48 protein-coding genes, 4 tRNA genes and 1 pseudogene (2 of these 53 only partly in view) are annotated in these 57671 nt (G+C 60.6%); 18 read left to right on the plus strand and 35 right to left on the minus strand.

Features of this window, described 5'->3' with window-relative positions; translation table 11 throughout:
• Positions 1 to 2592, plus strand: partial view of a M1 family aminopeptidase gene (locus CNX70_RS00250; protein WP_096232522.1) — the 3' portion only. The gene continues 990 nt to the left of window position 1, outside the view; the window shows 2592 of its 3582 coding nt (coding positions 991–3582); the start codon falls outside the window, past its left edge; it ends in the stop codon at positions 2590 to 2592.
• A gap of 87 nt (positions 2593 to 2679) precedes the next feature.
• Here the strand turns inward: CNX70_RS00250 and CNX70_RS00255 are convergent, their stop codons facing one another.
• The gene (locus tag CNX70_RS00255; protein WP_157750863.1) at positions 2680 to 3105 is read right to left on the minus strand and encodes a hypothetical protein; all 426 of its coding nucleotides are present in this window, start codon (positions 3103 to 3105) and stop codon (positions 2680 to 2682) included.
• A 96-nt stretch (positions 3106 to 3201) separates the two neighbouring features.
• Positions 3202 to 3456: a hypothetical protein gene (locus CNX70_RS27925; protein WP_167389591.1), complete on the minus strand. Its 255-nt coding sequence runs from the start codon at positions 3454 to 3456 to the stop codon at positions 3202 to 3204.
• An 18-nt stretch (positions 3457 to 3474) separates the two neighbouring features.
• Here CNX70_RS27925 and CNX70_RS00260 point away from each other — a divergent pair, with 18 nt between their 5' ends.
• Positions 3475 to 3891, plus strand: a complete 417-nt coding sequence (locus CNX70_RS00260; RefSeq protein ID WP_096232526.1) for a hypothetical protein — start codon at positions 3475 to 3477, stop codon at positions 3889 to 3891.
• Positions 3892 to 4065: 174 nt separating this feature from the next.
• Here CNX70_RS00260 and CNX70_RS00265 read toward each other — a convergent pair whose 3' ends face one another.
• Genes CNX70_RS00265 through ssb form a run of 3 tightly spaced genes read right to left on the minus strand, consistent with a single transcriptional unit; the run spans position 4066 to position 5948 of the window.
• On the minus strand, positions 4066 to 4647 hold the full coding sequence (locus CNX70_RS00265; RefSeq protein WP_096232528.1) for a hypothetical protein: 582 nt from the start codon (positions 4645 to 4647) through the stop codon (positions 4066 to 4068).
• On the minus strand, positions 4644 to 5402 hold the full coding sequence (locus CNX70_RS27930; protein ID WP_157750865.1) for a hypothetical protein: 759 nt from the start codon (positions 5400 to 5402) through the stop codon (positions 4644 to 4646). The genes CNX70_RS00265 and CNX70_RS27930 overlap by 4 nt, the downstream gene beginning before the upstream one ends.
• Positions 5403 to 5426: 24 nt before the next feature.
• Complete coding sequence (gene ssb, locus CNX70_RS00270; protein WP_096232530.1) at positions 5427 to 5948, minus strand: single-stranded DNA-binding protein; 522 nt, start codon at positions 5946 to 5948, stop codon at positions 5427 to 5429.
• Positions 5949 to 6329: 381 nt separating this feature from the next.
• Between ssb and uvrA the strand changes: the two genes are divergently transcribed.
• A complete protein-coding gene (gene uvrA, locus CNX70_RS00275) occupies positions 6330 to 9179 on the plus strand; it encodes an excinuclease ABC subunit UvrA (RefSeq protein WP_096232532.1) in 2850 nt (949 codons plus the stop codon).
• Between the two features lie 81 nt (positions 9180 to 9260).
• Here the strand turns inward: uvrA and CNX70_RS00280 are convergent, their stop codons facing one another.
• Together CNX70_RS00280 and CNX70_RS00285 are read right to left on the minus strand one after the other, a co-directional pair.
• Positions 9261 to 9767 carry a hypothetical protein gene (locus CNX70_RS00280; protein WP_096232534.1) on the minus strand — a complete coding sequence of 169 codons (507 nt, stop codon included), beginning with the start codon at positions 9765 to 9767 and terminating at the stop codon, positions 9261 to 9263.
• 184 nt (positions 9768 to 9951) lie between these two features.
• Positions 9952 to 11823: a phosphoenolpyruvate carboxykinase (GTP) gene (locus tag CNX70_RS00285; RefSeq protein ID WP_096232536.1), complete on the minus strand. Its 1872-nt coding sequence runs from the start codon at positions 11821 to 11823 to the stop codon at positions 9952 to 9954.
• A 328-nt stretch (positions 11824 to 12151) separates the two neighbouring features.
• Here CNX70_RS00285 and CNX70_RS00290 point away from each other — a divergent pair, with 328 nt between their 5' ends.
• On the plus strand, positions 12152 to 13165 hold the full coding sequence (locus CNX70_RS00290; protein WP_096232538.1) for a D-2-hydroxyacid dehydrogenase family protein: 1014 nt from the start codon (positions 12152 to 12154) through the stop codon (positions 13163 to 13165).
• Here the strand turns inward: CNX70_RS00290 and CNX70_RS00295 are convergent.
• Positions 13153 to 13926 (minus strand): L-asparaginase, encoded by a 774-nt coding sequence (locus CNX70_RS00295; RefSeq protein WP_096232540.1) that lies wholly within the window; start codon positions 13924 to 13926, stop codon positions 13153 to 13155. The genes CNX70_RS00290 and CNX70_RS00295 overlap by 13 nt on opposite strands.
• A 155-nt stretch (positions 13927 to 14081) precedes the next feature.
• Here CNX70_RS00295 and CNX70_RS00300 point away from each other — a divergent pair, with 155 nt between their 5' ends.
• Together CNX70_RS00300 and CNX70_RS00305 are read left to right on the plus strand one after the other, a co-directional pair.
• The gene (locus tag CNX70_RS00300) at positions 14082 to 14567 is read left to right on the plus strand and encodes an asparaginase domain-containing protein (protein ID WP_034781194.1); all 486 of its coding nucleotides are present in this window, start codon (positions 14082 to 14084) and stop codon (positions 14565 to 14567) included.
• Between the two features lie 520 nt (positions 14568 to 15087).
• Positions 15088 to 17859 (plus strand): TonB-dependent receptor, encoded by a 2772-nt coding sequence (locus tag CNX70_RS00305; RefSeq protein WP_096232542.1) that lies wholly within the window; start codon positions 15088 to 15090, stop codon positions 17857 to 17859.
• A 135-nt stretch (positions 17860 to 17994) separates the two neighbouring features.
• Here CNX70_RS00305 and CNX70_RS00310 read toward each other — a convergent pair whose 3' ends face one another.
• Entirely contained in the window at positions 17995 to 18891 is an 897-nt protein-coding gene (locus tag CNX70_RS00310) for a recombination-associated protein RdgC (RefSeq protein ID WP_071075042.1), read from the minus strand.
• Positions 18892 to 19007: 116 nt separating this feature from the next.
• Entirely contained in the window at positions 19008 to 20192 is a 1185-nt protein-coding gene (gene dinB / locus CNX70_RS00315; protein WP_279629339.1) for a DNA polymerase IV, read from the minus strand.
• Between the two features lie 142 nt (positions 20193 to 20334).
• On the opposite strand from dinB, the gene CNX70_RS00320 reads away from it, so the two are divergent.
• The 8 genes from CNX70_RS00320 to CNX70_RS00355 all read left to right on the plus strand — a co-directional run bounded on the left by CNX70_RS00320 (position 20335) and on the right by CNX70_RS00355 (position 25286).
• Complete coding sequence (locus CNX70_RS00320) at positions 20335 to 22467, plus strand: S9 family peptidase (RefSeq protein WP_244198984.1); 2133 nt, start codon at positions 20335 to 20337, stop codon at positions 22465 to 22467.
• A gap of 98 nt (positions 22468 to 22565) precedes the next feature.
• A tRNA-Val gene (locus CNX70_RS00325) sits at positions 22566 to 22641 on the plus strand.
• 54 nt (positions 22642 to 22695) lie between these two features.
• Positions 22696 to 22772: transfer RNA gene (locus CNX70_RS00330), tRNA-Asp, on the plus strand.
• 216 nt (positions 22773 to 22988) lie between these two features.
• Positions 22989 to 23064: transfer RNA gene (locus CNX70_RS00335), tRNA-Val, on the plus strand.
• 57 nt (positions 23065 to 23121) lie between these two features.
• Positions 23122 to 23198: transfer RNA gene (locus CNX70_RS00340), tRNA-Asp, on the plus strand.
• Between the two features lie 106 nt (positions 23199 to 23304).
• Positions 23305 to 24408 carry a hypothetical protein gene (locus CNX70_RS00345; protein WP_096232548.1) on the plus strand — a complete coding sequence of 368 codons (1104 nt, stop codon included), beginning with the start codon at positions 23305 to 23307 and terminating at the stop codon, positions 24406 to 24408.
• Complete coding sequence (locus tag CNX70_RS00350; RefSeq protein ID WP_096232550.1) at positions 24399 to 25025, plus strand: ATP-binding cassette domain-containing protein; 627 nt, start codon at positions 24399 to 24401, stop codon at positions 25023 to 25025. The genes CNX70_RS00345 and CNX70_RS00350 overlap by 10 nt, the downstream gene beginning before the upstream one ends.
• Positions 25026 to 25067: 42 nt before the next feature.
• A complete protein-coding gene (locus CNX70_RS00355) occupies positions 25068 to 25286 on the plus strand; it encodes a CzcE family metal-binding protein (protein ID WP_157750867.1) in 219 nt (72 codons plus the stop codon).
• Positions 25287 to 25354: 68 nt separating this feature from the next.
• Here the strand turns inward: CNX70_RS00355 and ahpF are convergent, their stop codons facing one another.
• The 21 genes and pseudogenes from ahpF to CNX70_RS00455 all read right to left on the minus strand — a co-directional run bounded on the left by ahpF (position 25355) and on the right by CNX70_RS00455 (position 50872).
• Positions 25355 to 26950 carry an alkyl hydroperoxide reductase subunit F gene (gene ahpF / locus CNX70_RS00360; protein WP_096232554.1) on the minus strand — a complete coding sequence of 532 codons (1596 nt, stop codon included), beginning with the start codon at positions 26948 to 26950 and terminating at the stop codon, positions 25355 to 25357.
• 98 nt (positions 26951 to 27048) lie between these two features.
• Positions 27049 to 27612: an alkyl hydroperoxide reductase subunit C gene (gene ahpC / locus CNX70_RS00365; RefSeq protein WP_034780873.1), complete on the minus strand. Its 564-nt coding sequence runs from the start codon at positions 27610 to 27612 to the stop codon at positions 27049 to 27051.
• 188 nt (positions 27613 to 27800) lie between these two features.
• Positions 27801 to 28199, minus strand: a complete 399-nt coding sequence (locus tag CNX70_RS00370) for a DUF3597 domain-containing protein (RefSeq protein WP_096232556.1) — start codon at positions 28197 to 28199, stop codon at positions 27801 to 27803.
• 176 nt (positions 28200 to 28375) lie between these two features.
• The gene (locus tag CNX70_RS00375) at positions 28376 to 31231 is read right to left on the minus strand and encodes an EAL domain-containing protein (protein ID WP_244198985.1); all 2856 of its coding nucleotides are present in this window, start codon (positions 31229 to 31231) and stop codon (positions 28376 to 28378) included.
• Positions 31232 to 31365: 134 nt separating this feature from the next.
• Positions 31366 to 31758 (minus strand): D-ribose pyranase, encoded by a 393-nt coding sequence (gene rbsD, locus CNX70_RS00380; protein ID WP_096232558.1) that lies wholly within the window; start codon positions 31756 to 31758, stop codon positions 31366 to 31368.
• Between the two features lie 4 nt (positions 31759 to 31762).
• Positions 31763 to 32674, minus strand: a complete 912-nt coding sequence (gene rbsK, locus CNX70_RS00385; RefSeq protein WP_096232560.1) for a ribokinase — start codon at positions 32672 to 32674, stop codon at positions 31763 to 31765.
• Positions 32671 to 33729 carry a LacI family DNA-binding transcriptional regulator gene (locus tag CNX70_RS00390; RefSeq protein ID WP_096232562.1) on the minus strand — a complete coding sequence of 353 codons (1059 nt, stop codon included), beginning with the start codon at positions 33727 to 33729 and terminating at the stop codon, positions 32671 to 32673. Before CNX70_RS00390 ends, rbsK begins: the two co-directional genes overlap by 4 nt.
• A 21-nt stretch (positions 33730 to 33750) precedes the next feature.
• Entirely contained in the window at positions 33751 to 34722 is a 972-nt protein-coding gene (locus CNX70_RS00395; protein ID WP_071075031.1) for an ABC transporter permease, read from the minus strand.
• Positions 34723 to 34740: 18 nt separating this feature from the next.
• Complete coding sequence (locus CNX70_RS00400; protein ID WP_096232564.1) at positions 34741 to 36291, minus strand: sugar ABC transporter ATP-binding protein; 1551 nt, start codon at positions 36289 to 36291, stop codon at positions 34741 to 34743.
• Between the two features lie 91 nt (positions 36292 to 36382).
• Complete coding sequence (locus tag CNX70_RS00405; RefSeq protein ID WP_096232566.1) at positions 36383 to 37342, minus strand: sugar ABC transporter substrate-binding protein; 960 nt, start codon at positions 37340 to 37342, stop codon at positions 36383 to 36385.
• 208 nt (positions 37343 to 37550) lie between these two features.
• The gene (locus CNX70_RS00410) at positions 37551 to 38432 is read right to left on the minus strand and encodes an EamA family transporter (RefSeq protein ID WP_096232568.1); all 882 of its coding nucleotides are present in this window, start codon (positions 38430 to 38432) and stop codon (positions 37551 to 37553) included.
• 164 nt (positions 38433 to 38596) lie between these two features.
• Complete coding sequence (locus CNX70_RS00415) at positions 38597 to 39676, minus strand: zinc ribbon domain-containing protein (RefSeq protein ID WP_096232570.1); 1080 nt, start codon at positions 39674 to 39676, stop codon at positions 38597 to 38599.
• 8 nt (positions 39677 to 39684) lie between these two features.
• Positions 39685 to 40809, minus strand: a complete 1125-nt coding sequence (locus CNX70_RS00420; protein WP_096232572.1) for a zinc ribbon domain-containing protein — start codon at positions 40807 to 40809, stop codon at positions 39685 to 39687.
• A 65-nt stretch (positions 40810 to 40874) separates the two neighbouring features.
• Positions 40875 to 41597, minus strand: coding sequence for a hypothetical protein (locus CNX70_RS00425; protein ID WP_096232574.1), 723 nt, complete (start codon positions 41595 to 41597; stop codon positions 40875 to 40877).
• Positions 41598 to 41644: 47 nt separating this feature from the next.
• Complete coding sequence (locus CNX70_RS00430; protein WP_244199212.1) at positions 41645 to 42397, minus strand: hypothetical protein; 753 nt, start codon at positions 42395 to 42397, stop codon at positions 41645 to 41647.
• A 144-nt stretch (positions 42398 to 42541) separates the two neighbouring features.
• Positions 42542 to 42637, minus strand: a pseudogene (locus CNX70_RS29250) (zinc-ribbon domain-containing protein); the annotation flags it as partial.
• A 283-nt stretch (positions 42638 to 42920) separates the two neighbouring features.
• Positions 42921 to 45182 carry a YgiQ family radical SAM protein gene (locus tag CNX70_RS00435; protein WP_218968380.1) on the minus strand — a complete coding sequence of 754 codons (2262 nt, stop codon included), beginning with the start codon at positions 45180 to 45182 and terminating at the stop codon, positions 42921 to 42923.
• A gap of 237 nt (positions 45183 to 45419) precedes the next feature.
• Positions 45420 to 45698, minus strand: a complete 279-nt coding sequence (locus CNX70_RS00440) for a DUF4404 family protein (RefSeq protein ID WP_071075022.1) — start codon at positions 45696 to 45698, stop codon at positions 45420 to 45422.
• Between the two features lie 12 nt (positions 45699 to 45710).
• On the minus strand, positions 45711 to 45923 hold the full coding sequence (locus tag CNX70_RS00445) for a VF530 family protein (RefSeq protein WP_070219603.1): 213 nt from the start codon (positions 45921 to 45923) through the stop codon (positions 45711 to 45713).
• Between the two features lie 118 nt (positions 45924 to 46041).
• Positions 46042 to 48192 carry a M3 family metallopeptidase gene (locus CNX70_RS00450; RefSeq protein ID WP_096232581.1) on the minus strand — a complete coding sequence of 717 codons (2151 nt, stop codon included), beginning with the start codon at positions 48190 to 48192 and terminating at the stop codon, positions 46042 to 46044.
• Between the two features lie 523 nt (positions 48193 to 48715).
• Positions 48716 to 50872 carry a M3 family metallopeptidase gene (locus CNX70_RS00455; protein WP_244198987.1) on the minus strand — a complete coding sequence of 719 codons (2157 nt, stop codon included), beginning with the start codon at positions 50870 to 50872 and terminating at the stop codon, positions 48716 to 48718.
• Positions 50873 to 51126: 254 nt separating this feature from the next.
• Here CNX70_RS00455 and CNX70_RS00460 point away from each other — a divergent pair, with 254 nt between their 5' ends.
• Positions 51127 to 51498: a DUF6404 family protein gene (locus tag CNX70_RS00460; RefSeq protein WP_096232585.1), complete on the plus strand. Its 372-nt coding sequence runs from the start codon at positions 51127 to 51129 to the stop codon at positions 51496 to 51498.
• Positions 51499 to 51515: 17 nt separating this feature from the next.
• On the opposite strand, the gene CNX70_RS00465 is transcribed toward CNX70_RS00460, so the two are convergent.
• A complete protein-coding gene (locus CNX70_RS00465) occupies positions 51516 to 51734 on the minus strand; it encodes a SlyX family protein (RefSeq protein WP_046683207.1) in 219 nt (72 codons plus the stop codon).
• A gap of 161 nt (positions 51735 to 51895) precedes the next feature.
• On the opposite strand from CNX70_RS00465, the gene CNX70_RS00470 reads away from it, so the two are divergent.
• A complete protein-coding gene (locus CNX70_RS00470; protein ID WP_244198988.1) occupies positions 51896 to 52273 on the plus strand; it encodes a type II toxin-antitoxin system RelE/ParE family toxin in 378 nt (125 codons plus the stop codon).
• On the plus strand, positions 52270 to 52626 hold the full coding sequence (locus CNX70_RS00475) for an addiction module antidote protein (RefSeq protein ID WP_096232587.1): 357 nt from the start codon (positions 52270 to 52272) through the stop codon (positions 52624 to 52626). The genes CNX70_RS00470 and CNX70_RS00475 overlap by 4 nt, the downstream gene beginning before the upstream one ends.
• A 7-nt stretch (positions 52627 to 52633) precedes the next feature.
• Here CNX70_RS00475 and CNX70_RS00480 read toward each other — a convergent pair whose 3' ends face one another.
• A complete protein-coding gene (locus tag CNX70_RS00480) occupies positions 52634 to 54694 on the minus strand; it encodes a UvrD-helicase domain-containing protein (RefSeq protein ID WP_096232589.1) in 2061 nt (686 codons plus the stop codon).
• 209 nt (positions 54695 to 54903) lie between these two features.
• Between CNX70_RS00480 and CNX70_RS00485 the strand changes: the two genes are divergently transcribed.
• Positions 54904 to 55389, plus strand: a complete 486-nt coding sequence (locus tag CNX70_RS00485) for an SRPBCC family protein (protein ID WP_096232591.1) — start codon at positions 54904 to 54906, stop codon at positions 55387 to 55389.
• 1 nt (position 55390) lies between these two features.
• Here the strand turns inward: CNX70_RS00485 and CNX70_RS00490 are convergent, their stop codons facing one another.
• Positions 55391 to 56512, minus strand: a complete 1122-nt coding sequence (locus tag CNX70_RS00490; protein ID WP_244198989.1) for an HD-GYP domain-containing protein — start codon at positions 56510 to 56512, stop codon at positions 55391 to 55393.
• A 163-nt stretch (positions 56513 to 56675) separates the two neighbouring features.
• Positions 56676 to 57671: the 3' portion of a dihydrolipoyl dehydrogenase gene (locus tag CNX70_RS00495; RefSeq protein WP_096232593.1), read on the minus strand. It continues 453 nt past the right edge of the window; the window shows 996 of its 1449 coding nt (coding positions 454–1449); the start codon falls outside the window, past its right edge; the stop codon is at positions 56676 to 56678.

A 57671-nucleotide genomic window follows, 5' to 3' on the forward strand; every position in this document is an offset into this window, starting at 1 on the left:
GGCATCATCAACCTGATCGCCGGCTCCAGCGTGGGCAAGAACATGTACGGCACGGCCGTGTATCCGATGACCCATTTGATGCTGCAAAGTATCAACAACAGCTTCAGCTTCCTGTTGATCATCATCGTCACCTTTTATGCGGGTGAGCTGATCTTCAAGGAGCGCCAGGTCAAGATCGCCGACGTCAGCGATGCCATGCCCGTACCCGGCTGGGTGCCCCTGCTGGCCAAGTGCACGGCCCTGATCGGCGTCATCGCCGGCTACCTGCTGGTGGGCGTCATCACCGCCATCGGTTTCCAGCTCGTCAAGGGCGGCGCACCCGTGGAACTGGGCCTGTACCTGAAAGGCACCCTGCTCGGTTCCCTCTTCTTCGTGCTGATGGGCTTGTGTGCCCTCACCCTGCAAGTGCTGTCGAATAACAAGTTCATCGGTTACCTGCTGGTGATTCTGCTGATGGTGGCGCAAGCCGTGCTGGGTATGCTGCACCTGGAACACAACCTGTACGCCTTCGGCGGCACGCCGGCCATCAAGTATTCGGACATGAATGGCTATGGCCACTTCCTGACGGGCTGGGCCTGGTTCTCCCTGTACTGGAGCCTGTTTACCGTGGCGCTCATCATGCTGGCCCGTGCGTTCTGGGTGCGCGGCCTGTCCGTCGACTGGCGCGCCCGCGTGCGCCTGGCCCGCCAGCGCCTGCAAGGCCGCGCCGGCGCCGCCCTGGCCGTAGTCGTGCTGTGCTGGGCAGGCACGGGCGGCTGGATCTTCTACAACACGAACGTGCTGAACAAGTACGAGACGTCGGACATCGGCATGGACAAGCAGGCCCGCTACGAGAAATTGTACAAGCAATACAAGGGCTTGCCGCAGTTGAAGATCACCGACGTCCAGGCCGATGTGGATATCTATCCTGAGCAACGCAAGGTGTTGATCAAGGGCCACTACGTGCTGCAAAACAAGACGCAGCAGCCGCTCGACACCCTGCGCATCCAGCTCAACCCGGACCTGGAAACGCACTGGTTGAACTTGCCTGAGCACAAGGTCGCGCTCGACGACAAGGATCTCGGCTTCAGCATCCTCAAGCTGGCGCAACCGCTGGCACCGGGCGCCACCCTGCCGCTGGACTTCACGGTGGCCGTAACGCATCAGGGTTTCACCAACGACGGCGCGCCGGACCAGGTCAACCTGAACGGCAGCTTCTTCAACAACCAGGCCTTCTTCCCCCACTTCGGCTATGCGAAGGAAATGGAGTTGACGGACCGCAACGAACGGCGCAAACGGGGCCTGGGCGAACCGCAGCGCATGGCCAAGCTGGAAGACAAGTCGGCCTACGGCAACACCGTTTTTGGCAATGAAGCGGACTGGATCAATTTCGACACCACCGTCTCCACCAGCGGCGAGCAGATCGCGCTGGCGCCTGGTTACCTGCAGGCAAGCTGGGAAAAGGATGGCCGCCGCTATTACCGCTACAAGATGGACCAGCCGATGATGCCGTTCTTTGCCTACCTGTCGGCCCGCTGGGAAGTCAAAAAAGGCGACTGGCATGGCGTACCGATCGAAATTTATTTCGACAAGAAGCACGGCTACAATACGCAGCGCATGATTACCTCCGTGCAAAAGTCGCTCGATTACTACACCACCCAGTTCACGCCCTACCAGCACAAGCAGGTGCGCATCCTGGAGTTTCCCGGCTACCAGAGCTTCGCGCAGTCGTTTGCCAATACGATTCCGTATTCGGAGGGCATCGGATTCATCGCCGACCTGCGCGACAAGGATGACATCGACTACGTGTTCTACGTCACGGCGCATGAAATGGCGCACCAGTGGTGGGGCCACCAGGTGATCGGCGCCAACGTACAGGGCGCCACCATGCTGATGGAATCGCTGTCGCAGTACTCGGCGCTGATGGTGATGGAAAAGGAATATGGCCGCGAAAAAATGCGCCGCTTCCTGCGCTATGAACTGGACCGCTACCTGAGCGGGCGCGGCGGCGAAGCCATCGAGGAACAGCCGCTGGCGCGCGTGGAGGGACAGCAATACATCCACTACAACAAAGGCAGCCTGGTGTTCTACCGCCTGCGCGACGAGCTCGGCGAGGAAGCCCTGAACCGTGCCCTGAAACGCTATCTGCAGGACAAAGGCTATCAGCAGGCGCCGTTCACCACCACCCTGGAACTGCTGGCCTACATCCGCGCCGAAGCGCCGCAGGACAAGCAGGCGCTGATCACGGACCTGTTCGAGAAGATCGTCTTCTACGACAACCGCGTGACGCAAGCGTCGGCCGTGCAGCGCAAGGATGGCCAGTGGGATGTCACCATGCAGTTGCACCTGGCCAAGCTGGAGTCCGACGGCAAGGGCAAGGAAAGCGCGCGTGCCTATGACGAGCCGGTGGAAATCGCCATCTTCGCGCGCGCCCCTGGCGCCAAAGAAAAGGATGAAACAGTCCTGTTCACGGACAAGCGCAGGGTGTCGGGCAGCGACCCGGTGATCACCATCACCGTGAAGGACAAACCGTTCGAAGTGGGTGTTGATCCTTACAACAAGATGATCGACAGGGTTGCGCGCGATAACCGCAAGGAAATCACGGTCAATTAAGGCTTCAAGGTGCTTGATGCAACGCAAACAGGCCACGCTATCGGTGATAGCACGGCCTGTTTTTTTTGCGGCGGATGGAAAATTTTTTCAGGCCAGCAAATAAATCTGCCGCAGCGCACATCCCACCTGCACCAGACAGAACAGCATGGCGACGAACAATAGCCCAAGATGGCATTTTAAAAAGACATCCAATTTTTCCCGGCTGGCCGCGGGCAGTACGGCGGCCGTTTTAAAACGCAGGCCTTTCCCGGCCAATAGCAACAGCACTATGCTCACTGGAAAAGATTGCAAAAAAATATGTCTAGGATACAAAGTCCATGCCAGTCCGAGCAGGATGGAAATCAAGGCAAGTACATCGCACAAGAGAAATACATATCTTCTTTTTTGAAAATCCGCCAGCGGTGCAAGCAGCCAGCCCCTTTTCTTTCCGAATATGCGTTCCAAAACCAACCATTGTGCCCCTGAGGAATCGACAGCTATATGCATTGCAAGGTTTTTCTTCAATTGAGCCAAAAGACGTTTTCTGCATACCAATGGCCGAAATATGCTCAGGTCAGATGCGTATTCATCCCATGCCTGAATTACATGCCATGAAGCTCCTGATAAAATTTACCCATAGAAACATTGCAAACAATATACCATCACATAAACAATCGCCAAAATGATTTTATTAGTGAAATAAACAATCACAAAGCGATTCTTCTCCTTATGCAAAAACATCATAACAATATTTGCATTTTGTTTTACCAGAACTGAGGCATAGAGAGACGCGCCATCTGCACCATGAGGTGGCACTGCGGTACAGGCAAAGCGCGAAGCCTGGCGTAAGATGGTCGGCATCACCATCGCCTGGCTTTTATCCACGTTGAAAGGGAATATCCTATGCCGCGTCGTCCACTGCCCCTCCGCGCCAGCCTGCTGCTGGCGGCCCTCGTTTTCACCACGCCCGCCTGGAGCGCCGATCCGGTCCACAAGGAAAACGTCGAATTGACGGCAGGCAAGAACGCGCACAGCGTGAAAGGCAAGATCAAGGGCTACGCCACGGCCGAATACACGCTCACTGGCAAGGCCGGCCAGACCCTCAACGTCAAGCTCAAAACCAATCAGCCATCAAATTACTTCAACATCCGCCAGCCAGGCCAGGACGAAGCCCTGTTCATCGGCTCGACCAGCGGTAACAGTTACCAGGCGAAACTGCCGGCCGATGGCGAGTACACCGTGCAGGTATATTTGATGCGCAATGCGGCACGCAGGAATGCGGTGGCCAGCTACAGCCTGGAGATGCGGCTGCGCGATTAAACATGCCCCTCCACGCCAGTGGCATTTGATTTCTTGCATGTCGATTAATCGAAAAATACAGGAATGAACAGCCCTACCTTACTGACGATGGTACTCAAGGAGATGATAACAATGGGTGTTTAATAGATGCCCCCGATACCTCAAAACAGCAATACATAAACGATCATATTTAAGTCATCGACGCTTTTCGGCAAGAATGCGATATCCATCCCATTTATCGACAAAACTGGGATCGATTCGCGCGCAAAGGCGAGTTTTTTTCCTATCCTTCGTCAGCTCACATATGGTGTAATCGATTTTTGCGCCTCGTTTTTCCAGCAATGTAATTTGAGCCTCAAGATAAGCCTTTTCGTCTCTCCGTGCCTGAAGTTCGCTGATATTCGGCATGGCTAGCCATGCCACAAACACAATCGTTGCCATAAAAATACTCATAACACCTAATGCTCCCGCGATCATGCGCCAAAAGCCGAACTTTGCTGCTTCCTGATAAGCTACCGAGGCTCGTTTCGCATCTATATTCGCCGCGTCAAAACGCCGTACAAGAACATCAGCCACTTCATGGACGGCTTCCTGTATAGCTAATGTTACTTCACGTGCCACCGTTGCTGGAAGCTGGGCGGCAGCAGTCTCGACTATATGCTCTGTGCGGCTCAACCTTTCGACTGCTCTCCGAACAGCTTTCTGATCGCGTATCGCCATCTCGAGCAGGGTTCCAACGACGATACCTATATCTTCATTTTGATTGTATTTATTCATCGTGAATGTCCATCCCTTTGGATACCAGGAAGGCTGCGAGTCCACTGTTTCTCATATTGCTGCTGGCGCTCAAGTTGTCGTTGACGATAGATTTCCTGCAACCTATCCAATTTCAATCCTATCTCGCGTAAATCCTCGACAACGACATACTTTATCAATCCGCTATCATCAACAGAAACAATTAATCCGCCAGATGAACCCTTAATAGATCCTTGACTTTCAGCAAGAATTCTTAAATACCGTGAGAATATGGCAGATCTGTCATCAGTTGCACCAATAGCCTCTTTGACCATTTCCCCAATAAATTCTCCGAAATTAATTTTTGACTCAACTATTTTATTAAAATCAAGGTAAGGAGAAATTTGTAAATCTAAATTTCCACACTCGCTTCTCGATCTTATAAACCAGTGCACCTCACGCGATACTGGAATCAGATCAGAATTTACTGAATTCGACAATGAGCGCTGTAGATGGATTAGTTTACTTTCTTCTTTGTCGTCATCGTTAGCCGAGCGCTTAAATTCAAGTAAACGCATGACACACGATCCTCGTACCAGTACGTCACCGGCACCTCGATCAAGCGGCGTTTGTTGCAACAAATTTACTGAGAGAGGTAATTGCCTGGTCTGGTAAGCACCACCCATCGCAAGTCCCAGTCCATATAAAAAATTTCCGATAACAATATTTTCGTAAATATCCATTTTTATGTAAAGAAAATAAAAAGCCTGTTCTCTTTTGGGAGAACAGGCTTTCATCAATCAAAAAAGACACTTCCAGACTTAGAACGGAATATCGTCATCCATATCCGAGAAGTTCGGTGCTGGCTTCGGTGCAGGGCGTGGTGCCGGTGCCGGGGCTGGACGCGGAGCGGGTGCCTGGCGCGGGGCTGGGGCGTCGTAGCCGCCACCACCGCCGCCGCCGCCACCGTAGCTGTCATCGCCACCGCCGGCGTCGCCGCCCATGCCGGAGCGACCGCCCAGCATTTGCATCTGTTCCGCGATGATGTCGGTTGCGTACTTCTCGACGCCGTCCTTGTCCGTGTATTTACGCGTTTGCAGACGGCCTTCGACGTAGACGGACGAGCCTTTTTTCAGGTATTGGCCGACGATTTCCGCCAGGCGGCCGAAGAACGAGATACGGTGCCACTCTGTCAATTCTTTTTGTTCGCCCGTATTGCGGTCCTTCGATTTGTACGAAGTGGCCACGGCGATGTTGGCGATCGCGTCGCCGCTAGGCATGTAGCGGATTTCCGGGTCACGGCCCAGATTGCCGACGATGATGACTTTGTTGACTGATGCCATGAATAACTCCTGATGAACTGCAGCGGGAGGCGGTGTCCCGCGCGTTAGTTTAGTGTACTAAACGAGGATTATAAGCGACCACGCGGCGCAAAGCACACGCTTTCTGGCGGACGCCCTCTCCCGTGCGGCAGCACGTTTTTTTCACGGCAGGTGAAAACAAGAAACTTGAATACTGGTATTATATACAGTGTTTAAACGTCTGCACGCATCTGTATCAAACTTTGTCGGGGCACGTTCGCCCGGCGGCGCAATCCGCCCATGGACGCCTCAGGCATGCAGAGCAAAACCCGGCTATAGTTACAGGTTGACCCGTTGTGGCTCCTCATCTGCACCCAGGCACAATGCGCCGGCCGCACCACTCACTGAAAGCAAGGCAATCACATGGAACAGATCCGCATTCGCGGCGCTCGCACGCATAACCTCAAGAATATCAATCTCGATTTGCCGCGCAATAAGCTGATCGTGATTACCGGCCTGTCCGGCTCCGGCAAGTCTTCGCTGGCCTTCGACACCCTGTACGCGGAGGGCCAGCGCCGCTATGTCGAGTCACTGTCAGCCTACGCGCGCCAGTTCCTGCAATTGATGGAAAAGCCGGACGTCGACCTGATCGAGGGCTTATCGCCGGCCATCTCCATCGAACAGAAGGCAACGTCGCATAATCCGCGATCAACGGTCGGCACCGTGACGGAAATCCACGATTATTTGCGCCTGCTGTACGCGCGTGTCGGCACGCCGTACTGCCCCGACCATCCGGAAAACGCGCTGGCCGCCCAGTCCGTGTCGCAAATGGTCGATGCCGTGCTGGCCATGCCGGAAGACACCAAGCTGATGATCCTCGCGCCCGTCGTCGCGAATCGCAAGGGCGAGCATGTCGACCTGTTCGAGCAGATGCAGGCGCAGGGCTTCGTGCGCTTTCGCGTGCAGAGCGGCACGCATGCGGCGAAAATCTATGAAGTCGATGACCTGCCGAAATTGAAGAAGACGGAAAAACACACGATTGACGTCGTCATCGACCGGGTCAAGGTGAACCAGGAAATCAAGCAGCGCCTGGCGGAAAGTTTCGAGACGGCCCTGCGCCTGGCCGATGGCCGCGCCATCGCCTACGAAATGGATACCGCCAAGGAACACGTGTATTCGAATAAATTCGCCTGCAATGTGTGCGGTTATTCCTTGCAGGAACTGGAACCGCGTTTGTTCTCGTTCAACAACCCCATGGGCGCCTGCCCGGAATGCGACGGCCTGGGGCACATCGAATTCTTTGACCCGAAACGCATCGTCGCGTTCCCGAATCTGTCGCTGGCGTCGGGCGCCGTCAAGGGCTGGGACCGCCGCAACCAGTTTTATTTCCAGATGCTGTCGAACCTGGCCGCCTACTATGAATTCGACCTGGACATGCCGTTCGAGCAGCTGGCACTGAATGCCCAGCAAGCCGTGTTGTACGGTTCCGGCAAGCAAGTGATTCCGTTTACCTATGTCAACGAACGAGGCCGCACCGTCATCAAGGAACACACGTTCGAAGGCGTGGTCAACAATCTGCAGCGCCGCTACCGCGAGACGGATTCGATGGCCGTCAAGGAAGAACTGGCCAAGTTCATCAATGAAAAATGCTGCCCCTCATGCGATGGCGCGCGCCTGCGCGTGGAAGCGCGCTTCGTCAAAGTCGGCACGGGCAAGCAGCAGCGCGCCATCTATGAAGTGGCGGGAAAACCGCTGCGCGAGACGCTGGAATTCTTTGAAAAACTGAAACTGACGGGCGCCAAGAAGGAGATCGCCGACAGGGTCGTGAAAGAAATCATTTCGCGCCTGAAGTTCCTCAACAATGTGGGCCTCGATTACCTGTCGCTGGACCGCAGCGCCGACACGCTGTCGGGCGGCGAAGCACAGCGCATACGCCTGGCGTCGCAGATCGGCTCCGGTTTGACGGGCGTCATGTATGTGCTCGACGAACCGTCGATCGGCTTGCATCAGCGCGATAATGACCGCCTGATCGAAACTTTGAAACACTTGCGCGACATCGGCAACAGCGTGCTGGTGGTCGAGCACGATGAAGACGCCATCCGCACGGCCGACTACATCGTCGACATGGGCATCGGCGCGGGCGTGCACGGCGGCGAAATCATCGCCGAAGGCACCCTGCAAGATATTCTCAAGAACAAGAAATCGCTGACGGCGCAATACCTGAATGGCAAGCTGAAAATCGCCGTGCCGGCCAAGCGCCACGCCAGCAATCCGGAAAAGCAATTGGTCATTACTGGCGCGACGGGCAACAACTTGAAAAAGGTGTCACTCAGCTTGCCGGTAGGCTTGATGACGTGCGTGACGGGCGTCTCCGGCTCGGGCAAATCGTCGCTGGTCAACGATACCCTGTATCCGGCGCTGTCGCGCCATCTGTACGGTTCGCAGACGGAACCGGCGCCGCACGAATCGATCAGCGGCCTGGAGCACTTCGACAAAGTCATTTCCGTCGACCAGGCGCCCATCGGCCGCACGCCGCGCTCGAACCCCGCCACCTACACGGGCTTGTTTACGCCGATCCGCGATCTGTTCGCCACCGTGCCGACGGCCAAGGAACGCGGCTACAGCGCAGGACGCTTCTCGTTCAACGTGAAAGGCGGCCGCTGCGAAGCATGCCAGGGCGATGGCGTGATCAAGGTCGAGATGCACTTCCTGCCCGATGTCTACGTGCCGTGCGACGTGTGCCACGGCAAGCGCTACAACCGCGAAACCCTGGAAGTGCACTACAAGGGCAAGAACATCACGGAAGTGCTGGGCATGACGGTGGAAGAGGCGCATGTATTCTTCAAGCCCGTGCCCTTGATCGCGCGCAAGCTGCAAACCCTGCTCGACGTGGGCCTGGGCTACATCAAGCTGGGCCAGAGCGCCACCACGCTGTCCGGCGGCGAAGCGCAGCGCGTGAAATTGTCGCTGGAATTGTCCAAGCGCGACACGGGACGCACCCTGTACATCCTCGACGAACCGACCACAGGCTTGCACTTCCACGACATCGACCTGCTGTTGAAAGTCATCCACCGCCTGCGCGACCAGGGCAACACCCTCGTCATCATCGAGCACAACCTGGACGTCATCAAGACGGCCGACTGGCTGGTCGACCTGGGCCCTGAAGGGGGCGCCGGTGGCGGGCAGATCATTGCCACGGGCACGCCGGAAGACGTGGCGCTGAACCCGGCCAGCGTGACGGGTAAATACCTGGGGCCGCTGCTGAAGCAATAAGCTGCAGCACTTGAAAAAATGGCGCGGATTGTCCAGACAATTCGCGCCATTTTTTGTTTCCGCACAAACGTCAGGGTTTGCTCACCTTGCTTTGGCAACGCGTTCCAGTTTCGTCTGCAAGTAGGCCCAGGAGTACTCAAGCGCCTCATACAGCGCCGCACCGTCTTCCAGCAGGCGCGGCCCAAGCAGGCACATGCCCCGCAGCATTTCCGGCGACTGGCCGCGTTGGCCATTCCAGGCTTGCGCCGCCATCGCCGGGACTTTGTAGCGCTCGCCAGCCTTCTGGCGCTGCGTGTCGACCGCCTTGCCCTCCTCATCCGTCCACACGGTCTGGAAGAAACGGCCGGCGTCCTCATCGGACCAGATACCGCCTTGCTTCATTTCTGCAAGCATGCCATCGAGCGTCTTGTGATAGTGCGCCTGCTGCTGGCGCATGCGCTCGACATTGCTCTTCAGCCCTGCTTCCAGCGTGACGCCATACTGCCGGGCATACTCGATGCTCTCGCAATCCTGGCGGTGCTCGGCATGGGCGCCGCTGCCGAGCAGGCAGGCGGCCACGGTGCTAATGATGATGATCGTTTTTTTCATGTTTTGAGCCGGCGTGACAGCAAATAATTTCCACAGGACAATTATTATACCGACAATAAAAAACGGCGCGGATTGCTCATGCAATCCGCGCCGTTTCTCTTTTTGCTAGCACCCCAGTCATTGCCGGCGTGTCATTTATCGCACGCCAGTCTTTGCCGGCGTGTTTCTCCCCCACTACTAAACTTTATGCACTCAGCTGCTTTTCCAGCGCAGCCTTGTGATCTGCCAATTCTTGCGGCAGATGATACGCGAGTTTTTCAAACAGCTCCGCATGCAATTTCAATTCGTCCCGCCACGCCGCCTTGTCGATCGACGTGATGGTATCGAACTGTTGCTGCGTGAATGGCAAGCCATCCCAGTTCAGATCGCCATACTGCGGCGTCGTGCCGAACAGGTTTTCCACGCCGCCCGCCGTGCCTTCGATACGCTCCAGCATCCACTTCAGCACGCGCATATTGTCGCCAAAGCCAGGCCAGACGAACTTGCCGGCCTCGTCCGTACGGAACCAGTTGACGCAGTAGATCTTCGGCAGGGCCGCCGGGTTGACCTTGCCCACCTTGACGCCCATGTCCAGCCAATGCTGGAAGTAATCGCTCATGTTATAGCCGATAAACGGCAACATGGCAAATGGATCGCGGCGCACGACGCCCATCTGGCCCACGGCCGCAGCCGTCGTTTCGGAACCCATGGTGGCGGCCATGTAGACGCCTTCGACCCAGTTGCGCGCTTCGGTGACCAGCGGCACGGTGGTGGAGCGGCGGCCACCGAAAATGAAGGCCGAGATCGGCACGCCAGCCGGATCGTCCCAGGCGGCGTCAATGACAGGGTTTTGCGTAGCAGCAACAGTGAAGCGCGCGTTCGGGTGCGCCGCCTTGGTACCGGACGCCGGCGTCCAGTCCTTGCCCTGCCAGTCGATCAGGTGGCTTGGCGCTTCTTTCGTCAAGCCTTCCCACCAGACGTCGCCATCGTCCGTCAGCGCCACGTTGGTGAAAATCGTGTTGTCGCGCATGGACGCCATGCAGTTGTAATTGGTTTTTTCGTTGGTGCCCGGCGCCACGCCGAAGTAACCGGCTTCCGGATTGATCGCGTACAGGCGGCCATCGGCACCCGGTTTGATCCAGGCGATATCGTCGCCGATGGTGGTCACTTTCCAGCCGTTAAAACTTGCCGGCGGGATCAGCATAGCGAAGTTGGTCTTGCCGCAGGCCGATGGGAACGCTGCCGCGACATAATGCTTCTTGCCTTCCGGCGATTCCACACCGAGGATCAGCATGTGTTCGGCCAGCCAGCCCGGGTTGTTGTCGGACGCCTGCGCTTCCTGGTAGCCCATGTTCGAGGCGATGCGCAGGGCGAAGCATTTCTTGCCCAGCAAGGCGTTGCCGCCGTAGCCCGAACCGAAAGACCAGATTTCGCGCGTTTCCGGGAAATGCACGATGTATTTGGTGCTGTTGCACGGCCATTTCACGTCTTGCTGGCCGGCAGCCAATGGTGCGCCCACGCTGTGCACACACGGCACGAATTCGCCATCGGTGCCCAGCACGTCGTACACGGCACGGCCCATGCGGGTCATGACCTTCATGTTGACGGCAACATACGGCGAATCGGACAGTTCCACGCCGATGTGCGCGATGGGCGAGCCCAGCGGGCCCATCGAGAAGGGTACGACGTACATGGTACGGCCGCGCATGCAGCCATCGAACAGGCCGTTCAAGGTGTGGCGCATTTCGCCAGGCTCGGTCCAGTTATTCGTCGGGCCGGCCGCCTCTTTCGTTGCCGAGCAGATATACGTGCGGTCTTCGACACGGGCCACGTCGCTCGGGTCCGAGCAGGCCAGGTAGGAATTCGGGCGCTTTTCGGCATTCAGTTTTTTCATGGTGCCGCTGGCAACCATTTCGGCACACAGACGCTCGTACTCTTCCTGCGAACCATCGCACCAGTAAATACGCTCCGGCTTGGTCAGCGCAGCAATGTCGGCCACCCAGTTGATCAGTTTCTGTTGTTTAATATAAGCTGGGACGTTGAGTGCGGCGACGCCACCCATGACGGGCTGATTCATATTACCTCCAATACCAATAAAAGAAATTCTGGTCATTCCGGCAAGACGGGCAGCATCGTTGAGAGGTGGCTGCGGCTCACTGCGGGCGGCGTCTTCACGCGGGCAGGGCTCTGGTGTCGTTTACCTGGATCATGCACCCAGGCTGCGGGAACAGTTTGCGTTATAACTATACTCAGGAAGCTTCAAAAGTGCCGGCGATTGTACACCCGCCAATCAGCTATTCTCGCAAAAATGTAGGAGAATAGCTTGACTAATGTAGTAGGCTATTCAGCATTTCCCGTATCCTGTTATTTCCCTACCAAATCCTTACTAAAATCGGCCATCCACCATGAAAATTGCCATACTCGATGATTACCAGGATGCCGTGCGCGGCCTCGATTGCTTCAAATTGCTCGATGGCCACGAGGTCAAAGTGTTCAGCAATACGGCGCGGGGCCTGGGCCAGCTGGCGATCCGCCTGGCGCCGTTTGACGCGCTGGTGCTGATCCGCGAACGCAGCAGTTTCAACCGCGCCTTGCTGTCGAAACTGCCGAACCTGAAACTGATTTCGCAAACAGGCAAGGTCAGCGGCCACATCGATGTGGCGGCCGCCACGGAACTGGGCATCGCGATCGCGGAAGGTATCGGCTCGCCCACGGCGCCGGCCGAACTGACGTGGGCGCTGATCATGGCGGCGCAGCGCAAGATCGTGCCGTACGCGCAACATTTACAGGAAGGGCTGTGGCAAACGTCATCCATCGAGCCGGCGCGCAACACGCTCGGCACGGTATTGAAAGGGCGCACCCTGGCGATCTGGGGCTACGGCAAGATCGGTCAATTGATCGCCGGCTATGGCCGCGCCTTCGGCATGACCATTCTCGTGTGGGGCAGCGAAGCGAGCCGCGCGGCGGCCGTCGCAGCCGGCGATACGGCGGCGGTGTCGCGCGCAGCGTTCTTTGAACAAGCCGACGTCTTGAGCTTGCACCTGCGCCTGTCCGAGACGACGCGCGGCCTGGTAACAAGCGACGACCTGGCGCGCATGAAGCCAAACTCGCTTTTCGTCAACACCAGCCGCGCCGAACTGGTGGCCGAGGGCGCGCTGGAAGCGGCGCTGCAGCAGGGGCGCCCGGGCGCGGCCGCGCTGGACGTGTTTACGGACGAGCCGCTGGCGCCAGGCGCGCCATTGCTGCTGCTGCCGAACGTGCTGGCCACACCACACCTGGGCTACGTCGAGCGTGACAGCTATGAACTGTATTTCCGCTACGCCTTGCAAAACATCGTCGATTTTGCGCAGGGTCGATGCACGCGCCTGCTCAATCCCGAGGTGTCGCAGCATGCGCGGCAAGCCCCTCAGGAGCGCTGAAAGCCCCTCAACAAATCCGGCTCGCCCGTGATGCGGATGGCGGGCGCGGGCAGCGCGTGCCGGCCGCGCCACAGGCCGGCCCAGCCAGGTGGCCAGGAGATGTCCGGCCCGGCATACGGCGCCACGCCGGCGCGCACGGCCACCACCGGCACGGGCGGCATGTCGGGCAAAGGTTCGCCGGGGGTGCGCTGCATGTCCAGGCTGTACATGTAATTGGGTAATAGAGCGTCGCAGACGCGGCCAAACCACGCGCTATGGTCGTCGTCGCGCCCCAGCGCCTGCGCCAGGCCTTGCGGATCGAAACGGGCCAGGGCATCGATCAGCTCGCCGGTGGTGGCACCCGGCGTATCGCCCCAGCCCATCACGGGGTTGACGTTGTAATCGGCGCCCGAACCGTACCAGCCTTCGCGCCAGGGCCGCTGCATCCAGTCGCGCGGCCCCGTAAACAAATGCCAGCGCCAGTGCAGGCCGGACGGTTTGGGCCAGGAATACAGATACAGTTTTTGATAGCCGGCCTGGTGCAGCTCGCGCACCATGGCCATCAGACGCGCATGCGGCATGCGGTCGGGCGGCGCGCGGCGAAACAAAATCGCTTCGCCATCGGCAAACTGCACATCGTCGGTCGACAGGTTCAGGTCCAGGGTGCGCGCTTCGCTGCCGAAACGGGCGGCGATCCAGCCCGTCAGCAAATTCACGGACGTGATGACGCCATAGCCGCGGTGGCGGTGAAAAATGACGGTGCCGGGAGCGAGCGCTTTCATACAGGATAGTCGGGCTGGTGGAGGAGCAAAGAAACAAGTGTACTCACAGATGGCCGAATTTTCCAGAGGCGGCGCGCATCTGGCCCGCCATTCACGCAAGGCACACAATCCACGCTATCATGCGCGTCATTCTCCACTGACATCGTGACCACATCATGACTTTGCGCATACTCGCCACTGGCGGCACTTTCGACAAACACTACAACGAATTGAACGGTACCCTGGGCTTTTCCGACAGTCATTTGCCGGCAGCGATTGCCCGCGCGCGCATGACGGCACCCGTCGCATTGGAGCAACTGCCCCTGCTCGATTCGCTCGACATGCAGGATGCGGACCGCCAGCGCGTGCTGGCATCGTGCCGCGCGGCACAGGAAAAAGCCATCGTCATCATCCACGGCACCGACACCATGCGCGAAACGGCGCAAGTGCTGGGCGCGGCGAACCTGCAGCAAACGGTGATTTTGACGGGCGCCATGATTCCCTACGAAATCGACAACTCAGATGCCCTGTTCAACCTGGGCTTTGCCTGCGGCGTGGCGCAAACCTTGCCAGCGGGCGTGTACGTGGCCATGAATGGCCAGATCTTCGCCTGGGACAATGTGCAAAAGAACCGCGCCGCCGGCGTGTTCCAGCCCTTGTAAGCCGATGGCAGGCAGGATGCGAAAAGCAGACTGGAAAACGCTCTGACTGACATCCTGTCACAATTCAACAAGCCCGTTTTCAACGGGCTTTTTTTACGTTTTTCACTTTTCATAAATTCAGCAATACAACAGATTTCATCGAATTATTATAGGTAAAACATCAAATTGCCAATACATTAATTTTATGTTGCAAAAAAACACCAGCTATCATTTATAAAAACACCGATATTTATAAATATAAAACTGTGATTTAACAATTGGCTTAAATATTCTTCTGTATCTATAATTTATTGCCAAATCCGACACGGTTTAGGTGCATTTTTTCTTGCTGAGACGACATAATGTTCGCCTCGACAAGTAATAAGTGCATTTATAACAATATTGCGCTAAGTAGTCGTCCACCTCCCACCGACGTGGTTCCGCCTACCGTACACGAGCACCCTGGTCATCTATCCGATGGCTTGAACGGTGCTCGTGTACCGCTTGTCGTTATTAAAACTACTACGGAGTAATTGTTACAATGGCATTTAAAGAAAAAATTGGCGCGCGCAGCGTACGCCTGGCCCTGACCGTCCTGGCAGGTAGCGTGTTGTTCTCTGGCCAATCCATGGCGGATGAAGCAATTCAAAAAGTTGAAATTACCGGTTCGAGTATCAAGCGTATCGCCGTCGAAGGTGCCCTGCCAGTGCAGCGCCTGACGCAAGAAGCGATCGCCAAATCGGGCGCCACCTCGGTAGCCGACCTGATCCAGGCCCTGCCCGCCATGCAAGGCTTCACCATCGGCGCAGTCGCCGCAGGTTCCGACTCGGGCGGCAATACCAGCGCATCGCTGCACGGCATTGGCGAGAGCTACACCCTGGTACTGTTGAACGGCCGCCGCATCGCGCCACAAGGTTCCGGCACCACGGTCAACCTGAACGCCATTCCGATGAGCGCCGTTGAGCGCGTCGAAATCCTGACCGACGGTGCTTCGGCCCTGTACGGCTCGGACGCCATCGCCGGCGTACTGAACTTCATCCTGAAGAAAAACCAGCAGGGCGCCACCCTGGAAGCGACGTACGGCGGTCCGGAAGACAAGGGCGGCAACGCCTGGAACACCAGCGTCACCTACGGTTTCGGCGATCTGGACGAAGATCGCTTCAACGTGCTGGTATCGTACCGCCACGACGAGCAGTCGAAACTGGTAGCGACCGACCGCACGTTCGCCAATACCTCGCACCTGAAATTCGCCCGCAACGGCAAGAACTACATCTGGGACCGCACCAGCACCTCGGCCTCGCCAGCAGGCGCCACTGTTGCCTACAACAACAGCACCACTTCGACGGCATTCACGCCATATCTGCGGCAAAACCAGGGAAATTGCCCTGACAATTCCTACGTCACGACCAGCAATAAAAACGCTTGCGGCTTCGACACCGGTTCCACCGTGGAAATCGTGCCGCAATCGAAACGCGACAGCCTGTTCTCCAAAGCAACATACAAGCTCAATGACAACCTGAACGCGTTTGCGGAACTGGCCTACTCGCGCTACGACCTGACGGCGCGTATCGCCGCCAACCCGATCCCCATCTCGATCGCGCAAACGGAAAAAGACCCTGTCACCGGCGTTGAAAAGCTGGTGTTCAAAAATCCTTCCGCCTACGCGAATTACGTACAACCCTACCTGTCGCCAGCGCAACAGGCAGATATCAAATCGATCACGGCCAACTACCGCAGCACCGACTTCGGTTTGCGTGCCAGCCAGACCATTACCCAAACCAAACACATGGTGGTGGGCGTGGAAGGCGAACTGGGCGCGTGGAACTTCGAGAGCGGCCTGACCTGGTCGCAAAACTCGATCGACGAGCGCTACACGAGCGGTTACCAGAAAAACCAGGCATTCAAGGATATCCTGGCCAATCCGGATTTCAACCCGTTTGCAACGACGCAAAAACCATCCGTGCAAGCGCAAGTCGCTGGCGCACAATTCGTCGGTTCGGTACGCACCGCATCGACCACGATGCGCGGCGTCGATACACACGGCTCGCGTGAATTGTTCTCCTTGCCAGGCGGCAAAGCCAGCCTCGGTATCGGCGGCGACTACCGCACCTACCGCTACGAGCAGTCGCCAGGCGCCACCGGTGACGACATCTACAGCTTCAACACGAAGGCTGCCTACGACATGAGCCGCGACACCTACGGCGCGTTCGTCGAGTTGCTGGCGCCGCTGGCCAAGTCGTTCGAAATGACCGTTGGCGGCCGTTACGATGCTGTCAAAGCGATCGATGACAAGCTGAACAACAAAACTATCGGCAAAAAAGACAGCGCCAATACCTACAAGGTATCGGCGCGCTGGCAGCCCGTACAAACCTTACTGATCCGTGGTTCCTACGGCACGGGTTTCAAGGCGCCAAGCATGCTGGAGATCGCTCAGCCACTGGTCAACGCCGGCTTTACCGCCAAGAAATTTGACTGCCCGACACCAGGTTCGCCACTTTGCCGCGGTGAAACAACGCAATACAACGCTGTGTCACAAGGCAATCCAGAACTGCAATCGGAAAAATCCAAGCAGTTCACCCTGGGCTTCCGTGTCGAGCCTAGCGCGGCCTTCTCGTTCGGCGCCGACTTGTGGGACGTGAAACTGAGCAATGCTGTATCGGAAATCACCGAAGAGCAAGCATTTGCCGATCCGGTCAAGTATGCAACGAGCTTCTCGACCTACAAGGAACCATCGACCGGCAATACCTACTACGCGTTCAAGAAACTGTCGGTCAACATCGGCAAGAAGGAATACCGTGGTATCGACTGGGATCTGTCGGCCAACCATAAGTTTGACTTCGGCAAGCTGACCGCGCAATTGAGCGGTACGCATATGTTGCACGCCAACTACACCAAAGCCGGTAGCAACAATGTGTTCACCAGCAACATGAACTTCTTCGGCGACACCAACGAAGTCACGTTCCGCAACCTGATGAAGCTGACGACGACCCTCGATACGGGCCGCCTGAGCAACACAGTGACCGTCAACTACCGTAACGGCTACACCGATGCAGCCGCTACCGTGTACGACGTAGCCGCCGCAAAAGAAGTGAAGGGTTTCCGCCTGCAAGTTCCGTCGTACACCACGTTCGACTGGCAAGCACGTTTCGCCTTTGACAAGCAAACCACGATCCGCGCAGGCATCAAAAACCTGTTCGACCGTGCACCACCGCTGTCGCTGCGCGCTTCGTCGGGTCACCAGGTCGGTTTCGACCCACGCTACGCCGATCCAATGATGCGTTCGTTCTACATCACCGGCAACTACAAGTTCTAATGTGACGTTGTGAATTAGCTTGTCTGGAAAGCGCCTTGCACTTCACCGTGCCAGGCGCTTTTTTTATGCACTCGTAGATTGCACAGGCGAAAAAAAAGGAGCCGCAGCTCCTTTCCCGTACACATACAACTGCTGCTATGCAGTTGCTTCGCCACCCAATGCTTCGACCACATCGGCCATCAGCTTGGCGAGCTCGCCCGTCATCAGCATCAGGTCGCCGTCGAAACGCTCGTCGTCGTTCTTCGTGCTCGATTCCGTTTCCTTGATCACGTCCAGCGGCTTGACGCTCTTGATGGCCAGGGACTCCGTCAGCACGAACGAGATCTTGTCGTTCCACGTCATGGCCAGGCGCGTGCACTGCTTGCCGGCCGCGATGTGGCGGCGCACGTCGTCCGCTTCCAGGGTGTGGCGCACGTAGCGCACGGTGGCCTTGCTCTCGCCCGTGGCGCGCAATTCTGTGTCCATGTCGACCGTGAAGCCGGCAGGCGCGTCGTCGGCCTGCAGCCATTCCGTCATCACCGCCACGGGCGAGCGCTGCACGCGCAGGCTTTCCAGCGGCAGCTTGTCGACGGCTTTCAACAGCAGCTTGATGACTTCATCGGCCTTGGCCGGGCTGGCGGCATCGACCACCAGCCAGCCATTGACGGGATCGATCCACGTCCAGACGTTGCTGCGGATGCTGAAGGCGCGCGGCAGCAGTTCGTCGGCCACGCGTTCCTTCAATTCTTTCATGGCTTTCTTGCCAGGCGCAAAGCCTTGCGCTTCTTCCATCTCGGCAGCGCGGGCCTTGGCCACCTGGTTGATGACAGTCGCTGGCAACAGTTTCTTTTCCGTGCCCAGCAAGATCAGCATCTGCTTGTTGACCACATGCACCAGACCGCCATTCGGGCGTGGCGTATCCCAGCCCTGGCGCATCAGATCCATGCTGGTCGCCGGCGTAAATTTGTTCGAGGACAAGGCCTCTTCCAGTTGTTCTGGCGTATAAGCCCATGGTGCGGGCAGGCGGTAAATCTGAAGATTCTTGAACCACATAGTTTTTGTCTTCCGTTTGTTTCAGTAGTGCCAGGGGAACGCCATTCTACACTTTCGACGTGAAAATGCCGTCAAAAGCGCGGTCTGGCGCGGTATGTATCTTGTAGGAAACGCCGCTAGAGCCTGGGAAACAGCTCCGCCTGGGCTGGCGCCTGCCGCGTCACGATGCCCGGATCGGACAAGGTCGAGATGCGCACGCCCAGCAGGCGGATTTTCTTGTCAAATGGCACGCGCCGCAAGCAATCGCGGCTGGCGCGCAGGATGGCGGCGGCGTCCGCCGTGGCGCTGGGCAGGGTGATGTCGCGCGTGACGGTGCTGAAATCCTCGAAGCGCAGCTTGATGCCCACCGTGCGCCCCGCCAGCGATTGTTTATCCAGGTCGCCCGCCACGCGCGTGCACAGGCTTTCCAGCTTTTCCGACAGGGTGGCGCGGTCGCGCACCACCTGCAAGTCGCGCTCGAACGTCGTTTCGCGGCTGACGGACTTGGTTTCCCGGCTCGTCTGCACGGGCCGCTCGTCAAGGCCCAGCGCCGCCTGGAGCAGCCAGCCCGTGTACAGGTCGCCGAACTGCGTACGCAGCATGGCCATGTCGGCCCGCGCCAGCTCGCCGATGCTAACGATGCCCAGCGCTTCGAGCTTGGCCGTCGCTTTCGGACCGATGCCATTGATTTTTTTCGCCGGCAAGGGCCAGACCCTGGTTTCGATATCCTCTGGCGACAAAATGGTCAAGCCATCGGGCTTTTCCAGGTCGGAACAGATTTTTGCCAGCAATTTGTTGGGCGCCAGGCCGACCGAGCACGACAGGCCCGTCGCCTCGAACACGGCCGCCTTCAGACGCGCCGCCATGGCCGGCGCCTGCTCGCCGTATTCCGTCAGGTCGACATAGATTTCATCGATGCCCACGTTCTGGATGATGGGGCACAGATGGGCCACGGCTTGCTTGAAGCGGGCGGAGTATTCACGGTAGGCCTCGAAATCAGCTGGCAGCAGGATGCTGTCGGGCGCCAGTTTCGCCGCCTTCATGATGCCCATGGCGGAAAACACGCCAAACGCGCGCGCCGCATAGGTCGACGTGGTGACGACGCCGCGCCCCACGTAATCGCGCATGCGCGCAAACTGCCGCGTGCCATCTTCCAGCAGCACCGGTTGCTGCAGACGCCCGCCGCCGATGACGACAGCTTCGCCGCGCAATTCGGGATATTTCAGCAGCTCCACGGAGGCAAAGAAGGCATCCATGTCCAGGTGGGCAATCCAGCGGCGGGCGACGGGTGGCTCGGGAAGTGGGGAGGCAGATGTGGTCAAGGACACCTCGCGGCAGGACACTGTAATTATATACAGTATCGCTGGAAATGCCCGTGGATGCAAGGTGAAACGCACGGGCACCGCAGTTGCTTTTCTCAATGGCAAGATTACAATCCTGACACGACTATAAAAAGGAGTTCCCTTGTCTACAGCACATCAAGCTTTGCGCCACCTGGCCGTCTGCTCATCCATCCTGCTGTCCACGCTGGCGCCAGCCGCGCTGGCCGCCGATGCCCCTGTCGCCGCCAAGACAGCCTGGCAGGAAACCCGCCACGGCACGCTCGTCACGGACGACTATCGCTGGCTGCAAAAGAAGACCGATCCTGCCGTGATCGATTACCTGAATGCGGAAAACGCCTACACGGCGGCCGTCACGGCCCCAATCCAGCCGCTGGCCGACAAGCTGACTGCGGAAGTCAAGGGACGCATGCAGGAAGTGGACCTGTCCGTGCCCGCGCGCCAGGGCAATTTCTACTATTACACGCGCACGGAAGCGGGCAAGCAATACCCGCTGCATTGCCGCCGCCCTGTCGGCGCCAGCGGTGCCTACGATGCGCAGGCAGCTGAGGAAATCCTGCTGGACCAGAATCAATTGGCCGAGGGCCAAAAATTCTTTGCCGTACGCGCGTTTGCCATCAGCCCGAACGAACAATTGCTGGCCTACACCACCGACACGACGGGTTTCCGCCAGTACGAACTGCATGTCAAGGATTTGAAGACGGGCAAGCTTCTGGGCGACAGCATGCCGCGCGTCACGTCCCTGGCCTGGGCGGCGGATAATGCCACGCTGATGCTGACGCAGGAAGACGTCACCACCAAGCGCGCGGACCGATTGTTCCGCCTGGCCCTGGGCGGCACGCTGCAGCAGGTCTACCACGAGCCGGTGGAGCAGTTCGCCATCAACGTGGGCCGCACGCGCGATCATCGCTACTTTGTGCTCACCGCGCGCAGCACGGATACCAGCGAAGTGCTGCTGTTGCCAACGAACAAGCCGGAAGGCCATTTCCAGAGCGTGCTGAAACGCGAAAAAGGCCACCGCTACGGCGTCGAGCACCGCGACGGCCAGCTGTACATTCTGACCAACAAGGACGCGAAAAATTTCCGCGTCGTCAGCGCGCCGCTGTCTGCGCCGCAGCCGAAACACTGGAAACCCGTCGTGCCGCACAACAAGGACGCCGTGATCCAGTCCATTGACGTGTTCCAGGGCTACCTGGTGGTGATGGAAAAGGCGCGTGCCCTGAACCGTGCGCGCATCTATGATTTTGCGCACAAGAATTGGAAAACCGTGCAGTTCGACGACCCCGTCTACCTGGCCACGGCGGCCGGCACGCCGGAGTTTTCCGCCACGCAATTTCGCATGTCTTACCAGTCGCCCGTCACGCCGCCCACCGTCATCGACGTCAGCATGCAGGATGGCAAGCGCACGGTGCTGAAACAGCAGGAAATCGTCGGCGGCTTTGACGGCAGCCGCTACACCACGCAGCGCCTGTGGGTGACAGCGCGCGATGGCGTGCAAGTACCGCTGTGGATCGTCTACAAGAAAGGCGTCAAGCTCGACGGTTCCGCGCCGCTGCTGCTGTACTCGTATGGCTCGTATGGCATTTCCACGGAAGCCAGCTTCGCCATCAGCCGCATCAGCCTGCTGGAACGGGGCGTCATCTATGCGCAGGCGCATATCCGCGGCGGCACGGACATGGGCGAAGCCTGGCATGAAGACGGCATGCTGATGAAGAAGAAAAACACCTTCAATGACTTCATCGACAGCGCCGACTACCTGGTGCGCGAAAAATGGACCAGCCCGAACCGTCTGATCATCCAGGGCGGCAGCGCCGGCGGCCTCTTGATGGGCGCCGTCGTCAACATGCGCCCCGAGCTGTTCCACGCCGTGCACGCAGCAGTGCCGTTTGTCGATGTGATGAACACCATGATGGACGCCAGCCTGCCCCTGACGACAGGGGAGTATCTGGAATGGGGCGACCCGAACCAGAAGGCGGCCTACGACTACATGCTCAGCTACTCCCCCTACGACAACATTGCGCGCAAGAATTATCCCGCCATGCTGGTGACGACGGGCCTGAACGACAGCCAGGTCATGTACTGGGAACCGGCCAAGTACGTGGCCAAGCTGCGCGCGTACAAGACGGACAGCAATCCCTTGCTGCTGAAAACAAATATGGGCGCCGGCCACGGCGGTGCCTCGGGCCGCTACAACGCCATCGCCGAGAATGCGTTTAATATGGCGTGGATGCTTTCCCAGTGGAATATCACGGAATAATGTGAAAAAGCGCTTGCAGAAGGATTTTAGCCATCCTATAATAGCGCCTCTTCCAGACGTGGTGACAAACGTCGGGATGGTTTTCTGAGACAAGCAACGGGTGCTTAGCTCAGTTGGTAGAGCGGCGCCCTTACAAGGCGTAGGTCGGGAGTTCGAGCCTCTCAGCACCCACCAAATCAGAAAACTGTCCAGTGCTTCATGGATCAGCAATACAGATCATACGAGCTTGGAGTGGTAGTTCAGTTGGTTAGAATACCGGCCTGTCACGTCGGGGGTCGCGGGTTCGAGTCCCGTCCGCTCCGCCAATAAAAGAAAAGCCCTTTGGTTCTCTGAACCGAAGGGCTTTTCCCATTTCAGCAGCCAAAAACACGTCCGTACTCCCCTGCTTGAACATTTTTGCACTTTTCAGCAAAAAAACTGCTTTCCCCCTCAAGAATAGTTGCACAAGCACGAAAGCGCCCCCTATAATAGTGCCTCTTCCAGACGTGGTGACAAACGTCGGGATAGTTTTCTGGGTATGCGGGTGCTTAGCTCAGTTGGTAGAGCGGCGCCCTTACAAGGCGTAGGTCGGGAGTTCGAGCCTCTCAGCACCCACCACCAATACAGAAAATTATCCAGTGCTTCATGGATCAGCAACACAGATCATACGAGCTTGGAGTGGTAGTTCAGTTGGTTAGAATACCGGCCTGTCACGTCGGGGGTCGCGGGTTCGAGTCCCGTCCGCTCCGCCAATAAAAGAAAAGCCCTTTGGTTCTCTGAACCGAAGGGCTTTTCCCATTTCCGGCCCGAAAAATGCACTAGAATCAGCGCTCCTCCTGACTCTGCAGCTCCAGCCTGATGCGCCTGCCCCACAGTCTTTCCCCCTACCTCGTCCTGCGCTTGCGCCTGGCGCATCATGCTTTGCTGCAATTTGCCGCCAGCCTGGCCAGTTCCATGGAAATCCTCGTGTTCCTGGCCGGTCCCGTCCTGCTGGGCTTACTCAGCGTCATCGCCCTACCCGGCTTTCTCGCCGTGAGCCTGCCCTGGCCCGCCGCCCTGGGCGTGGTCGGCGCGCAAGTCCTGCTGACCTGCCTGCCCGCCTGGCTGCTGCGCAAGCGCCTGTTGCCGGCGAATACCGCCGCCTGGCTGCGCCAGCTACCCTTGCCGACGCGTGTGCGCTGGCAAGCCGATGTGGCCGTGGCCGGTGTGCTGATGCTGCCGCTGGGCCTCGCCTATGCCGTCTCGACCAGCATCTGGCTGCTGCAGTCGCCGCCCTGGTTGCGCCCGGTTGTCGTGCCCGGCATGGCCGCCACCATCGCCGCCTGGCTGCTGGCCTGGCTGCTGACGACACTCATCGTGGCGCAGCGCCTGCGCGCCCCGCGCCCCGCACACAGGGCTCGCCCGACCACGATGACGGCCTATGTGCCGCAACGGCCCCACTGGCGCAGCGTGTTCCTGTGGCGCCAGTTGTTCTGGCTGCCCTTCTGGCGCAATGACAATATGATCGGCATCCAGCAAAGCGTGCTGCTGGCCACGGCTGGCGCCAGCATGCTGGCCTGGCTGCTGCGCGTGCCCCTGGTGCCAGCACCGCTACTCGGTTTGCTAGCCAGCGCCAGCCTGGTCATTGTGACGGACCGCGGCGACAAGGCCGTGCGCGAGCAGATCGCCGTGCTGCGTCCATCGCTGAACGCCTGGCCCCTGGCCAACACGGCCTTGATGCGCCTGGCTTGCGGCGCCAGCCTGCTGCCGCCGTTTGCCGTGCTGCTGGCGGGCGCGATCTTGCTGTACGCCATCGATCCCGCCGCCTTGCAGCAGCGCGTCACCAAGGTCTACGCCCTCACCGCCAGCGCGGCCCTGCTGGCCATCATCGGCCTGCCCCGCCTCACGGCGCGGGGTAGAGTCGTCCTCGTCGTCCTGTCCATCCTTGCCTTGAGCGCCATCGGAAGCGAATTATGGAATTGAATGCCTCTTCTCCCACCCTGCACATCGAGCACCTCGATTTTCACTTCCCTACGCACAGCGTCTTCCAAGGCTGCAATCTGCAATTCGGCCCCGGCATCAACTGGCTGCGCGGTGCGAACGGGGCCGGCAAGACAACCTTGCTGAAACTGGCGGGCGGCGCCCTGCTGCCCGCGCGCGGCACCATCCGCCTCGATGACGTCGACAGTGGCCGCATGCCGCTGGCCTACCGCGCCCAGGCATTCTATTGTGGCGGCGACCTACCCGCCCTGCCCTGGCTGCAAGTACACGAATTTCTCGACCTGCACCTGGCCCTGTACCCGGGCAGTGACCAGTCCCTGCTGAACGAGGAGCTGCGCGCGTTTGCCCTGACGTCCACCTTGCAGCAAAGCATCACCACCCTCTCGCTGGGCCAGCACAAAAAACTGCAACTGGCCCTGGCCCTGGCCTTGCCCGTGCGCCTGCTGCTGATCGATGAACCGTTCAATGGCCTCGATGCATCCGCCATGGCGCACTTGCGCCAGCGCCTGTCCGACCCGTCCCGCCTGGCGCGCCAGTGCATCGTGCTGACCAGCCACCTGGCGCCGGACGTACCGCTGGCGGCGACGGTGGAAATATAGACAGGAAATACAGCTTTGCAAATCGGCCAAGAAACGCTTACGATGCCGTGCTGCAAAAACCAGCGATCCCGGTGCAGCTACGACAACAACACGCGCGGCGAAACCGTCACCATCGCGCGCGCCGGCCAGCGTTTTACCTGGCACGTGCAAACTTTTAACCATCAAACGACATTCGCTCTGAGCGAGATCGCGCCGCAGGACATGCCCGTCGATGGCGTGCAGGTGTATGTCGCCGCCAATCCCCTGTACGCGGGCAGCTAAGTTTCCTCTACACGTAAAAAAACCGGAAGCGCCTTGCGGTGCTTCCGGTTTTTTTGCGGCTGGACAGCTTATGCCGTCAGCGCTTCTTTTACTGCGGCTTCTTCAACCACTTCCTCGTCGTCCGAGCGGATCAGGTGGTCAAAGGCGGACAGGGCGGCCTTGGCGCCTTCGCCGGTGGCGATGATGATCTGCTTGTACGGCACCGTGGTGACGTCGCCGGCCGCAAATACGCCGGGGATCGAGGTCTGGCCGCGGGCATCGACTTCGATTTCACCGTGGCGCGACAACGCTACCGTGCCTTTCAGCCACTCCGTGTTCGGCACCAGGCCGATTTGCACGAAGACGCCTTCCAGCTCGACCTTTTTCGACTCGCCGCTGACCCGGTCCGTGTAGCTCAGGCCATTGACGATCTTGCCGTCGCCGTGGATCTCGGTGGTTTGCGCCGAGGTAATCACGGTCACGTTAGGCAGGCTGTGCAGCTTGCGTTGCAGCACCGCATCGGCACGCAATTCCGCACCGAACTCGATCAGGGTCACGTGTTTTACCAGGCCGGCCAGGTCGATCGCCGCTTCTACACCCGAGTTGCCGCCGCCGATCACGGCCACGCGCTTGCCCTTGAACAAGGGGCCATCGCAGTGCGGGCAGTAGGCGACACCGTGGTTGCGGTATTCCTTCTCGCCCGGCACGTTGATTTCGCGCCAGCGGGCACCGGTGGCCAGGATGACGGTCTTGGCTTTCAGGATGGCGCCATTCGCCGTTTCAATCTCGATCAGCTTGCCTGGGGTCAGCTTGCTGGCGCGCTGGGTGTTCATGATGTCGACGTCATAGGTCTTGACGTGCTGTTCCAGCGCCATCGCAAACTTTGGACCATCGGTTTCCTTGACGGAAATAAAATTCTCGATGGCCATGGTGTCGAGGGTCTGGCCGCCGAAACGCTCGGCCAGCACGCCCGTCTTGATGCCTTTGCGCGCCGCGTAGATGGCCGCTGCCGCGCCGGCAGGACCGCCGCCGACGATCAGTACATCAAAGACATCTTTCTTGCTCAACGCTGCCGCCTGGCGTGCGCCGGCGTTGGTGTCGAGCTTGGCGAGGATTTCCTCGACATTCGTGCGTCCCTGGCCAAAATGCTGGCCATTCAGGAACATCATCGGCACGGCCATGATCTGGCGCTCTTCCACTTCTTTCGGGAACACGCCACCATCGATGGTGGTGACCTTGATGCGCGGGTTGATCACCGCCATGGCATTCAATGCCTGCACCACTTCCGGGCAGTTATGGCAGGAGAGCGAAATAAACGTTTCAAACTCGTAATCGCCGTCGAGGTTGCGGATCTGCTCGATCACGGCATCGTCGAACTTGATGGTGTGGCCGCCCACTTGCAGCAGCGCCAGCACCAGCGAGGTAAATTCGTGGCCCAGCGGCACACCGGCGAAACGCACGCCGATATCGGAGCCGGTACGGTTGATGCTGAACGACGGCACCCGTACGCCAGCGTCAAGGCGCTCGACCAGCGTGATCTTGTCGCTCAACAGGACTATCTCCTGGAGCAATTCCTTCATCTCGCGGGCTTTTGCGCTGTCATCCAGAGAAGCGACCAGCTCAAGCGGATACACCACTTTTTCCAGGTAGGATTTCAGTTGGGTTTTGAGGGTTGCATCTAACATGATTTTTTCTTCCTTTACAAATATTTAGGCGAATGCCGGGCCGGACGCCCGGTCCGGCATCGCGGTAACTACTTGTTTGCTACGTGGTGCATCGAAACTTAGATCTTGCCAACCAGGTCCAGCGATGGGGTCAGCGTTGCTGCGCCTTCCGTCCATTTGGCTGGGCAAACTTCGCCTGGGTGAGCGGCAACGTATTGAGCTGCCTTGACTTTGCGCAACAGTTCCGATGCGTCACGGCCGATGCCGTTGTCATGCACTTCCAGCACTTTGATGAAGCCGTCTGGATTGATGACGAAGGTACCGCGCAGTGCCATGCCTTCTTCTTCGATCATGACTTCGAAATTGCGCGACAGGGTACCGGTTGGGTCACCGATCAGTGCGTATTGCACTTTCTTGATCGCGTCCGAGGTGTCGTGCCATGCTTTGTGCGCGAAATGCGAGTCGGTCGAGATGCCGTAGACATCGACGCCCAGCTTCTGGAATTCGGCGTGGTGATCGGCCAGGTCTTCCAGTTCGGTTGGGCAAACGAAGGTGAAGTCGGCTGGGTAGAACACGAATACCGACCACTTGCCTTTCAGCGACGCTTCCGTCAGGTCGACGAATTTGCCATTGTGGAATGCGGTTGCCTTGAATGGTTTAACTTGGGTATTGATGAGCGACATAATCATTTCCTCTCGTGTGGTGAATCAGTAAGACTCTAGTGTAAGGGGTTTTAGTCCATATGCAAAATTGATTGTCACAATAGTTTCAATTGTTTTTAACTATCACGACATCATGGGAACTCCATGATAGGCAGTTCCCACAGGATTGAACAGCGACAAAAAGGGTTCCCCTTCCTGCCGCCGGGTCTTTAATTTTTGAGTTCTTCCGGTACTTTGCCGCCGTTTTCCGCCAGCTTGATCATCACCTGGCGGTGCAGCCAGATATTCATGCTGGCCGAATCGTTGGTGTCGCCCGCGAAGTGCAGCTCTTGCGCCAGTTCCTTGCGCGAAGCCAGGCTGCTGTCGAGTTGAAGCAGTTTCATCAGGTCGACGATGGACGTGCGCCAATTGAGTGTTTCCGCGTTCTTGCTGGCCAGGTCGACCAGCACCACTTCCACGTCCACCACCGGCACGGCAACCGCTGGTGCAGCGGCGGCTGCCGGTGCCCCCGCCGCTGGCGCGTCGGTAGCGGCCGCTGGCGTGGCTGCCGGAGCGGCGTCGGACGCATGGTGGAAGATTTTGTTATAGATATTGCTGAAAATGCCCATGAGGTCACCTCGAGTTGAGTGAATGGAAGAAGGTTTGCCTGCGCGCCCGGTTCATGACGCGAACCGGTGACAGCTGGAGCCGGGCGCAGGCGCCAGCCTGTCGAGTATAAGCCCGTTCAGGCCGGGAGCCCTGTCCCGCAGGGCCAGTGGACATCTGGTGGCAGGGCACGCCGGTTTCAAGGGTGCAAGGGCCGCCGGGCATGCAGCAGCGCATCGAATGCGTCGATGGCCAGCGGCGGCGCAAACAGCTCGCCTTGCGCAAAATCGCAGCCGATTTCCAGCAGCCGCGCGCGCTGCTCTTCGGTCTCCACCCCTTCGGCGATGACTTGCAAGCCCAGCCTGTGCGCCATGGTGACGATGGCTTCGCACAACACCAGTTCGCTGGTACCGGGCGCCAGCTTGCGCACCAGCACGCCGTCGAGCTTCAGGTAGTCGATGCTGCACTGCTGCAATTGCGTCAGCGAGGCGGGGCCGCTGCCGAAGTTGTCCAGGGCGATCTGCAAGCCTGCCTCGCGCAAGTGCTGCAGCCGCTGCGCCATGCCGCTGCCGGCGCTGGCACCGGATCCCAGCAGCGCATCTTCGCGCATGTCGAGCACGATGGCCGAAGCCGGCACATCGAGCGCCATCAGCTGGCGCAGCCAGGTGCCGGGCGCCTCGACTTCGCGCTGCAGCTCCAGCGGCGACTGGTTCAGGCACAGTTGTAGCCCCGGCAAGCCGATGGCCTGGCCCTGCGCGCGCCAGCGCAACAGTTGCGCAGCCGCCGTGCGCAACACCCAGTCGCCGATGTCGACGATCAAGCCGCTGCTCTCGGCCAGCGCCAGGAAATCCGGCGGGCACACGATGCCCCGCTGCGGATGGTGCCAGCGCAGCAAAGCTTCCACTTTGACAATAGTGCAGCCATGCAGCTCGACGATGGGCTGGTAATACAGCTGCATCTGCTGTTCGCGCAAGGCCGTGCGCAAGTCCGCCCCCAGGCGCATGCGGTTGACGGCCGCCACCTGCATGGCGGGCGTGAAATAACTGTAGCGGTTGCGCCCCGCGCCTTTCGAGACATACATGGCCTGGTCCGCATGCTTGAGCAAGTCTTCGATCGTGCCCGCGTCGTCCGGATACAGGGTGATGCCGATCGAGGCGGAGACGAAGGCCTGCTCCTGCCCCAGCAGGAACGGCGCCAGCAAGCCGTCGAGTATCTGCCGCGCGATGCGGTCAACTTGCTGCAGATCATCGAGGTCGGACAGGATCACCGTGAATTCATCGCCGCCCAGGCGCGCCACCGTATCGGTCTCGCGCACGCCCACGCGGATGCGCCGCGCCGCTTCGATCAGCAGGATATCGCCCTGGTGGTGGCCGAGGGTGTCGTTGACTTCCTTGAAATGGTCGAGGTCGATGAACAGGATGGCCACGCGGCTCGTATCACGCCGTCCCTGAGCCAGCGCCTGGCGCAGGCGCTCGTGGAACATGCGGCGGTTCGGCAATTGCGTCAGGGTATCGAAATTGGCTTGCTGCCAGATCAGCGCTTCCGTTTGCCGCTTGTCCGTCACATCTTCCAGCATGCACAGGTGGTGCGGGCCGCCGTGGCAGGCCGTGGCGATGGCCGTCACCGAGGCATCGACCCACACCACGTCGCCATCGGGACGCACGATGCGCTTGGCGTGGCGAAAGCCCGGCATGCGCCGCGCCAGCAGCTGCGCCACGTGCGCCTGCTCGCCCGCCACGTCGTCGGGATGACTGATCTCCATCCAGCTCGAGCGCTTCATATGCTCCAGGCTGCGCCCGGCGATGGCCAGATAGCGCGGATTGATATCCAGAAACTGTCCGCTCACGGTATCGATCAGGGCGATGCCCATCGGCGCTTCCTCGAACATGGTGCGAAAGCGCAATTCCCCTTGCCGGATGGTTTCCTCCGTGCGGCGGCGCTCGCGCGCCAGGTTGCTGAAGTGAAAGGCCGCCGACACGGCCAGCAAGCTGCCCGCCACGCCCAGCGACAGGTACAGCCAGCCCAGGTCGGCGCCCGGCACGGAGCGGTACAAAAAGCCCTGGTAGGCACGGCTGTCCGTGGCATTGCGCGGCAGCACGCCCATGGCGGCATAGGTGTCGGCAATGTGCTGCCAGCGCTGGGGATTCATGTAGCCGAGCTCCACCAGCACGGGCTGCAGCAGCAATTCCATCTGCTGCGCCTCGTACAGCAGGTGATCGCGGTCATGGCGCTGGCTGTATTTAACGTGGATCACATCCGCCATTTCCTCGCGGTGCGCCATCGCGTATTGCCAGCCGCGCAAGCTGGCCGCGCGGAACGCTTTGACGCGCTCGGGGTGCCGGCGCAGTTCGTACTCGCTGGTAAACAGGTTGTCGCCGTAGAAATCGATACCGGCCGTGCGCGGCGTAAACTGGTAGTAGGGAAAGCCAGCCCGGTCCAGGTAATCCGGTTCGTTGGTGGAATACGCGGCAATCGCGTCGACCTTGCCATCGATCAAATCCCCGATCCGGTAGCTGGGCGGCAAGTGGCGCATCTGCTGCGGCGCGACACCCATTTTCTGCAGGAATAGCGAGACTTCATCAGATGCGGCTGCCACATCGGTGGCCGCACCGATCATCACGGGCGCCCCCACCAGCCGGTGCACATCGGGCGCACCGCCATGCTGGCGCATCAGCAGCACGCTGGGCGAATGCTGGAACACCACGGCCAGTACCACCACGGGCTTGCCGGCCATGCGGCTGAGCAACAAGGTGCTGTTACCCACGCCATATTCAGCCTGGCCCGTCAGCACGGCCGCCTCGGCAAGCGGCACGCCGCTGCCTTCGACCAATGTCACTTCCAGCCCCGCCTCGCGGTAATAACCCTGCTCGATGGCCGCGTAATAACCGGCAAACTGGAACTGGTGCGTGAAATTGAGCTGCAGGGAGATGGGTTCCAGCGCGCGGGCTTGTGTGGCCAGGCACAGCAGCAGGAAGAAAAAGCAGCGCCAGCCGTTCGCCATCCTGCCGACCAGCGGCAAGTAGGAGCGGAAAGCGTCGAATGCTTTCATCGGCATGGCAGGACACCACTGGAAACTGCCGAGCTGGCAGGGTACGACTATTGTAGCCGCCCCCTTTTGCCGATGGATAATTATTTCACTAAGAACAATAACGTTGATGTTTTTGGCAAACAATCTGACGTTTGTTTGCGCTAGAACACGACGCCTGCCACCAAAATGATGTTGGCATACGGACTGCACTCACCCGTACGCACGATGGCGCGCGCGCCCTTGCTCAATTGCTTGAACTCCTCGTGCGTCACCTGGCGCGCATCGGGCATGGCCAGGGCCGCCACCTGCGCCGCCATGGCCGGGTTGTGCTGCGGTAACTCGCTGGCGAGCAAATGGTATTCCACCTGCATTTCGCTCAGCACCGTGTTCACGGTATCGATGAAGCCGGGAATGCCGCGCGTCAGGGCCAGGTCGATCAGGGGCACGCCAGGCTGCGACGGCAAGCCCGCGTCGCCGATGACGAGCATGTCGCCATGACCGAGCGATGCGATTAGTTGCGACAGCGCAATATTGAGCAGCGGTGTTTTTTTCATGGTCTCAGAACAGCTCGTGCAAGTGGGGAATCGAAGTTTGCGCACCGGGCTTGGTGACGCTCCAGGCGGCCGCGCGCTGGCCTTGGCCAATCGCTTCCGCCTCGTCCATGCCGGACGCCAGACCCGCGACAAAACCACCGATGAAGGTGTCGCCGGCGGCCGTCGTGTCGACGGCTTGCACCACTTCGGCCGCGAAATCATAATCGCCGCCATACAAGGCCGCGTGCACGCCCTTGGAGCCGAGCGTGATGATGACGTTGTCGCTGCCCAGCTTTTGCAGCGCAGCCGCCAGCGCCTTGGCATCCGCGCCTTGCGGGCTGACGCCGGCCAGCATGGCCGCTTCGATTTCATTCGGAATCAGGTAGTCGACCAGTTCCAGCACGCCTTGCGGCAGGCTGGCAGCCGGGGCCGGGTTCAGCACCACCGTCTTGCCCAAGGAGCGGGCCAGTTTGATGGCGTGCACGACGGTGGCCATCGGCGTTTCCAGCTGCAGCACGACAATATCGGCCTGTTCGATCAGCCCTTTTGCCGCGTCGATGTGCGCGGGGCTCAACAGATCGTTGGCGCCGCCGGCAATCACGATGCTGTTCTGGCCGTTGTCGTCCACCAGGATGGAGGCGATGCCGGACGCGACACCGGGCAAGGTGGTGATGTGGCTGTCGATGATGCCGTCGCCGACCAGCGCCGCGCGCAACGTCGCGCCAAACGCATCATCGCCCACGCAGCCGACCATGGCCACTTGCTGGCCACCGGCGGCCACTTTGCCGCTCAGGCGCGCGCAGGCTACGGCCTGGTTGGCGCCCTTGCCGCCAGGAATGGTGCGAAACGCGCCGCCCGTCAGGGTTTCGCCGGGGAGGGGCATGCGCGGCACGCGCAAGACCAGGTCCATATTGATGCTGCCGATAACCACGATCATGATGTCATTCCCATCAGTTCAGTTGCAGGTGAAGAAGTAGGTGCGGAAAAAGTTACCGTGGCGGCCACGCTGGAACCGCGCACATGCAGCTCGGGCGCGATGCTGCGCTGCTGGCGCGGCAAGGTGGGGTCGGCGATGCGCGCCAGCAGACAGGCGGCCGTGATGTGACCCAGCTCGCGCGTGTTTTGCGCCACGCTGCTCAAGGCCGGATGCACGAAGCTGGCCAGGTCGATATCGTCGAAGCCGACGACGGCCAGGTCCACGGGCACGGCAATGCCCCGTTCGGCGGCGGCGCGCAGGGCGCCAAAAGCCATCAAATCATTGCAGCAGAACAAGGCGTCGGGGCGCTGGCCTGGCGGCAGCGCCAGCAAATCCAGCGCGGCCGCATAGCCGCCCGCGCTCGTGAAATCGCTATGGCGGCACAGGGCGTCGGCCAGGACCACGCCCGCGTCCGCCATGGCGCTGCGCGCGCCGGCGATGCGCTCATTGGAAATGCTCACTTCGCGGGGACCGGCGATGCAAGCGAGGCGCCGGCGTCCCAGGCCCAGCAGATGGCGCGCGGCCAGCACGCCGCCGGCGCGGTTGTCGACGGCCACGGCATCGATGGCCAGGTCGCTGGGCGCGCGGTCGAGCAGCACGGCCGGCACCTTCATCTTGCGCAGCAGTTCGCCATCGCTGTCGGCCAGCGCGGACAGGATCAGGCCGTCGCAGCGCTTGGTCAGCAGCACGTTCAGGTAGTCGCGCTGCTTGACGGGGTCGTCATCGGAATTGCACAAGATCACGCTGTAGCCGGCCGCGTAGCAGCTGTCCTCGATGCCGCGCGCCACTTCCGAAAAATACGGATTCGTATTATTCGGAATGATCAGGCCAATGGTGCCCGTGCTGCGGCTGCGCAAGGAGCGCGCCAGGGCGCTGGGCACGTAATGCAATTGTTCCGCCGCCGCCAGCACGGCGCGGCGCGCCGCGTCGCTGACGGGGCGGGTATTGTTGAGGACGTGCGACACGGTGGTAAACGACACCCCGGCCGCCTGCGCCACTTGTTTGATGGTTGCCATTGGCCGCGCTTTCTCCTGTAATTATGCGCGCTCGCCGCGGCGGCGGTAAGTATCGAGCACCACAGCGGCGACGATCACCAGGCCCGTGACGATGCGTTTCACGGGTTCGGATACGCCCACCTGCGCCAGGCCCGCTTCCAGCACGGAAATGATCAACACGCCGATAAACGTGCTGATGACGGAACCGCGCCCGCCCATCAGGCTCGTGCCGCCGATTACCACGGCGGCGATCACTTGCAATTCCATGCCCACGCCGCCGTTCGGGTCGGCCGCTTCCAGGCGCGAGACCTGGAACAGGGCGCCCACGCCGGCCAGAAAGCCCATCAAGGCAAACACCAGCACTTTTGACGGTTTCGTATTGATGCCGGACAAACGCACGGCTTCTTCATTCGTGCCGATGCCGATCCAGTGGCGTCCCAGCACCGTGCGCGTGAGCACCAGGTGGCCGATCACAACAATAGCGATGGCGGCGATGAAGGCGGGCGACAAGCCAAACGCGATCGGCGAGCTGATGCCGTCCACGGCGCTGCCGATGTATTCCGTGCGCGAATTGGTCACCTGATAGGCCAATCCCCGTGCCATTTCCAGCACGCCCAAGGAGACGATGAACGAGGGGATACGCCAGCCGACAGAAATCAGGCCGGTCGTCGCGCCGCACAGGGCGGCGACGAACATGCCCAACAGGGCCGCGCTCCACACGGGCCAGCCCCAGTGCACGACGGCCAGCGACAGCACGGAAGCGGCCAGCGCCATGACGGAGCCGACCGACAAATCGATGCCGCCGATGATCAATACAAAGGTCATGCCGACGGCCATCACGACCAGGGTCGGGATGTTGTTCGACAGGGTGCTGAGGGTAGCGAGCGTGAAGAAATTTTCGCTGGCAAACGAGAACAGCACGCACATGGCGAGCAAGGCGCCGATCAGGCCCGCATAGTTTTTCAGGTCGGCCAGGCTGCGCTGCAGATACGAAGGAGAGGAATGGGTGGTCATGGGAATCTTTCCGGCGGATCAGGCCGCAGCTGGAGTGGAAGTGGGGGTCAAATAGCCAGAGAAGGCAGCCGACAGCAGCGCGTCCTGGCTCCAGGCACCGCGCTCGAAGGTCTCGACGATGCTGCCGGCGCTCATGACGGCGATGCGGTCGCAGATCAGCATTAGCTCGCGCAAGTCGCTCGAGACAATGACGAGGCCCTTGCCCTGGCGCGCCTGTTCGGCCAGCACCTGATAAATATCAAACTTGGCGCCGATATCGATGCCGCGCGTGGGTTCGTCGAACAGCATCACGGGGCAGTTGCGATACAGCCAGCGGGCGATCACCACTTTTTGCTGGTTGCCGCCAGACAATTCGGCCACCGTTTGCGCGCTGTTGCGCGAGCGGATACCCAGGCGCTGGATGTAATCGTCGGCCACCGACGCTTCGGCCGCATCGTTGAGCCAACCTGCGCCACTGACGGTGTCGAGCGACGCCAGGGTGGTGTTGACGGCGATGGACTGGCGCAGCAACAAGCCTTGTCCCTTGCGGTCTTCCGTGATCATGGCGATGCCCGCTTTCACGGCTGCCTGCGGCGAATGCAAGGCGGCGGGCACCTCGCTGTCGCCGAGGAACACGTCACCGGCGTCGGCGCGGTCGGCGCCGAAGATCAACCGCAGCAATTCCGTGCGGCCCGAGCCGATCAGGCCGGCGATGCCGAGGATTTCGCCGGCGCGCAAGTCGAACGAAGTCGGGTTGACCACCTTGCCGCGCGCCAGTCCGCGCACGCGCAGCAGCGGCGCGCCGATGGTGCGGCCGCTCAGGTCGACGGCGTCATCGGCCGAACGGCCCACCATCAAGCTGACCAGGTCGGCGGCGGAGTGGCCCGCGATAGCGTCATCGCACACGAGCTGGCCGTCGCGCAGCACGGCGATGCGGTCGGCCACGCGCTTGAGTTCTTCCAGGCGGTGGGAAATATAGATGATGCACACGCCTTCGGCCTTCAGGCGCTCGATTTGCAGGAACAGCAATTCCACTTCGCGGTGCGTCAGCATGGCCGTCGGTTCATCGAGCACCAGCAGGCGGCAGGAACCAATTAAATTGCGCGCGATCTCGATCATTTGCTGGTGGCCGATGCCCAGCTCGCCAACCAGGGTCCACGGGTCGAGTCCGCCCAGGCCCACTTTCTCCATCTGTTCGCGCGCGTCGCGCTCCAGACGGCTGCGGTCGATGAAGCCGAAGCGCTGCGGCAAGTTTTTCAGGTACAGGTTTTCCGCGATCGACAGGGTGGGAATCAAATTGAGTTCCTGCATCACCATGCGGATGCCCAGCGCCTCGGCGGCGCCGCGCGAAGCGGGCTGGTAAGGCTTGCCGTCGAGCAGCATGGTGCCCGTCGTGGCTTGCTCCAGGCCGCAGATGATCTTCGACAGCGTGCTTTTGCCGGCACCGTTTTCGCCCGTCAGCGCCAGCACCTGGCCAGCGGCGAAGCGCAAGCCCACGCCGCCCAGCACGGGGCCGACATAGGACTTGCCGATGTTATCGAGCGTTAACAGGGGAATGGCGGCTGGCGCCGGGGGTATGTCGGTGGGCATGATAAAACTCCGCAGTAGTGGCGGCGGGGCCGGCGCCGCCTGCTCGGTGAGCAAGCGCCGTCGGCCCCGGCGGGATCAAACGATCAGGCGATCAGGACTTGGCGCCCTTGGCGACCAGTTCGACCTTGGTTTCGATGACGCCACCGAGCTCGGCCTGTTTCTTCTTCTGCGCCAGCGCTTTCAGCACGGTCTCGATGCCGAACACGGCTTGCTGCGAACCGAACTGGTCTGCGGTGGCCAGCACGCGGCCATCGGCCAGCATCGGCTTGATGGCGTTGATGTTGTCATAGCCGACGACCAGCACTTTGCCCGTCTTGCCGGCCGCCTTGATGGCGGAAATGGCGCCGATGGCCATGTTGTCGTTACCGCACAGCAAGGCCTTGATATTCGGGTTGGCGTTCAGCATGGCGGCGGCCACCGTGTTGGCGGGAGCGATTTCCCACTGGCCCGACTGCACGCTGACGACCTTGGCACCGGCCGCGTTCATGGCGTCCTGGAAACCCAGGGTGCGCTGCTGCGCGTTGTAGGTAGTCGACACGCCTTCGATGATGCCGACGGGGTCGCCCTTCTTGATCTGCTTGGCCAGGTAGTCGCCGACGACCTTGGCGCCCTTGCGGTTGTCCGGACCGACGAACGGTACGCTGATGCCCTTTTCTTTCAGGGCGCCCTCATCGAGCTTGTTGTCGATATTGACGACGATGATGCCCGCGTCGATGGCTTTCTTCAGCACCGGCACCAGCGCCTTCGAGTCGGCCGGCGCGATCACCAGCGCGCTGACGCGCGAAACGATCATTTGCTCAACCAGCTTGATCTGGCTCGACGTATCCGTTTCATCCTTGATGCCGTTCGACAGCAAGTCATACTTGGCGGCATTCGCCTTCTGATGCGCCTTGGCGCCATTTTCCATGGTCAGGAAAAATTCATTGGCAAGCGACTTCATCACCAGCGCCACCTTTGGTTTGGCAGGTGTCTGCGCCATCGCCGGCACGGCGGGCAAGGCACACACCAGGACAGCGGCGGCAATCATTTTCAGGCGAATACGGGATGTCATGAGCGTCTCCAGAGTTGTTGGTCAAGCACGTGTCGAGCATGCTTTTATGGAATTTCATTGCGCGCAAACGTTTGCGCGAAGCGAATAGTGCCTCAATGCCCTATTACAGTGCAAGCAAAACAGTATGTGCGGTGCAGCAAAAAGGGAGCGCCCAGAGGGAAACAGGCAGGCCGATGCGATCGGCCTGCCGAGGAGAAATGCGCAGAAGTCAGGAGTTTGTTGCGGGCCGGGCGCTGGCCCACTGCACCGCCAGCACGCTGGCCAGCACCAGCAGCAAGCCCAGCATCGACCAGCCCGTCATGGCCTGGCCCAGCAGGGCCCAACCCAGCACGACGGCCATCAGCGGACTGAGCAGGCCCAGCGAGGAGACGGCCACGGGTGTGAGGCGGGCGATGCCGCGGAACCACAAGGCATACGCCAGCAGGGCGCCGGCCAGGCACAGGTAGGCGTAAGCCAGGACTTGCTGCAGGGACAAGGCCGGCAAGGGTGCGTCGGCCAGCCAGGCGACGGGTGCCAGCATCAGGCCGCCGAGCAGCAATTGCCAGCCCGTCAGCGCCAGCACGGGCAAGTCCGGCTTCCAGCGCCGCGTCAAGTAGGTGCCGGCCGCCATACAGGCCGTACCGCCCAGCGCGGCGGCGATGCCGATGGGTTCCCACACGGTGCGCGGCGACAACAACAAGACGCCCATGCCGGCCACGCCCAGCACGCTGGCCCCCAAGGCCAGGCGGGCCGGGCGGCGCCCTTCCACGCCCCAGGCCAGGCCCATCACCAGCAGCGGCTGGATGGCCCCCACTACGGCCGCCAAGCCACCCGGCAAGCGGTAGGCGGCGACGAACAGCAGCGCCTGGAACACGCCGATATTCAGCGCGGAAAGAATCAGCACGCGGCCCCACTCGCGCCGCGCTGGCAGGCGCCGCATCAGCAGCAGCAACAGCAAGCCAGCCGGCAACACGCGGATCAGGGCCGCCGTGAAAGGGCGGTGCGGCGGCAGCAGTTCGGACGTGACGATATACGTGGAACCCCAGATCAGGGGTGCCAGCGCCGTGAGCAGAATATCGCCCCAGGCGGGACGGGCAGAAGAAGAGGCCATGCAACTATCTCGACATTAAGATAAAAATCCAGTGTGAGCATAAACTATCTTGATGTCAAGATAAATTGGCGGGCACGCCGCTTCCTGGCGGGCGTAAAAAAACCCGGCATGGCCGGGCTTCTTGAATGATGCAAGGCGGCACGCTGCACCGCCTGGCTCGCCGCTTAATCGCGCATGCGCCGCAGGGTTGTCACCCGCATGCCGCCCATGCTGATCTGCGCCGTGCTGCCATCGTCACTGACGATAATGTCCATGGCCGCATCGCCCGCGCCTTCCGGCGTGATCGTCACGGTATTGCCTTTGGTGGTGAAGGTGGCCTTGGTCGAGGTCCCGTTATTGATCACGCTGTCACTTGTAAATTCCAGGACATTGCCCATCGCCGCCTGCCATTTCCCCACAGCTGGGTGGGCACCAAAGCGGAACGCGCTCTTCAGCTTGTCCAGCATGCCCGCGCCCTGCACGGCCGGCGCTTTGCCTATCACACCGGTCATGGCCGCCTGGCTCATCTGCGCTTCGTCGATGACTTGCCATTGCTTGTCGACCAGCGCCAGCGGCAACCGCACTTCCAGGTCGCCGTCCGGCAAGCGTTGCAGGATCAGTGCCCGGTCCGCCGACTTGGCGACCCACGCCGCCTCATCGGTCAATACCAGGGTGGCCTTGGCCATCGCCACGTGCTGTGCGCCCAGGTCGCGCACCTGATCGTAGCCGCTGACCTTGGCGACTTTCACGCCCTTGGCCACGCACAGCTTGTCGCCGCGCAAGGCCGCCTTGCCCGGAGCGGCCAGCGCGTAGACAAATTGCGATTGCGCAACCCAGCCACCGCTGCTTTGTTCGACGGGAGCGGCGTACAGCCCGCTACGCACGAGGATATCGAGCCATTGCCGAGTGGAACTGTCGTACGAGGCCACGCGGATTTCTTCCTTCTGGTACGGCAAGTTGGTGAGGCAGAGCAACTTGTCGCGCGCCGCCTCGTCGGCCGCCAGATGGGCATCGATGGCGCGGCTGAAACTGCTAGCCGAGGCCGCTTCGGGCGCCAGCAGCCATGCCAGAGCGCCACCGGCCACGATCACCACCGCCAGCACGCCGCCGGCAATCATGACGTGGCGCCGCTGCACGCCAGCCCCGGCCGGACTGGCCGGCGCCGGTGCTGCCGCTGCAGCGGCAGGCAAGGTATTGCCGCATTCATCGCAAAAGCGCGCGCCCGGGGCATAGGCCGTGCCGCATTTGGTGCAGAAGTGAGCCATGGTGTGCCTTACTTGAGTTTGTGCGCGCATTCGCCGCAGAACACGTCATCGGACGCGACCGGTGCCTTGCAATTCGGGCATTGCAGGCTGTCTGCCGGCGCAGCGGCTGGCGCTGCCGGAGCGGCTGGAGCGGCTGGGGCCGTCGCCTGCTCGGCCAGGGCGCGCGCACGTTCACGCGCTTCCTCGGCCTTTTTCTTGACCACGGCCAGGCCGTCGTTCAGGCTCGCTTCCGAGGCGCTGAAATCGACATTGCGCGTGGCGTTCAGGTAAATGATACACACGCCCTTGGTAAAGATCAGGCCCGGCACAACGGCCGCGGCCGCCAGCAGCAAGCCGCCGCCCAGGCCGGCTGCGATGATATAGCCGGAACCGCCACTCAGACCCGAAGCCAGGGAATACATGTTCATCTGGCCGCCCAGGCCCAGGATGCCTGCGGACATGCCGCTGGTCAGCGACACGCCGGTGCCCAGCACGCCAAAGATCAGCAGCGCGGTAAACGACGTGATCAGGAACAGCAGCACTTCCAGCAGGATCACCGACACCAGCTTGGTGCGCACGATCAGGTTCAGGCGGGCAATGATCTGGAACACGCTGGCGCCCGACCAGGCGGCAGGGCCGGCCAGCGGCAGCATCACGTAGAACAGCGCAAACACCAGCACGCCCAGCACGATGGCCGACAAGGGGAAGACCACCGCGTACAGCACGGGGCCCAGCACGGGGATTTTGCAGACGAACAAGATGATGGCGATAGCGATCATGGCCGCCAGCACGATCAAGAATTCCAGAAAGACGACGGCGATCAGGCGGTGGCTGGTGTACAGCGAGACGAGCACGGCATCAACCAGGCTCATGCCAGGCTGGCCCTGCGCATCGCGCATCAGCAGGATGCCCACGGCGTTGGAACCGTAAAACATCACCAGGAAGGCCATCAGGCCGCCCAGGAAGACCAGCAGCGTGCTGCTCATGCTGCCGGCGAGCATGATCAGCACGCCACCGACGAGCACGGCACCGATGAAGGTCAGGGCCAGCAGGGCAATCGCGCGGAAATTCTTGATGGCGTCGGTCGCTTCGATCAGCGATCCCACGGCGGAGGAAAAGGGAAACGGTTTATGTGCTTCTGTGGAAATGGTCATGTCTAGCCTGGAAGGGGGAAATCGGGATGGGACGGCCTGCCTGGCCGCCCCGTGGTATTGATGTGTCAGTAGGCCAGCGCCAGTTGCAGCTCGCTCGCAGGCGCCTGGCGCTGGACGATCTGCAGTTTGACGTCCTGGCCGCCGACACGCTTGCTATTCAGGTACAAGGCGGTACGCACCGGATAAATGCCCTGCGGCACGCCTTCGGGCATGGGAATCGAGAAGCCGCCCTTGTAGGCGCCGCTGCCGTTGTTGCTGCTGACCACCTTGCGCACAGTTTTGATCAGGTCGCCATTTGGCTTGTACAGGCTCAACTCTTCTTCCACCAGCGGGTTCGGATCGCGCGTGCCGGCTGCCACTTCGATATACGAATTGGTCTGCGCCTTCTGGCCCGGACGGACGGAGGACGGCGTAAAGGCCGTCTCATACTTCACCAAGGTCGATTGCTCGGGCAGCTTGCCCTTGTTGGCCACCTTGTAGTCGGCCTGCACTTGCTGCGCCGTCTTGACTTGCTGGCTTTGATAATTCAAAGCCACGCAGGCGAGTGCGCCCAGGCTGGCACCCAGGGCCGCGCCGCGCACGGTATTCGTGCCACCGCCCAGCAAGCCGCCCACGACAGCGCCGATGCCGGCCAGCATGGCCGTATTGCATTCACCGCTGGCCGCTTCCGTGCCTGCGGTAGTGGTACCGGTGGCACCAGGGCCGCCCGGCGCGGCGCAACCGGCCAGCATCGAGGACACAACCAGCAGCGCCACCATGGGCTTGGCAATTTTTTTCAAGTTTTTCACGTTATTCTCCGGGAGGAACAAAATAGGGGGAAGGCAAGCAGCGCGGCTTACTCGATCTGGATTTGCGACAGCGCCTTGTCTTGCGCGTCTTTCGCCTTGCGCTTGATGTCGAGCGCGTAGCGGTTGCCCTTGTCCATGCGCAACACGGCATTCGCGTTGGCAATGGCACAGTCGTATTTGCGCTGGCTCATGCAGTGGCTCGCTTCCGACAGGCTCTCCGTGATCACGCTTTCCAGCCCGGCAGCCTGGTTGGCGGGGGCGGCTGGCGGTGTCACCTTGACGGGCTTGGCCGGTTTTTCCGCGACGGGTGCCGGTGCTGGTGCTGGTGCCGGTTCCGGCTCCGGTGCCGGAGCAGGAACAGCAGCCGGTACCGGCGCGGGTTCGTCCGCAGCCGCAGCCGGTGTCGCGGCGAAATCGGCCGTCGTGGCGCCATCGAGCGCAGGGTCGCTGATAGCCAGCGGCTGCTCGGCGGCAGACGCAGGGTCTGGCGGCGGCGCTGGCGGCTTGCTTGACAGGAAATAATACCCGCCTGCACCGCCCAGCAGCACTACTGCTGCGACGACTGCGGCAATCAGCTTGAGGGGGAGGCCACGCGGTCGGGTGTCGCCTGGCGCTTCGGGCACGCTGGCGGGTGCGGCGGCAGGTTCTGGCGCGGGAGCGGGGACAGGTTCTGGTGCGGGTGCGGGTGTGGGTGCGGGTGCGGGTGCGGGTGCGGCTTCAGGCTGGCGCTTTTCCAGCACGGGCGGCGGCGCCGGTACCGCGACAGGTTTCACCACTGGCGTCGGGACAGGTTCAGGCACGGGCTCAATGGCGGGCGCAATGACCGGTTCCGGCAGAGGCGGCGGCACCGTTGCGGCAACGGGCGCCACGGCAAAGCTGAACGCGCACTTGGGGCAGAATCTGGCATCGGCCTTGCAATCATGGCCGCACTGGCCACACGATTTGCCTGGCACCTGGGTGGCAACGGCAAACGTCGTGCCACAGGAAGAACAGAATTTTGCGCCCGGTTTATTCTCGGCCTGGCAGGAAAGGCATTTCAATTGGCATCTCTTTTCATATCAACGCTGACGCCGTACGCCTGTATCGCTTGCCAGAATGGCAGCTTTGTTGCCGTACGGCTAAATATGCAACGAGTATATTTTCAAACAGCAAGTTGCCACAAGAGAAAATTGCCTTTTGCTCTATTCAATTTTTAAATATTGGTAAAAATCCTGCCGCCAAGGCGATCTCGCGCACCACATTGGTGCGCGGAAAGCAAAAAAACCCGGCAACGCAGGGTGCGTTGCCGGGTTTTCAGGTGATGCCCGAGGCGCCGAGGGCAGTTTACTTGCGCCCGCCCCGTGCCGGCGCGGCATGGCCGCCCTTGGCGGGCGGCTTGCTGCCACGGCCCATCGGCACGGCGGCCGGCTTGGCCTTCGTTTTGATGGTCGACAAGATCGAGGGCCGCACTTTCGACTCCGCCGCCGATGCTTTCGGCGCGGCAGCCGTGCCGCCCAGGGCGATGCGGTTCTTGCCCGGCGTGACCTTGAACTTGTCCGGCGTGCCGGCGCCATGCGTCTGGCGGCTGCGTTCGCCTGCGGCCAGGCCACCCGACTCGGACGAGGTCCAGGCAGGAATCAAGTGCTTGTCGCCATTGCCGATCAAGTCGCCACGGCCCATGTTGACCAGCGCTTCGCGCAAAATCGGCCAGTTGGCCGGGTCCTGGTAGCGCAGGAAAGCCTTGTGCGTGCGGCGGATCTTGCCACTGCGCGCCGTTTCCACCACTTCCGAGTCTGCCGTCACCTTGCGCAAGGGATTCTTGCGCGTGTGATACATGGTCGTCGCCATGGCCATCGGCGTAGGCATGAAGGTTTGCACCTGGTCCAGCTTGAAATTGTTCTTCTTCAGCCACAGGGCCAAATTGAGCATGTCCAGGTCCGTCGTGCCCGGATGGGCCGCAATGAAGTACGGGATCAGGTATTGCTTCTTGCCCGCTTCCAGCGAGAAACGGTCGAACATTTCCTTGAACTCGTCATACGCGCCGATGCCGGGCTTCATCATCTTCGACAAAGTGCCCTCTTCCGTGTGCTCGGGCGCAATTTTCAAGAGGCCGCCGACGTGGTGCGTCACCAGTTCCTTCACGTATTCGGGCGAACGCACGGCCAGGTCGTAGCGCAAGCCCGAGCTGATCAGCACTTTCTTGATGCCTGGAATGGCGCGCGCCTTGCGGTACAGGGAAATGAGCTTGCTGTGGTCCGTGCCCAGATTCACGCAGATGGACGGATACACGCAGGACAGGCGGCGGCACGACACTTCGATCTCTTTGTCCTTGCAAGCGAGGCGGTACATATTCGCCGTCGGACCACCCATATCGGAAATGGTGCCCGTAAAGCCTTTGGTTTTATCGCGGATATGCTCAATTTCGCGCAGGATCGACGGTTCCGAACGGCTCTGGATGATGCGGCCTTCATGCTCCGTGATCGAGCAGAAGGTGCAGCCGCCGAAACAGCCGCGCATGATGTTGACGGAGAAGCGGATCATTTCCCAGGCGGGGATGTGCGCCTTGCCATAGCTCGGATGCGGCGCGCGCGCGTAATTCATGTCGTACACGCCATCCATCTCGTCCATGGCCAGCGGCAGTGGCGGCGGGTTGAGCCACACGTCGCGTTCGCCGTGCGCCTGCACCATGGCGCGCGCATTGCCGGGATTCGATTCCAGGTGGAACACGCGCGAGGCGTGCGCATACATGACGGGGTCATCCTTGACGACATCGTAGGCGGGCAGGCGCACGACGGTCTTGTCGTGCTTTTCCTTGGCCATGGCCAGGCGCTCTTCGCGGCTCATGATGCGGATCGGCTTGATGACTTCGGCCGATTTCGAGGCATTTTCCGTGGCGCAGGCGGTCTTGTCTTCCTGCACCATCTCGTACGGGCTGTAGTGCGGATCGACCTTGCCGGGTACATCGACGCGGGTGGAATTGTGCACGCCCCAGTCGTCGCCGGGCAACCAGCCGGCCGGCACCATGAAGGCCGTGCCGCGCAAGTCGCGGATATCCTTGATGGCTTCGCCAGCGGCCAGACGGTGCGTCAAATCGACCAGCGCCCGTTCGGCATTGCCAAAGATCAACAAATCAGCCTTGGAATCGGGCAAGACGGAACGGCGGACCTTGTCCGACCAGTAATCGTAATGGGCGATGCGGCGCAGCGACGCTTCGATGCTGCCGATCACCACCGGCACGTCGGGATACGCTTCGCGCGCGCGCTGGGCGTACACGGTGACGGCGCGGTCCGGGCGTTTATTCGGTTCGGCATTCGCCGTGTAGGCGTCGTCGGAGCGGATCTTGCGGTCGGCCGTGTACTGGTTGACCATGGAATCCATGTTGCCGGCGGTAATGCCGTAATACAGACGCGGCTTGCCGAGGATGCGGAAGGCGTCGGCCGACAGCCAGTCCGGCTGGCTGATGATGCCGACGCGGTAGCCTTGCGCTTCGAGCAGGCGGCCGACCAGGGCCATGCCGAAACTCGGATGGTCGATGTAGGCGTCGCCCGTGACGAGGATGACGTCGCACTGGTCCCAGCCCAGCGCGTCCATCTCGGCACGCGACATCGGCAGGAAAGGCGCCACGGCAGCGCGGGCAGACCGCTTGGGAACGGTCGCAAATAAATTGGTAGGGGAGCTCATAGGGTACGGATTGTACCGGAATTGGCCATTTCCAACCTGACGGCCTGCTTTTTACTGTTGGATTTCAGTACAAAAAACGTTTATCTTTCAATCACTTGGGGAAATGTGGCCCTTGGGGTCAGACCCTTCAGGGGTCTGACCCCAGCTTTTCCCCGGGTTACATCAGATCCCCATATTCGCCAAAATCTCACCAAGTTCCCGCAGCGCCGGCTCCAGTTTCGGATGCTTGACGGCGAACTTGGCCGACAATTCCTGGCTGCGCTCGGCCAGGCCATAGGTGGTCGACTCTTCGTCCTGTTCCTGCGCGGCGCGCTTTTCCAGCAGTTGCTGAATATCACCATTGAGCTTTTGCAGCAAACCATGCGTTTCTTCATCCACAGGATCGCCAGATGCGATGGTCGATTGCAGCTGTTGCAACGATTCCTTGAGTTTGCTATCCATATCTTTTTCCTGTCAGTCAGTAAATTGCGTGTCCAGGAACAATTGTTCCACCTTGCTCCTGGCCCACGGGGTCTTGCGCAAAAACTTCAGGCTCGACTTGATGCTGGGATCGCTGATGAAGCAATTGATATCGATGTGCTTGGCCAGGCCGTCCCAACCGTAATGGGCGTGCAGGCGCGTCACGATACCTTCCAGGGTAATGCCATTCAAATCTTGCTGACTCATATACTCTTTCGACTGCCTTGGTTACGTCTTCATTTACATCTTACTCAATTCTACGCCGCCGGCACAGAAAGCTTGCGTGCGCCATGTCAACGCAACGCAAGCTTCAGATGAGGACGACTTACTTCGCGTTCAAGCCGCGGCGTTCCAGCAATGGTTCCACGGTAGCATCGCGGCCGCGGAAGTCACGGAACAGTTGCAGCGCATCGACGCTGCCGCCGCGCGACAGCAATTTGCTGCGGAACCAGTCGCCATTCTTGCGCGTCAGGCCGCCGTTTTCCTTGAACCAGTTGACTGATTCCGCGTCCAGCTTTTCCGACCACAGGTAGGCATAGTATGCCGCCGAGTAGCCGCCCGAGAAGCTGTGCGAGAAGTAGCTGGTGCGGTAGCGCGGCGGTACGGGTGCGTAGTCGACACCCGCGTCTTTCAGCGATGCCGCTTCAAAGGCCAGCACGTCGGTCGGAATCTGGCTCGGCGCCAGTTGGTGCCAGCGCTGGTCCAGCAGGGCCGCCGACAGGTATTCCGTGGTCATGAAGCCCTGGTTGAATTTCTTCGCAGCCGTGACTTTATCGAGCAATTCCTGCGGCATGGCCGCGCCGCTCTGGTAGTGCTTGGCGTAGTTTTGCAGCACTTCCGGCCAGACGGCCCACATTTCATTGACTTGCGATGGATACTCGACGAAATCGCTCGGCACGCTGGTGCCGGCAAAGCGCGGGTATTTCACGTTCGAGAACATGCCGTGCAGCGCATGGCCGAATTCGTGGAACATGGTCGTCACTTCATCGAAGGTCAGCAAGGTCGGCTGGCCCGCAGGCGGCTTCGGAATATTCAACTGGTTGGCGATGACAGGATGCGTGCCCATCAGCGATGACTGCGACACGTATTCATTCATCCACGCGCCGCCATGCTTGTTGCCGCGCGCATAGAAGTCGGCGATGAACAGGGCCAGCGGCTTGCCGTTGGCGTCTGTCACGTCGTAGACGCGCACGTCCGGGTTGTACACCGGTAGATCAGTGCGCTGTTTGAAGCTGATGCCATACAGTTTATTGGCGGCAAAGAAGACGCCGTTGTTCAGCACGCTGTTGAGTTCCAGGTACGGTTTCAGCTCGTTTTCATCAAAGTTGAAACGCTGTTTGCGCAGCTTGTCCGTGTAGATGGCCCAGTCGGCCGCTGCCACCTGGAAACCGCCCTTTTCCGCATCGACCACTTGCTGCAAGTCGGCCGCTTCGCGGCGCGCATTCGCGACGGCCGGTTTCGCCAGTTCCGACAGCAGGGTGTTGACGGCGGTCGTCGTCTTGGCCGTCTGGTCTTCCAGCGAATACGCGGCGTAATTGGCGTAACCGAGCAAGGTGGCCCGTTCGGCGCGCAATTTAGCCAGCTTCAGCACGATGGCGCGGTTGTCGAACTCGCCGCCCTGGCTGCCCCGGTTCAGCGACGCATCCATCAAACGCTGACGTGTCTTGCGATCCGTCAATACGGCCAATGGAGGCTGGCCGCTGGTGTTGACCAGGGCGATGAGGAACTTGCCCGTCAAGCCGCGTTCCTTGGCGGCAGCGGCTGCCGTATCGATATCGCTGTCCGTCATGCCTGCCAGTTCGGCGCGCGTGTCAACGACGATGCTCTTGGCATTCGTTTCCTTCAGCACGTTTTGCGCGAAGGCCGTTTCCAGGCCCGCCTGCTCGGCGTTGTAGGCTTTCAATTTTTCCTTGTCCGCATCGGACAGCTTGGCGCCGGCGCGCACGAAATCCGTGTGATAACGTTCCAGCAAGCGCAAGGATTCGGCATCGAGGCCCAGCTTGTCGCGCTTGGCGTACAGGGTGTCGATGCGGGCGAACAGTTTCGGATTCAGGGTGATCGCGTCGCCATGCGCGGCCAGCTTGGGCGACACATCCACTTCCACCGCTTCCAGCACGCTATTCGTGTTGGTCGAGGTCATGTTGCTGAAGATGCTTTGCACGCGGTGCAGCAGCTGTCCTGTGCGCTCGAGGGCCACGATGGTGTTTTCAAACGTGGGCGCCTGGCGGTTGTTGGCAATCGCGTTGACTTCGGCCAACTGGCGTTTCATGCCTTCGGCAAACGCCGGCGCGTAGTGACCGTCCTTGATCAGACCAAACTGCGGCATCTGGAATGGCAGCGGGCTGACTTTCAACAGGGGATTCTGGGCGCTGATGGCGGCGGGTGCGGAGTTGGCAGCGGTGGCGGCCAGGGCGGATGGAGCGGCGTGGGCCAGCATGACGCTGGCAGCGATGACGAGCAGTTGTGGACGGATCATGACATCTTTCAGGAAGCGCGGGGAAGAACCGCGATCGCGTCGCGGGCCAGTGGCAGATCATAGCAGCCTGTCACACAGGCGTCATCCAACATGGGTGATCCTGTGGTGCATCACGCCAAATGCGCGGTTTACCACGGTTTACAATCAACATCGCCAAATAAAAAAGGCTACCAATCGCTTGGCAGCCTTTTCCCATTCACCCGGCTTTGACGCCGGGAATACCCCTGTTTACTTGCTAATGCCGTTCAGATAGCGCCCTTACGCGACCAGTAGACCTGCAAAACGGATTAAAGCCCCAGTCGCCCGCACAGGTGTACCGGGCCAAGCGAGCCTGAAAAATGTCGAGGGCAAGGCGCTGCGACGAAGACAGTACGCATGTACGGCTAGGAGCTGCAACGCCGCCATCGGCATTTTCTCGGGCTCGCGTCTCCGGCCCGCCATTTTTACGTTTTTACGCCTGACACCTTTGCCTTTCAATGCGTCGGACAGCTTAACTGAACGGCATTACTGTTTACTTGCCGACTTACTTGCCGTTCAAGCCACGGCGTTGCAGCAGCGGCTCGATCTTCGCATCGCGGCCGCGGAAGTTACGGTAGATGTCGAGCGCATCGGCGCTACCGCCGCGCGACAGCAACTTGGCTCTGAACCAGTCGCCGTTCTTGCGCGTCAAACCGCCGTTTTCCTTGAACCATTCGACCGTGTCCGCATCGAGCTTTTCCGACCACAGATACGCGTAGTAGCCGGCCGAGTAGCCGCCCGCGAACGCGTGCGAGAAATACGTGGTGCGGTAGCGCGGCGGCGCCGGGGCGAAATCGACGCCAGCCTGCGCCAAGGCGGTTTTTTCAAACGCCAGCACGTCGGTGGGGATCTGTGCCGGGGTCAGCTGGTGCCAGCGCTGGTCCAGCAGGGCCGACGCCAGGTATTCCGTGGTTTTATAGCCCTGGTTGAAATTGTCGGCCGCCGTCACTTTGGCCAGCAGTTCGGCCGGGATGGCCGCGCCCGTTTGATAGTGCTTGGCGTAGTTTTGCAGCACTTCCGGCCACAGCGCCCACATTTCATTGACTTGCGACGGATATTCAACAAAGTCACGCGGCACGCTGGTGCCGGCAAAGCGCGGGTATTTCACGTTCGAAAACATGCCGTGCAGCGCATGGCCGAATTCGTGGAACATGGTATTGACTTCGTCAAAAGTCATCAGGGTCGGCTGGCCCGCTTCCGGCTTTGGAATGTTGAGGTTATTCGCAATCACCGGCTTGCGATTCAGCAAGCCCGACTGGCCCACGTAGGCATTCGCCCAGGCGCCGCCGCGCTTGTTGCTGCGCGCGTAAGGGTCCAGCGTAAAGATGGCCAGCTGCGTGCCATCTTCATTGAAGACGTCGTACACCAGCATGTCGGACGTGTAGACGGGCAAGTCGGTGCGCTGCTTGAAGGTGAGGCCGTACAACTTGCCAGCGGCAAAGAACACGCCCTTGGTCAGCACGCTATGCATTTCAAAGTACGGTTTGAGTTGCGTCTCATCAAAGTTGTAGCGTTCGGCGCGTACCTTGTCGCTATAGAAGGCCCAGTCGGCAGCGCCCACCTTGAAGCCGCCTTTGCCTGCATCGATGACCTTCTGGATATCGTCCGCTTCACGCCGTGCATTGACGACGGCCGGCTTCGCCAGCTCGCCCAGCAGGGCGTTCACGGCGGTGGTGTCGTGTGCCGTCTGGTCTTCCAGCGAGTAGGCCGCGTAATTCGGGTAGCCCATCAGCGCGGCACGTTCGGCGCGCAGTTTCGCCAGTTCCAGCACTTCGGCGGTATTGTCGAACTCGCCGCCACGGCTGCCGCGCGCTTGCGAGGCGGCCATGATGCGTTCGCGCACGGCGCGGTTGGTCAGCAGCGACAGCGGCGCCTGGCCCGTCGTGTTGACGAGGGCAATCACGTATTTACCATCGAGGCCGCGCTTCTTGGCCAGGCCGGCAGCCACTTCGATGGCGGCCGGCGACAGGCCGTCGAGTTCTTCGCGCGTATCGACGACGACGGCCGAGGCGTTCAATTCTTTCAAGACATTTTGCGCGAACTTGGTCGACAGGGCCGCCAGCTGGCCGTTGTAGGCACGCAGCTTTTGTTTGTCAGCCGCCGACAGCTTGGCGCCCGCGCGTACAAAATCCGTGTGATAGCGTTCCAGCAAACGCTTCGATTCGGCATCGAGGCCCAGCTTGTCGCGCTTGGCGTACAGGCTGTCGATGCGCTTGAACAATTTATCGTTGAGCATGACCGCGTCGCTGTGGGCCGCCATTTTCGGCGCCAGTTCGCGTTCCAGGCCCTGGATCGTCTCATTCGTGTTGGAGCCGGACATCACGGAAAACACGGTGCGCACGCGGCTCAGCAGCTGGCCCGAGCGTTCCATGGCGACGATGGTGTTGTCGAACGTGGCCGCTTTCGGGTTATTCGCAATCGCGTTGATTTCCGCCAGGTTGGCGGCCATGCCTGCCGTAAAGGCGGGTGCGTAGTCGGCATCCTGCACCTTGTCGAACGGCGGGTAGTTGAATGGCAGGCTGCTCGCTTGCGCGAACGGGTTCGAGGCGGGCAAGACGGCGGCCGCGGTAGCGGCAGTGGCAGGCAGCGTGGTGGCGGCAAAGGCGGCGGCTGGTGCCAGCATCAGGCTGGCGGCGATGACGAGCATTGTAGGACGGGTCATGTCTTCTTTCAAGAAACGCAAGAGAGCCGCGATTGTGTCGCGGGCCAGCCTGAAATAATAACAGCCTGACACACTTGCGTCACCAGCAAAACCGATGGTAGCGATACGCCCATATACGAAAGGTTTTCATGCCCGACTCTCCGGACATGCACGCCAATACGGCAGCTCCTCTGCCCGTACCAATGAAAAATATCAATACTCAGCTGACCTGTATGGCATATAGTATCCATTAGGCAACAATACACGGAGAATCCATGAGCTTTGAGCACCGCAAGACACGCGCCCTGGAACTGTTGAGCAGCACGGGCATGGCCCGCAGCCATTACGCGCCGCCGCTGATACGCCTGTTGTGGAAGGCCGGCGTGCAGGTTGCGCCGCCGCATTTCCAGTCCTTCCTGCGTACCGCGCTCGGCATGGGACTCTGGTTCGGCATGTTCTGGGGCCTGATCATGTGGATTTTTTTCTGGTCGCGGCCCGATGCCGCCACCCCGTTATCACCCCTGGCGGCGCTGGTGGCGGCCTGCGCGGCAGGCAGCCTGTTTGGCATCGCCATGGCCAGCGTCTATGCCCGCGACCGGCGCAAGCACCAGTTGCCGGTATGGACCGCGCTGGACGAGCAGCGGTAACCAGGCAATTGCCTTGATTAATAATGCGGCGGACGTTCGTTCACCAGTCCGCCATTTGCCTGCTGCGCTCCGTCGCGCACGTGCTCACCCAGCTTGTGCAGCATCGCCTCGAGCTGGTCGATGCGCTTGCCTTGCTGGTACACCATCTGGTTCAGCGACTCGACCAGGTCTTCCTGCTGCGCCAGCTTGATTTCGATATCGACGAAACGTATTTCCATCTGTTCTGCATTGTCCATGGTGCTCTCGGTGATTCCTGACTGAAAGCGGCATTCTACCGCCGCAGCGGCATGAGCCAGCACAAACCTCGTCCATTCCCCATCGGTCCGGTGGCCATTTCTGCCTATTCTTCCCTGATGGCTGAATCAAACCGCTTGACGAATGAGAACAAACGATTACAATGGACGTATCCACCTTGCCTGACCTGATCGACACGCGCAAGACGGCCGAATACCGGCGCTGGGAAGACTCCCTGCACGACGTGGCGGCGGCCGCCATCGATGCGCGCATCAAGCATTTGCAGCATGGTAAAAAGGGCGACTGGCGGCCAGTGGGCGAAGGCGTGTGCGAGCTGCGTTTTTTACAGACGGGACCCGGCTGGCGCGTGTATTTTCACGAAACGAATCGGGGCACGCTGATCTTGTTGCTGCTGGGTGGAGACAAATCGAGCCAGCAACGCGACATAAAGCAGGCGCAAGCGATACTCAAGGACTTGAAAGCCCGGCAGGCGGCCCTGAAGAAAGCGGCGGCGGCATCCACAGGAGCACGAAAGACATGAACCAGGACATCCAACACGACACCTTCGACCTCGACGACCTGGAAGCATTAGGCCTGAGCAAATTTGATCCGGCGCAACACCTGACCAGCAAAGCCGCCGTGGCCGCCTACATGAGCGAAATCGTCGCCACCGGCAACGCCGAGCTGTTCCAGGCCGCCATGAACGACGTGGTGCGTGCCTACGGCATGGGCAAGGTGGCGGCGCGGGCCGACATCACACGCGAAGGCGCGTATAAAGCCTTGCGCGAAGGCAGCAAACCGCGCTTCGAAACCATTTTAAAGATGCTCGATGCGCTGGGCATGCAGCTGGCCATCGTGCCGAAAACCACGCCGGACGGCGCCGTGGAAGCGTGAACGCCGCTTAAGCCTTCGGCGTGGCCAGCAAGGCCTTCATGCGCGCCAGCCGTTCCTTGGGCGAAATGATTTCCGACTCGGTCGGCACGGCGTCGCCCACGTCGAGTTGCATTTCCTTGATGAAGCGCGACGGGTCGCAATGGACTTGCTCACCGGCCCGCTTGCGTTTCTTGCACCAGGTGACGTGCAAGGTGCGCTGGGCGCGCGTGATGCCCACATACATCAGGCGGCGCTCTTCCTGGATGCGCGCGGCGATGGTTTCGGCCGGTGCGTCAGGGTCGCCCTTGTGCGGCAAGATGCCCTCTTCCACACCGACCAGGAATACGTGCGGGAACTCCAGCCCTTTCGAGGCGTGCAAGGTGGACATGCGCACGGCATCCTGCTCTTCGTCCTTGCCTTCGAGCATGGTCATCAGAGCCACCATCTGCGTCAGTTCCAGCACGTTCTTTTCTTCGCCGTCGCGGTCCTTGCCGCCCCTGCCCCGTTCCTTCAGCCAGTTGACGAATTCCAGCACGTTCTGCCACTTGCTTTGCGCTTGCCGTTCCTCGAAGGCATCGTACAGATACGATTCGTAGTGAATTTCCTTCATCATGTCGTCCAGCACTTCGGCCGCGTTGTCGCCGCTGCCGGCCGCACCGGGACGGCTGGCGCGCGATTCGAGATCGTTGATGAAGTTGCAGAAATCGCGCAATGGCCCCAGTTGGCGGTCCGTCAGCTTGGCCTCGATACCGCCCTTGAACACGGCCTGGAACAGCGAGCACTGCCACTGCCCCGAAAACGCGCCCAGCACTTCCAGGGTCGACTGGCCCACGCCACGGCGCGGCGTCGTCACGGCGCGGATGAAGGCCGGGTCATCGTCTTCGTTGGCCAGCAAACGCAGATAGCTGATGATGTCCTTGATCTCGGCCTTGTCGAAGAAGCTCTGGCCGCCCGAAATCGTGTACGGAATGCGTTCCTTGCGCAGACACTGCTCGATGATGCGCGCCTGGTGGTTGCCCCGGTACAAAATCGCATAATCGGAAAACTTGTTCTTGCGCTCGAAATGGTCGGCCGAGATCATGATGGCGACCTGCTCCGCCTCCTGCTCGTCCGTCTGCATGCCCAGCACCTTGATCGGCTCGCCCAGGCCATGTTCGGACCACAGCGACTTTTCAAACAGTTTCGGGTTGTTGCCGATGACGGCATTGGCCGCGTTCAGCACGCGCATGGTGGAGCGGTAATTCTGCTCCAGTTTGATGACGCGCAAGTCGGGGAAATCCGTTTCCAGCGTCTTCAGGTTTTCCACGGTGGCGCCGCGCCAGGCATAAATGGCCTGGTCGTCGTCGCCCACGGCCGTAAACATCGGCTTCTTGCCGATGCCCGTCACCATCAGTTTCACCAGTTCGTACTGGCACGTATTCGTATCCTGGTACTCGTCGACCAGCAGATAGCGCAGGCGGCGCTGCCACTTGTCGCGCACGGGGCCGTTGTTGCGGAACAGTTCCACCGGCAAGCGGATCAGATCGTCGAAATCGACGGCCTGGTAGGCGGAGAGCGTTGCCACATAGCTGCGGTAGATGCGCGCCGCGTTCGCCTCGTCCTCATCCTTGGCTTGCGCCAGCGCCGTGTCCGGGTCGATCAGGCCGTTTTTCCACAAGGACATGGCGCTCTGGATGCCGCGTATCACCTGTTTATCGGTGGTAATGGCCAAGTCTTGCACGAGGGAAAAACAGTCGTCGCTGTCCATGATGGAAAAGCGGTCTTTCAATCCGACGCCATTGGCTTCCTGGCGCAGGATTTTCACGCCCAGCGAGTGGAAAGTCGATACCGTCAACTGCTTGGCCTGGCGCGGTTGCTTCAAGAGCTTGGCGATGCGTTCCTGCATTTCCAGCGCCGCCTTGTTGGTAAAGGTCAGCGCGGCGATGGTGCGCGGGTCATAGCCACGGTCTTCGATCAGATGGGCGATCTTTTGCGTGATCACGCGCGTCTTGCCCGAACCGGCGCCCGCCAGCACCAGGCAAGGGCCGTCGAGGTAGGTAACCGCTTCGCTTTGGGGCGCATTCAGACCGAACTGTGGTGCTTTGGACATCAGGGTATTTCCGCAGGGAACAGCAGCCCATTGTAACAGCGTCGCGCGGGCCAATTGCATGGCGGCCCATGCCTGAAAAACAGGCAATAACATGGATATCTCGTGCTGTGCCGCCATCTTGGCCCATGCCATGCGTGCGGCGATGTCAGCGCTGGAGTACCATTCCGCCTATATCGCGCGTGCGCGCCCACTTACCGAATGACAGTCCCATGAAATTTGAACACCTGATTGAAATCAACGATCCGCTCAACCCGCTGATCGACACCCTGAGCCTGGAACAAGTCTGGCGCGGCCTGGTCTTGCGCGCCGAGTCACCCAGGCTGTTCGTGCCGCACCTGGACGAGTGCCAGATCAGCGAGCGCAGCGACGCCGGTTTCGCGCGCAGCCTGCGCTATGGCGAGCTGGTCATCAACGACAGGGTAGTGCTGGTGCCGCAACTGCAGGTGCGCTACGAAGTGCCGGCGCAACAGGATATCAGCGCGTCTTCGCTGGTGATGACCATCGAGATGCCCGATGAAGCGAGCCTGTGGGTGCGCTTCCAGTACGACGACGGCCACGACGCGGCCACCGATGCGGCCAACGCCCTGTACGACGACTTCCGCCGCTCCGCCTACAAGGAGTCCGACATCGACACGGTGCGCATCATGCGCGAACTGGCGGCCGAGGGACGGCTGGATGCGGGCTTGCTGAACTGAATTAAGCTCTGGCGCTGCGGCCCCACAGCTGGTCGGGGCGAAACTGCAGCCCCGCCTGCTCCGCGCTGAGCACTTCACGGATGGCGTGCAAGTCCACGCGCGTATCGCGCCGCAGCGGCACATCCAGGCGTGCGCCACGGGGGCCGATCAGCGACTGCACGTGGGGCGTGGTGGCATTCAAGCCCTTGCGCGTGACGACGCCGATTTCTCCATTCAACAGTTTGACGAAGGTGCCGACCGGGTAGATGCCCAGCTCGCGCACCAGCAGCGAGGCTAGCGGCGCATCCAGAGTGGCTTTGTCGGCCATCAGCATTTCGCGCAGGGCCACGTTCGGCAGCAAGGGCTGGCGATAGCTGCGCCTTGACACGCGCGCGCAATAGCGGTCGGCCAGCATGATCAGGCGCGCGCCGATACCGATCGCCTCGCCTTGCGTGCCCAGCGGATAGCCGCTGCCATCGATATTTTCATGGTGCTGCAGCACGGCTTGCAGCCAGACGGCGTCCGTCACGCCCGCCGCGCGCAGCAAGTCGACACCCGCTTGCGGATGGGCGCGCAAATAGGCGCGCTCCTGCGCGTCCAGCGGGCCCGCCTTGTGCTGGAAATCCGCATGGCGTTCCAGCATGCCCACATTCATGGAGAGCGCGGCCAGCAGCACGCTGCGGATCACACCATCATCGAGTTTCAGGGCGCGCGCCAGCAAGGCCGTGATGACGGCCGTGTCGACGCTGTGGCGCACGGCAAAGTCGCCCGCGCCCTGGTTGTGCAAGATGCAGGCCAGCGCCACATCGGCATCCAGTGCCACCGCCTCTTCCACCAGCTGCGCCAGCGGCACCAAGGATACGTGGCTGCCCGCCTGCCCGGCGGCAATGGCCGGCAAGACGAGGGCCAGCCCCGCCGTGACGAGGTTCAGCATACGCAGGGCCGACGGCGCTTCCGTCGCCGTGCGCGGCACGTCGGCACTGGTATCGGCGATGACGCCGCGCGCCAGCAGCAATGCGATCTGGTTCTCGCTGCTGATGACATGTCCCAGCCTGGCCAGCAAGCTGCCCGTCTCATCATGCACGTCCCAGGGCAGGGCCACGCCCAGGGCGAGTTCTCCCGCATAAATGCGCCGAATTTTCACATCGTCTCCGTCATCGCTAGCCGCCACCCTTTTTACCATCGGGTGGTCGTGGCCATATACCATTTGAAATGTTTTTTGCTTTTAATCAATATTCCAATGTGGCAACGATGATCGCGCAATCATGTGCGCTTGTCTACAAAATTGTGTAAATATCAAAATTGCATCAGACGCCAGGCGAGCAATCGGCGCAGCCCGGTGCGTGTTCCGGGTCTTTTTCCAGGTGCAGCGCCAGTTCGCGCAAGGCCGTGCGCACGCCTTCCTCGATGACGGGGTGGTAAAACGGCATGTCGAGCATGGCCGGCACCGTCAGCTGTGCCTGGCATGCCCAGGCCAGCAAATGGCTCAAGTGTTCCGCCCGTGGGCCGATCAGCTCGGCGCCGAGAAAGCGCTTGCTGCCGAACTCCGCATACACGCGCAGCAAGCCCTGGTTTTGCAGCATCACGCGGCTGCGGCCCTGGTTGCCGAACGACACGGCACCCACGGCAAAGCGGCCCGCGTGGCTCACGCACAGTTGCTGGTAGGTGGCGCCCAGGGTAGCGATTTGCGGCTCCGTGAAGGCGATCGCCAGCGGCGTGCGGCGCAAGCCAGGTTTGACGTCAGGAAAGCGCGCCGCATTCTCGCCCGCGATGCGGCCCTCGTCAGCCGCTTCGGGCAGCAGCGGCAAGGCGTTGTCGGCATCCCCCGCGATGAAGATGGCGCTCTTGCCGCACTGCATGGTGTGCGGGTCATGCAGGGGAATGCCGTGGCGGTCGAGTTCGATTTGTGCCGTGTCCAGGCCGATGTGATCCACGTTCGGACGGCGGCCGATGGCGGCCAGCACATACTCGAACTGCTCGGTTTTTTCCTGACCATCGCCATCGCGGCTGGTCAGCACGATGCCGCTGCCATCCGGTGTTTTTTCCACGTGCGCCACCGTGGTCTGGAAGCGGATGTCGAGTTCGCGCGCCAGCACGGCGCCCGCCTCGCGCAGCACCAGCGGGTCCGTCAGCTGCGCGACTTTATTGCCGCGCGCAAACAGGGTCACGCGCACGCCCAGGCGGGCCAGCGCCTGGCCCAGTTCCAGGCCAATGACGCCGCCGCCGACCACGGCGACCGATTGCGGCAAGTCCGTCCATTCGAACACGGCGTCGCTGGTGATGACTCTGTCGCCCGCCGCCCG

This window comes from Janthinobacterium svalbardense (assembly GCF_002327145.1).
GTDB classification, from domain to species: domain Bacteria; phylum Pseudomonadota; class Gammaproteobacteria; order Burkholderiales; family Burkholderiaceae_D; genus Janthinobacterium; species Janthinobacterium tructae.

Coding starts and splice junctions, on each gene's coding strand:
- CNX70_RS00260 (WP_096232526.1), top strand. CDS start 3,475: ATGCCGCGTCGTCCACTGCCCCTCCGCGCCAGCCTGCTGCTGGCGGCC.
- CNX70_RS00265 (WP_096232528.1), bottom strand. CDS start 4,647: ATGAATAAATACAATCAAAATGAAGATATAGGTATCGTCGTTGGAACC.
- CNX70_RS27930 (WP_157750865.1), bottom strand. CDS start 5,402: ATGAAAGCCTGTTCTCCCAAAAGAGAACAGGCTTTTTATTTTCTTTAC.
- ssb (WP_096232530.1), bottom strand. CDS start 5,948: ATGGCATCAGTCAACAAAGTCATCATCGTCGGCAATCTGGGCCGTGAC.
- uvrA (WP_096232532.1), top strand. CDS start 6,330: ATGGAACAGATCCGCATTCGCGGCGCTCGCACGCATAACCTCAAGAAT.
- CNX70_RS00280 (WP_096232534.1), bottom strand. CDS start 9,767: ATGAAAAAAACGATCATCATCATTAGCACCGTGGCCGCCTGCCTGCTC.
- CNX70_RS00285 (WP_096232536.1), bottom strand. CDS start 11,823: ATGAATCAGCCCGTCATGGGTGGCGTCGCCGCACTCAACGTCCCAGCT.
- CNX70_RS00290 (WP_096232538.1), top strand. CDS start 12,152: ATGAAAATTGCCATACTCGATGATTACCAGGATGCCGTGCGCGGCCTC.
- CNX70_RS00295 (WP_096232540.1), bottom strand. CDS start 13,926: ATGAAAGCGCTCGCTCCCGGCACCGTCATTTTTCACCGCCACCGCGGC.
- CNX70_RS00300 (WP_034781194.1), top strand. CDS start 14,082: ATGACTTTGCGCATACTCGCCACTGGCGGCACTTTCGACAAACACTAC.
- CNX70_RS00305 (WP_096232542.1), top strand. CDS start 15,088: ATGGCATTTAAAGAAAAAATTGGCGCGCGCAGCGTACGCCTGGCCCTG.
- CNX70_RS00310 (WP_071075042.1), bottom strand. CDS start 18,891: ATGTGGTTCAAGAATCTTCAGATTTACCGCCTGCCCGCACCATGGGCT.
- CNX70_RS00345 (WP_096232548.1), top strand. CDS start 23,305: ATGCGCCTGCCCCACAGTCTTTCCCCCTACCTCGTCCTGCGCTTGCGC.
- CNX70_RS00350 (WP_096232550.1), top strand. CDS start 24,399: ATGGAATTGAATGCCTCTTCTCCCACCCTGCACATCGAGCACCTCGAT.
- CNX70_RS00355 (WP_157750867.1), top strand. CDS start 25,068: ATGCCGTGCTGCAAAAACCAGCGATCCCGGTGCAGCTACGACAACAAC.
- ahpF (WP_096232554.1), bottom strand. CDS start 26,950: ATGTTAGATGCAACCCTCAAAACCCAACTGAAATCCTACCTGGAAAAA.
- ahpC (WP_034780873.1), bottom strand. CDS start 27,612: ATGTCGCTCATCAATACCCAAGTTAAACCATTCAAGGCAACCGCATTC.
- CNX70_RS00370 (WP_096232556.1), bottom strand. CDS start 28,199: ATGGGCATTTTCAGCAATATCTATAACAAAATCTTCCACCATGCGTCC.
- CNX70_RS00375 (WP_244198985.1), bottom strand. CDS start 31,231: ATGCCGATGAAAGCATTCGACGCTTTCCGCTCCTACTTGCCGCTGGTC.
- rbsD (WP_096232558.1), bottom strand. CDS start 31,758: ATGAAAAAAACACCGCTGCTCAATATTGCGCTGTCGCAACTAATCGCA.
- rbsK (WP_096232560.1), bottom strand. CDS start 32,674: ATGATCGTGGTTATCGGCAGCATCAATATGGACCTGGTCTTGCGCGTG.
- CNX70_RS00390 (WP_096232562.1), bottom strand. CDS start 33,729: ATGGCAACCATCAAACAAGTGGCGCAGGCGGCCGGGGTGTCGTTTACC.
- CNX70_RS00395 (WP_071075031.1), bottom strand. CDS start 34,722: ATGACCACCCATTCCTCTCCTTCGTATCTGCAGCGCAGCCTGGCCGAC.
- CNX70_RS00400 (WP_096232564.1), bottom strand. CDS start 36,291: ATGCCCACCGACATACCCCCGGCGCCAGCCGCCATTCCCCTGTTAACG.
- CNX70_RS00405 (WP_096232566.1), bottom strand. CDS start 37,342: ATGACATCCCGTATTCGCCTGAAAATGATTGCCGCCGCTGTCCTGGTG.
- CNX70_RS00410 (WP_096232568.1), bottom strand. CDS start 38,432: ATGGCCTCTTCTTCTGCCCGTCCCGCCTGGGGCGATATTCTGCTCACG.
- CNX70_RS00415 (WP_096232570.1), bottom strand. CDS start 39,676: ATGGCTCACTTCTGCACCAAATGCGGCACGGCCTATGCCCCGGGCGCG.
- CNX70_RS00420 (WP_096232572.1), bottom strand. CDS start 40,809: ATGACCATTTCCACAGAAGCACATAAACCGTTTCCCTTTTCCTCCGCC.
- CNX70_RS00435 (WP_218968380.1), bottom strand. CDS start 45,182: ATGTCGCGTGCCGAGATGGACGCGCTGGGCTGGGACCAGTGCGACGTC.
- CNX70_RS00440 (WP_071075022.1), bottom strand. CDS start 45,698: ATGGATAGCAAACTCAAGGAATCGTTGCAACAGCTGCAATCGACCATC.
- CNX70_RS00445 (WP_070219603.1), bottom strand. CDS start 45,923: ATGAGTCAGCAAGATTTGAATGGCATTACCCTGGAAGGTATCGTGACG.
- CNX70_RS00450 (WP_096232581.1), bottom strand. CDS start 48,192: ATGATCCGTCCACAACTGCTCGTCATCGCTGCCAGCGTCATGCTGGCC.
- CNX70_RS00455 (WP_244198987.1), bottom strand. CDS start 50,872: ATGACCCGTCCTACAATGCTCGTCATCGCCGCCAGCCTGATGCTGGCA.
- CNX70_RS00460 (WP_096232585.1), top strand. CDS start 51,127: ATGAGCTTTGAGCACCGCAAGACACGCGCCCTGGAACTGTTGAGCAGC.
- CNX70_RS00465 (WP_046683207.1), bottom strand. CDS start 51,734: ATGGACAATGCAGAACAGATGGAAATACGTTTCGTCGATATCGAAATC.
- CNX70_RS00470 (WP_244198988.1), top strand. CDS start 51,896: ATGGACGTATCCACCTTGCCTGACCTGATCGACACGCGCAAGACGGCC.
- CNX70_RS00475 (WP_096232587.1), top strand. CDS start 52,270: ATGAACCAGGACATCCAACACGACACCTTCGACCTCGACGACCTGGAA.
- CNX70_RS00480 (WP_096232589.1), bottom strand. CDS start 54,694: ATGTCCAAAGCACCACAGTTCGGTCTGAATGCGCCCCAAAGCGAAGCG.
- CNX70_RS00485 (WP_096232591.1), top strand. CDS start 54,904: ATGAAATTTGAACACCTGATTGAAATCAACGATCCGCTCAACCCGCTG.